This is a genomic window from Bacillus niameyensis (assembly GCF_001375535.1).
GTDB classification, from domain to species: Bacteria; Bacillota; Bacilli; order Bacillales; family Bacillaceae_C; genus Lederbergia; species Lederbergia niameyensis.
Genome location: NZ_LN831197.1, coordinates 3455855 through 3513525, shown reverse-complemented (window position 1 = coordinate 3513525; position 57671 = coordinate 3455855). Strand labels below are relative to the sequence as shown.

Below are 57671 nucleotides of genomic sequence, written 5' to 3'. Positions count from 1 at the left end.
TGAGAAAACTCATACACTTACCTACCTCTCTATATATTTAAAGTTTTTGAGACATTCTGATCGACCTTTATATTGGTAGAAGGAACCCCTAAAATTTCTTCGTAAATATAATCTACTTGCTTTTGTAAGACCTCACCCTGGTTCTCTTTTGAATAAAAGATGTCCAATACGCGTTTTCGATCTTCGGCGTATAAACTAGGCTCCTCCATCGATCGCTCTAATTCTGCAATAAACTCGGAGAATTCATTTACCTTTGGTCCAGGCGTAACATCAAAATAATTAAAATACATTTCATTCGATTTCTGCAAATAAAGGCTTAAATCATAACTGTAAAAGAGTACCGGCCTATCTAGTAGCAAATAATCTGTGTAACAACTTGAATAATCCGTCACTAAAACATCAGTATATTTTAGTAGAAGCTGCGGATCATACGTTTCATCACTAATATCAATAATATTTTTATAGATACTCGGCACCTGGCCACTACTATACATATGACGTTTCACGAGAAACTTATACCCTGTCCGCTCGCACAGCTCATTTAACTTTTGAAAATCAAAGACTAAATTAATATCTGTTTCCAATTTGCCAAAATTCCGATGTGTTGGCATGTACATAATAATTTTTTCATTGCGAATCCATTCAGGAATAGCCAAATCTTCTTCAGTGTCTTTGAAAAAAACATCGTTCCGAACTTGTCCAAGTTGAAGCACATTTTTTTTCGGGACTAAAAATGTCTCTGGGTAATAGGACGACACGGCTTCACTCGTCGATACAATATAGTTTGTTTTTGCTTGATTCGTCTTTACTACAAAAGTTCCGAAGAAACGCTTTAAAAAGCTGGGATTATGCAAAATTTTATACGAGAATGTCTTCTTATTCGCTCCCCATACCTTTTTTAATCCAACCCCATGCCATGTATTGTAGGAAATAGCTCCCCCTAAGAAAGACTTACTAAAGTCATCATTAATCGAATGTGAATGGATGACTAACTTAGCACGTAGTTGGAAGTAGATCCCTTTTAGAGAATGATGTTTATAAGCCTGATATCCTTGTTTGTTTAATTCTGTAACGACCCGATTGCTTCGGGATATCCAGACACAACGCAAATTGGAATTTTTGGCCATCTCTAAAAATAAGTATTTCGTATTCCCTCTGAACCCATTACCATTTTCTCCGCCAAATACAACGAGATTACGAGATTTAGGTACTAGTTTTGAAAGAAAGTGAACTGTGACTACTAATGTTCGTTTAGCAATCAACCTGCATTTTTTTATTAGTTTTCCATTAACTGAAATTAAGATAAGTAACAAAAGGATAATTTGGATCATCTCTATTAATTTTCCGTTCATGCTTACCGCCTCATATGTTGATAGTATTATTAATTAATTTGTTCGGTCGGCTGCGGGACCGGTGTTTTCGTTACTTGCTTTCTCACAACTATATTCTGACCGTCGAGACAGACACCATCATCAGATAAAAGTCGATTCACGACTTCCCCGACATGTTCCGGTTGCATAATTGTCGTTGGATCTTCATCAGGAGCCAATACTTTCCTTAGTTCTGTCGCACATCTTCCAGGTGAGATGCAATAAACGAGAATTCCGTATTCTGATAATTCTTCAGACAATGTCTGAGACATATTGATAATCGCTGCTTTTGAAGAAGCATAGGCAAGCCAGCCTGGGCGTGCTGTACTCCCCGCAGTAGATGCCACATTTAAAATTTGACCGCCTGTTCTTTTCATGAACTTAACTGTTTCTTTCGTCATATTAAAAATAGAATGGACATTGATTTGATATGTTTTTTCCCAATCTTCAACAGATGTCTCAAGAAGTGACTTTGGATTCGCGTACCCCGCAACATTAATAAGCATATCGATCGTCCCAAAGCGTGTCCCAATACTTTGAACGACATCTCTTGCAACATCGTAATCTGTTAAATCGATCGCATAACTTTCAACCTTTTTTCCCGGTTTCATTAGTTTTATAGTTTCCTTTAATCCCGCTTCTGTTCTCGAGATCAAAACAAAGTTCGTAATGTCAGCTCTTTCGCTCAAGGATATAGCAATGGCTCGTCCAATTCCTCGACTTGCTCCAGTTATAATACAAGTTTTCGTCATCATGAACCCTCCATTAAAATCGTTTCTTTATAAATAGCCTCCGCAATCTTACGATCAATCGGTTTCGTGATTTTAATATTGTATTCGCTTCCTTTTAGAATCGAAATGGAAGACTTATAATAATGGTAGTAAAGACTAGCATCCTCCGTAAACTCAAGCCCATCTTCCCGAGCGCATTCATGAGCATACAAAAGTCTCTGCTTTGGGAACTTGTGTGGTAATTGAACATTAACGAGCTGATCACGCTGCAGGTTCCCTTCAACTATTTCTTTTCCTTGTAATACAGTAAAGGGAATATCCAACCCATAGATGGCGCTTTCACATTCTGCATGAATTAACCTAGAAAATTCTTCCCTTGAAACAAAAGGTCGAACCGCTTCATGTATAACTGCTTGATCATAATTTGCATGTTGCAAACCTTTAAAAACAGACTCCTGTCTCGTTTCCCCACCCTCTATACAGTGGATAGGTGTTGTAAACCCGTAATCTTGAATAATTTCTTCCGTTTTCAATAGAAACTCAGGTGGACAAGGAATAATGATTTCCATAATTTCCGGAATCACATCCACCTTTTCCAACACATGAATAAAAATGGGCTTCCCCGCTAGTAATAAAAACTGTTTCGGAACGTTCAACTGCATTCGCTTACCAATCCCGCCGGATAGCAGGATGAGAGAGAATCTTTTCATGAAGACCTCCTGATTGTATAGGTTAAGGGTTATAGGTATTATTATACTATTATTTATTTCGCAAGAATACATGATATTCTGACTAGTTATTTTAGACTAGTCGCGAAAACTTGTCAATATTGTCAAATATGTGTCAAAAAATAATACTTCACATGTATTTGCGTCGAATCTACTCGAATCCTTTAAAGAAAGAGGCTGGGACATAACTAGCTTCAAATAATGAGAAAGGAGTATTTGAGTACGCCCCTTTCTCTATTTTTGGGTATAAATCATAGTGGTTAGCAGTGAACTTTCTTAAATTCACTACTAACGCAAAGCCCATTTCGTTTTAACCCTCGATTTTCCTCGTACGGAAAATCGAGTGAAACGCAAACTTGCCTTCAAGAATCCAAAAACTGGTTCTACCTCAATTTTGCGCTGACGATAGATGGAACCCGTTTTTTCATCTGAAAGCTTTGTTTTTACATATTCTTTTTGTTGTTCCCATTTCTCGTTCACCATTAGCTTTCGATGGTTTTCTTCTTTCGCTTTCGTGCACGATGAACGAAACTGGTCGTCCTGAACAGTTTTCGCATTCGGATACCTTAAATTCACGCGTGAAGCCAGTTTTTTTCTGTGCGGACAGAGTGATATTTGAATAGGAGACGTTGCTGATTCGGACATGTATACACATCATTTTCCTGATCATACTGCCAGATTGCAGAATTGAACTTGGTCTGTTGGTATTTCCTCTTTTGTTCTTTTATGTACATCCGTACGTAATTAAAGCCTCTCGTTTACGATTCGAGGGAAAGTCACCATCGTTCTGTTCACTACCGTATCCTGCGTCTGCGACAATATGCTTCGGTAATTCACAAAATAGTCCTGCTCGATTACATCTGGGAAAGGGATCAATGTAGGTGTGTCTGTCGGATTCGGAGATAGACTATAAGCGCGTGCGAATTGACCTTTGGTTGCAACTTGCACATTGTAACCGTGCTTTCAATTGGCCATTTTTCATATAGTCATCTTTCATCCGCATAAATGTGGCGTCATGATCCGTTTTCGAATAACTATTTCGCGTGCCGAATATTTCAAATTCCTTCTGATACTTCTGTTTTCGGACGACGAAATCGATTAGTGTTTTGCGTGCCTGTTTTGGAAATTTCCTTTCACTTCTCAACGTTTTTCGTTCTTTGGCGTCCGGTGATTCTTCGACTTTTTGATCATATACCGAAACCACTTCGTCCACTTTTCGAGCCACTTGAGTGAGTTCATCCAGTGTGAATTCTTCTTCACTCTCCCGTTCGATTTCTGGCATGATTTCCTTTTCAAGTAGTTCCTCGTAAAGTTGATTGGATTTCTCTACTAAGCTGGAATGATATTTCTCTACAGATTTCTTCCACACAAATGTAAATTTATTCGCGTTCGCTTCAATCTTTGTGCCGTCAATAAAAATCACTTCTTGATCAATCATATTTTCTTGCACAAGCTGACAGCGGAATTGAACAAAACATTAGCGAATTAGCTCTTTCACTTCTGATTGTACACGGAATCGATTGATTGTGCGGTAGCTAGGGGGAGGTTCATACCCTTGAGCCAGCCACATCATTCGGATACTGTCTTTCAATAAGGCTTCAATTTTGCGCCCCGAGAAGACAGATTGCGTGTAGCCGCATAAGATAATTTTAAGCATCATGCGTGGGTGGTAAGCAGGACAACCCTCATTTCGAAGAAATGCTTCGAACGCTTCATGAGGAATGCTTTCAACCAAATGATAGATATGAAATGCGATGTCATTATTTTGTAATTTTACTTCTAAATCCAAAGGCAAAGTTAGTTGATTCATGTTATAATCTTTAAACATAAGGACCCTTCTTTCCGATAAGATTTGGTGTGGTAACTTTATTTTATCAGAAGTGGTCCTTATGTTTATTCGAAAATAATTAAAGCCGGTGAAATTTTACTCGTCGTAAAATTTCACCGGCTTTTTCATCTCAGAGAGAGGGTTTGTCCCAGCCTCCAATATATTATTCGATCTCGACTTCTTTCGTATCTTTACGAACTATTTTTCCGTCTTTATCTTTTATGTAGGACCTTACCTTATACAAACCTGGTTCTTTAGCGGAGTAAGAAAAGTGAGCATCTTTTCCGTATGCAAATTTTTCGAGAACCTCATTGTCTTTAAATACGTAATATGCATACCTTAATTGATCTCCTTCTGCAGTAGTAACAACGTTAAAATTAGAGTCGTCTACTATTTCAATTGTGAGATCTAAAATTTCAGGTTCGCTTTTCGAAGTGTTAGCGGGACTGCATCCAGTTGCTATAACAAAAAGGCTAGCAATAATTAGGACTATTATTTTCTTCACAAAAATTCCTCCTAAATTTTATATAACGCATTATAACACGTATGCTCATAAATTTTCTTTTTTTATACTAAAATGGTAACTTAGTAGTGTTTACTATATCAATTGGTGTGATGTATTTTTTATTGTGGGGAGGATGTTTATGATTAACGAAGCAAAAGAACAGGTGCTAACCTTTGAACCTTATAAGGAGTTTGGCATTGACGAAGATGTAAGATTAGTTATTTATAATGAAATTAAAAAGGAATTCTCTCATTTGATAGTTATAAAAGCTAAGGATAAATGTGAGCTGCCAGTATCCCAATTAGAAAGTCATATAAGATACACATATAAATATCAAGTTAAGGTAAATAAAAAGTGGACAGATAAAGTAAAATATAAAGCACTTAGAGTAGAGAAACTGACTACCAAAGGCATTAAATATTTGTTTTATCCTGTTGAATCAAGCGACTACTTAATTGTTGGATTCCAAGGCATTAGTAGAACTCCAGGTTATAATTATATCAGATCTCTAAAAGACGTAAAAGTTAATCGTCTCTATATAAAGGATGATTATGGATCGGATCAAGATACACGAACATCCTATTATCTAGGGCCAAACAAAACATTTTCAATAGCTGATAATGTGTTAAAACTAATTGAAGATGTAAGAATTTCTCGAGGGATTAGGAAAGAAAATGTACTCTGTATTGGTTCTAGTAAAGGAGGATTTGCTTCCTTATATTTTACATATAGAGGTAAATACGGGGGTGCAATAGTAGGTGGTCCCCAAACGCTTTTAGGCGATTATTTATCAGCTGGTAGGCTGGACGTGGATAAACCCAACTCCATTTTAAGGCCCATTTTTAAGTATTTAGCTGGAGATCTCACTGAAGAAAATATTAAGTGGTTAAATTCAGTGTTGTTTGATGCTGTTAAAGAAAGTGAACACGAACCAAATGTAATGATTCATGTAGGTAAAGGTGAACCGCATTATAAAAATCATGTGCTACCTTTTATGGAATTCACAAAAGAGCTAAATTTAAAAAATATTAGTTTAGATTTAGGAGATTATGAAAAACATGATGAGTTAGTTCAACACTTTCCGTCATTGTTAAAGGAAAATATATTGAAGGTAATACAATAATAATACCTAAAAAATATTAGTGAAGAGAACGTCATAAAAGGCGTTCTTTTTCTTTTGGTCAATAATCTATTAGGGAGGGATATAATGGCAGATATTAATAGTTATCTAATAAAAGCAATAGATGGACCTGCACCCAACATAAACTGTTTGGTCAGAGGTCTTTGAGTTTACAGAAGGCTCAAATGGAGCATTACACACAAAGATTGTGGATACAAGGTAAGTCCATGTTCGGATTAATAATAGCATAATGCTAAAACAGGTTAAAACTGAAAATTCACTAGTATTACCGTTTAGGGTTATTATTGCTGGCAAGCAGTAGCAGGTTATATATTGAATGGAAGTCCGGATGTTAACGAAGACTGAATATTCCCGAGAAACTACTAGGCTTAAACTAGAGAACTTGCCCCTGTTTATACGACTGCAAAGTAATGAAACTTTGAGCTTTATCCATTGGAATCTTAAGTGCTACTCCCTTCATTTGTTGGGTAACAGCTTCAGCCTTTTCCCACTGAAACAACTGCCGGGGGTGGAACACTAATGCAATCGCTGGAAGCAAGATTTCAATTCTGACCAATCTTTCCATTTCGCTTCTTCCTTTATTCTCACAAAAAGGACTACCCAACAGCTTAGTGTCAGATAGTCCTTAACCTTATTTCCTTTTCGCATACAACTTTGCGCTTTCTTGCGCAACATACAACCCTACTGCTTGATTCTCTCTCCAAGCACCTGGAAATTCAGACAATGGCGGATTAGTTTGATTTACCCACTTTGAAATTTCAGGAGTAAAACCAGGACGTTTATGGGCTTGAATAAACCAATCTGTATAGCCACCTCCTGAAGGAATGCCCACAGGTTTATAGAGACTGTAGCCTGTCATTTTGCTAATCACTTGTGCTAATGCAAGGTCGCGGCCATAATCCGCTCCAGTTTGTAAGTAATTCCAATAGAGTATTTTTCCACTAGAATGATAAGCTACCGCAATTTCCGGATCGATTTTTGCTTCGAATTTTAATATTGCTTTGATTTCAGATGCACTTGCAGGACTATATCCTTTAAAGTTGGCATAACTTGGCCCTTTTGCGTTATTACGGATTGTTTTCCATCCTGCATCATATTGACGATTTAAGTCAACGCCTTTTCCGTTTGCCTTCCAACGTTTAAAGTTCGTACTTCCTTCGTTCATTTTAATTAAGGAAGCGTGAACGCTTTTTGGAAAAGCCTTTAGCCCTTCCTGTTGGAGAGTGACACCATCTGGATTCACCATTGGTACAAACCAGAGCGTTGTTTTATTTAATAGATTATAAGTATCATAGCCTTGAATCTTTTGCTTTTTATAATAGGCTTTCGCATATTGCTCCACCATGTACATATTTAAGTTGGTCGTCAACCATTCACGACCATGGTGGGAACCATTAATAAATGCCGTTGGCTTCCCTTTTCCAATGGAGATAGCATAAATATCACGGCCATATTCAGACTTACCAATGGAATGATACGTAATTAAATCTGGATAGGCACGTTGTAAAGCTTTAATGTCTTGAACCATATGATTATAGGTATAAACACGATTCGGGTTCACAATATTCGTATTTCCAATTGGCTTTGGCTTACTTAGTCCAACATCATTTTTATGAATGTAACCAGTTCGTGCTTTTCCATTAACATATACAGTTGCCTTATACCAATCACTATTATGTGGACGATATTGCAACGCACTGCCTCTTGCATAATTTTTCAGTACTTTAGAACTCTTTGCTGTACTACTATAGATATTTGTTGGGCTTCCATAAGCAAAACCTTTGATAAGGGGCGCTGTTGTCCCAGCATCTTTTGCATGGATATACCCTGTTTGAGCTTTGCCATTCACATATACAGTTACCTTGTACCACTCATTGTTGTATGGTCTGTATTGAATGGATTGCCCTATAGGATATGTCTTCCACACACTTGCACTTTTCGAAGTGTCGCTATAGACGCGTGTTGGATTTGAATAGGCAAAGCCTCTAACTAACGGAGCATTGCCGCCAACATCTTTCGTATGAATATACCCCGTTTGTTTTTTTCCATTCACAATGACCGTCACTTGGAACCAACTAGAATTATAGTATTTATACTTTAAAATTGATCCTTTTCCATAACTCTTCCACGTTTTAGCACTTTTGGAAGGACCCTGATACACCTTTGTCTTGTTAGCTTGTGCGTAGCCTGTTAAAGTAGCATTTTTACTTCCAACATCTGCTTTTGCAATATAACCTGTTTTCGCTTTTCCGTTGACCATAACGGTCGCCTTATACCAGCCAGATGTAAATGTTTTATATTTTAAAATGCTGCCTTGCTGATATGATTTCAAAGGTGCGGAGTTTGTTGAAGCAGCTGAATAAACAGGTGTAGATGCTTTTACAGCAATCCCTTGTACAATCTCCTCGTCGAAAACAGCAGTTTCTACATCACTTTTATGAATATAGCCTGTTTTTGCGGTCCCGTTTATATATACAGTCGCTTCATACCAATCCCCATTAAATGCACGATATTTTAAAACTTGACCCTTATCATACGCTTTTAATACTTTTGAACCTTTAGCCGTTTGTTCATAAATGTTTGTTTTATTAAGAGCAATCCCTTGAGCAACTGGAGCCTCATCACCAACATCATCCACTGTGATGAATCCGGACTGAGCTTTACCATTAATGATTACAGTCGCTTGATACCAATCTTCTGTTAAAGTTCGGTATTTTAAAAGTTGACCATATTTATATTTTTTAAGAACATTTGCTTGACGGTCAAGAGCATCATATACGTTGATAGGCTGCTTTAGTGCTAAACCTTCCAATTGTTCCTGCCCGGCAATTAATTTCACATCTTTATTTGAAATAAATCCTGTCTGTGGTTCACCATTCATATAAACCGTAGCTTGAAACCAATTGTCATCATATGCTTGGAATTTAAGTACATGACCTTGGCGATATGATTTTAAAGTTTTGGATTTCGTAGACAGTTCCGTATATACTGTCGTAGGTTGTTGCATTGCAACACCTTGTAATACTTCCTGTTCTTCAGTTACTGGATCATCTTGCCCTGAAGACAGAGTATTCACTTTTTCTGAAGTAGATTTTTTCTCAACAACTTTGGCCGAATCTGGCTGTTTCTCTTTATCTAGCTTTTCCTCTTCATCCTCAATTTGAGTGGATGGGCCTTCATTAAGATTGGTTTCTTCACCATGTTTTTCAGATGCAGGCTGATCCGTTTCTTCTTGCTCATTCATTTGATTACGTTGTTGACGAAATGCTTCTGCATCGTCTATCTGAACTAAATAAGCGTTAGAAACATATCCTGTTAATTCTGTCGCCTGCTCATTTTCTATCGAAGTGTACCGTATGTAAGAATACTCATCTCCTGCTTCCAATACCTCAACTTCTGTATCATCAGGAATGGTAGCCAACCATTGTTCAGCATTTTCTTCTTCGAACAAGTCAACCGTTTGTTCAGGAGACTCCGCAAATACAAACCATGTATTTGTCTCCTGCTGCGAACTATCGCTTGATTCTGTCGCTGCAACGTAAGATGGAATGAGTTGAAAGAACAATACAGCAATCATTACGTAAATACTAACTTTTAACCCTTTTATTTTTATCCCCTCCAACACTCCCCGTCAATCGGGGAAATCTAGAATGTGAGCAACGTTCTCCCTATCTATTATTCTACATAATAACAGGAAAAGTGACAGCACTTTCTTCCTTATTATACCACTTTATGGGTATTTAGCATTAGCTACCATGGGAAATCTAATTAAATATTCAACGGACAAATCCTTTAGATCTATTATTTTTTAAGCTTACGTGTTATTTTTTTAAGTTTAATATTAATTTTTTAGATTTGAGTATAATTACGCGAGATTAGCAGAAAATCTTTTACGTTTCGAAGATAATTTTTTACTTAGGAAGAAAGTTAAAAAATCCCGCATACAATGATGCAGGATTTTCTCTCTATTATTTAAAATAGTCTATGACACCATTCGTAATCCCTTCTGCCACCCGTTGTCTATATGTTGCTTGTTTTAACTTTGCAGCATCCTCGGGATGATCGATGAACCCAACCTCTACTAGCGCACTCGGAATTTTCGTCTCGCGGATCACATGGAAACTCTGCTCTTCTACTCGGCGATAAGGGCTTTCCATCGCTTGAACAATTCGATCTTGCAACAGTTCAGCCAATAATCGGCTCTTCTGTTTCTCGTATTTTCCATGCCAAAATGTTTCTATTCCTTTAGCACTCCCATTAAAGCTGTTAATGTGAATACTGACAAATAAGTTGGCTTTTGAATCATTTGCAATCTGGGATCTTCCATCCAGAGTAATATATACATCGTCAGATCTTGTCATGATGACAGTGAAGCCTTTCTTTTCTAGCTCACTTCTCGTGCGTTTAGCAAGATCTAACGTCAAATCTTTCTCAAGCAACTGACTTGTCTTCGCTCCTGGATCATGTCCTCCATGTCCAGCATCAACGACAATTAGTTTGCCTGAAACATCCATGACATCTGAATTATGAATATAACCAGATTTCCGAATTCCGTTTACATAGACAGTCGCTTCATACCAATTTTTTGTGTAAGACCGATATACTAATCCATGTCCATAAGAATATTGCTTCAAAGCCTTCGAATTTTTAGAAGCATTCGTATATACTTTTACTCGACCGTGAGCGGCAATCCCCTTTAGAGATTCTTGTTTCTGAACGATCTCCTCTACATCATTAGCATGGATATAACCTTTCTGCGCTTTGCCATTGACATAGACCGTTGCTTCATACCACTCAGACGTAAATGGTCGATACTTCAATTCATGGCCTTCGTTATAAGTTTTCCATACTTTAGCATTGGTAGAAGCCGTGGGGTACACAGGAATGGACGACTTAGCTGCAATTCCCTTTAAGACTGTCGTAGATGTGTTGACTGTTTCAACATCCTTCACAGCAATATACCCAGTATGTGCCTGGCCACTCACATAAACAGTCGCTATATGCCACTGAGAATTATAAGTACGGTATTGTAAAATATGACCTTTGGAATATGCTTTTAAGCTTTTTGATTGTGTCGATGGCGACTCATACACTTCGGTTGGACTGCTCAAAGCTACCCCTTTGATCACTTGTTGGACAATTGGACGTTCTTCTCCAACATCGGAAGCAGCTATATAACCTGTTCTAGCTTTTCCATTCAAGATCACTGTTGCTTTATACCATTGTGATGAAAAAGATTGATAAATTAAAGCTTGTCCCTGATTATAGGATTTTAAGATTTGCCCATTCTGCGTAGGAGCTGAATAAACTGAAACAGGTTGCTTCAAAGCGAAGCCGTTTAACCTTTCCTGTTCAGCTTTAATCACATCAACATCTTTAGCATTTATATAGCCAATTTGTTTTTTACCGGCAATATATACAGTTGCTTCATACCAATCTGCCGAGTATGGGCGAAACTTTAAAATCTGCCCTTGTGGATATGATTTTAAATGACTAGATGTTGTAGAAGCTTTTACATAAACATGAGTTATCTCTTGTAAAGCAACACCTTGTAAAGTCGGTAGATTGGCTGACACAGGCGCCATCATTCTTACTTGCTTTTTTGGCTCAGCCTTATGCTGAAGGATTGCGTTCTGATCAGAAGATGGCTCGGCTTGAGAAATCTCCGTAGTTTCCTCGGTTTCTTCCTTTTTAGAGATTTCTTCCTCTATTTTAGAATCCTGATCTTCCTCAATCGGGATCATTTCGCCTTCTACCTCAGGCAATTCTTCTATTTGCCCCTCATTGTCAACATCTACTGCTAAAGTGTCTCCTTCTTCGTTCTCGGAAACTTGTTCCTGAGCAGCTGCTTCTCGCTCCTTCAAAAAGTCATCCTTTTCTGAAGCCAAAACAACATTTGCTGAAGGTACGAATCCTTTCAAATTGGAATCGTCAGAAGTATATTCAATAAATGATACATCATCCATCGTTTCGAGTACTTTAACCTCTGTCCCATCTAGCAGCTCACCCAGGACAACTGTGGCAGTCTCATCCTCATAAAGCGGGATGAAGTCTTCCGAATTCTTTGAATAAATAAAAGCTGAGATATGATCATCTTGGTGAAAATCCATCTCATTCTCTGCTGCAACTCCGTGGGGTAACAGCTGTAAAGATAGTGTAAATAGAACAAGGTAGATTAGAATCTTGCTAGTTTGTCTCATTTTCTCCTCCATTTATTAATAGACATAAAAATGGCCCAAATGTGAGAAGTATAAAGTAAACTTTATACCCCCTCCCATCGGACTATATATATTTCTATTATCGAAATAAACGGCAGAACATAAATAGGTATAAATACCCATAAATGCACTATATTAAGAAAAACTAGCTTTATTTTCACATCTTCCCTTTTCTATTGAGTTTCTGACTGGTTATTGTCAGTTACGCCTTGCTCGGTTTCATGCGAACTATCAGGCGATTCCTCTACACCAGGATCGACAGGCGTTTCCAGTTCTGTTTGGACATCCTCTTCTTCATTTTCTCCTGGTGGTTCCACAGGTTTCTCTTCATTCGCACTATCTTGTTCTTGATCATTTTCATTCTTATCAGGTTGTTCTGCCGGCGGTTTAGTTTCTTTATCTGGCTTCTCTTCTGATGGAACATCGATAACCCCAGAACCTTTATCTTGGTCCCCCTTATTTTCATCTTTCTCTGCAGGTTTATTGATCACATTTTCTTGTTTGTCCTTACTTGGAGAACTAGGTTTCGAGCTTGGGGTAGTAATGTTGTCTTTAGGAACATTACTTTCTTCTCGTCCTGTCGTACTGGACCAATTATTACTCCAATTATTTGATGTTTGATTTGATGAATTTATAATTTCTGTCATTTCTATATCTTCCATTTCTGGAATATCTTCTCCTCCTTCAATATCCTCTAAATCCTTATTCTCTTCCTCATCTACAATAAACTTACTCATCTTTTCACTATCCACTTGCTTATTGACCATTAGCGCATTTGAAACAGCTCTATTTTTGGTCTTTTTCGCTACGTGAAAATGACCCTTTTTCTCATAAAAAGACATACCTAATATAAGGAATATACCGACCATAAGAATGCTGCAAAATACTACAATTTTATTACGATGCTTCAAAAATATTCCCCCATATTGTAGAAATTTATCTATTTTTTCTGATACTTAAATAATACACATCTATATAAATGAAAGATAAGATGAGAGTAGATCACTACTTAAAATGCTATATAGGAAAGTTTCAATGTCCGAAGAATAGAAAAACTTCAATAACACTAACTTAGTTTAGTTAGCCTTTTGTTTTCAGCATTGCTCCTTCATTAATAGTCTAACCGCATGTTATACCTCAAACCGTTATAGAGTTAGTAATTGTGGAAACCTTTAAGTTTCCCTCATTTTTCACAAATACTTTAACCATATACTTTCCTTTTTCCTTAAATGATAATTTGATAGTCTTATTTTTCGCATATCCAAATTTATCAATGATTTTGTTATCTTTATAAACATACCAGGCTACTTTATTTTTCATTTCAGTGGTAACTTTAAACTCATAAAGTGTGTCTTGCTTATTCTCTTCCCTATTTATCTGTTCTAAAGATATAAGTGGAAATTTCAATAGTTCTCTAATTTTCTCTTTCAACAGAGGAGGGAAATGGATCAAAACATCACTGTGTTTATCGTAACTTCCCAAATTTAATTCATATGCTATTCCTATTTCATCAAATAACTTTATCATCGGTATAACATGATTTCGATAATGATGCTCTCCTACTCCTAAATGTATAAATATGTCTGGGTTATTTTTCGTTTCACGTATCATACTTGCCATTATATTATTAAGATATTCGTGATCCTCTGCCTCGGTACCTCCACTTATAAATTCGACAACCTTTTTTCCAACTTGTTTTGCCTCTGCTTGTTCAAGAAGGTAGTCTCCTAATAAATATTGAGGAGAAGCTGAAATAACATGATCAAAGCCATATTTTATGCCGTAATATAAAGCCGCGAATCCCCCTTTACTCGAACCACTTGATATAATCTTACTAATTTCATTTTCCTTCACAATTTTACGAATAAGCGCTATAACCGATCGCTCAATAGAAAACTCTCTACTATTGCATAGATAATAAGAAGGAGCCTCACCAAAATCATCTAATATATAAAGTTTATTGCAGTCAAATTCCTCTAAAGTTCGAACATAATTATAATTAGCGGGTTTACCTTCAGCTTGAAAAGCTGAGAATACGATAACTAATCCATCTGTCTTTGTATAGGACTTTTGAAAAAGATATTTCACATCTACTTCTCCATTAAATACTTCCTCATTCTTAAAAACTGACATAATAAACCTCCATTAGTATGATTGACTATTAGTTTACCAAACTTTTACTTTAAAGATAAATCAAACTTAACTATCAATTCATAATTAAAAATAGATATTAGTTTCACTGTCTAATCTCTCTTAACTAATGGAAAAAACACTTTTTCAAAAAATAATTGCCTGTATAATTTAAAAATACCCTAACAGTTCAAAAGATTTCTGTTAGGGTATTTTTAAATATGTTGTATAAAATGCTGGTACGTTAGAAGTTACCCTTCTAATATATCTGCTATTCGTTTACTTGCCAATCCATCACCGTAAGGATTGCTTGCATGGCTCATTTTTTCGTACTCAGCTTGATTCTCTAGTAACAACTTAAATGTTTTATAAATAACCTCTTCATCAGTTCCAACAAGTTTTAATGTACCTGCAGCGATACCTTCAGGGCGTTCAGTTGTGTCGCGCATAACCAAAACAGGCTTACCAAGGCTCGGAGCTTCTTCCTGAATACCTCCACTATCCGTTAAGATCATGTATGATCTAGAAAGGAAGTTGTGGAAGTCGATAACCTCTAAAGGCTCAATAATTCGGATACGATCACAGTCCCCTAATATTTCGTTTGCTGCTTCTCTTACTACTGGATTCATATGTATTGGGTAGATCGCTTTAATATCAGGATGTTCGTCTACAATTCTTTTGATAGCTCTGAACATGTTCTTCATAGGTTCGCCGAGGTTTTCCCTTCTATGGGCAGTAATCATAATCAATTTACTATCCCCAACCCAGTCTAACTGTTCATGAGTATATGCTTCTCCAACAGTTGTTTTAAGAGCATCAATCGCGGTATTTCCCGTAACGTAAATTGTAGCAGGGTCTTTACCTTCTTTAACGAGATTTTCTTTCGACATTTCCGTTGGTGCAAAATGATATTTTGCAACGATTCCAACAGCTTGACGATTAAATTCCTCAGGATAAGGAGAGTAAATATTATACGTTCTTAATCCTGCCTCAACATGTCCCACAGGAATCTGTAAATAAAAACATGCTAACGCTGTTACGAACGTTGTTGAAGTATCTCCATGAACTAAAACGACATCTGGTTGAACTTCTTCCAAAACAGATTTCATTTTTTCCAAAATGTTTACTGTAACATCGAATAATGTTTGTTTCGATTTCATAATGGATAGATCATAATCTGGCTCTACATGAAATGCCTCCAGAACTTGATCTAACATTTCACGATGCTGCCCTGTAACACAAACAATTGTCTCTAATTGATCACGAGTTTTTAATTCTTTTACTAAAGGGCACATCTTTATAGCTTCGGGTCTTGTCCCGAATACTACCATTACCTTTTTCATTAATTGATCACGTTCCTTATTTAGTAATTTGTGTAAGTAAAAATAATACATAACAGTGGGAGGAGTCGTTGTCGACTAATATGGACAAAAAAGGCCATGATATGACTAAAGTCTATAGTATCAAATAATATCATGAAATAAAAGATATAAAGGATTGACTGCTTATGGACTAGATCATGAAACGCAGAATCTCACAAGTCAGACTGATTAAGAAAAAAAGGCCTCCAGAGAATTATGGAGTGCCTGAATCATCGTTATTCTTCTGTAGTGTAAGTTCTAATATCTGCTTGTCTATATCTACGAATACATCGAATCCCTCAATATTCAAAGTAAACATCTTTCCGTCTTTAGATTGAACATTTGCTTGTGAACGCAACTCATTTAGAAATTCATTATCATTTTGAATATTTTCAACTATTACATTGGTTGCTACGTTATCTTTATTAAAGCGCAAACTTATATCATAATTCCCATAAGTAAGAACTGTAAGACCCTGATCTTCCGTTTCCTCGGTCAATCCTCTAAGTTTTCCTTTAATTGTTTCATAATCTAAACCTACATGAGCCATAAAGAATTCATAGGACGATTGTAGTGATGCAGGTAAGATAGGGTAAAAATCTATTGTCCTTATATCTGCTATACTAGCAAAAGTGTTGGACAATGAAACATCATCGAAATTTATATAAGCCGTTTCATCCTGATAATTCACTTTATATACATTATCGATTTGTTCAATGACATAAACAGGTTCAGAGAATTGTACTGATTCCATCTGTCTTGTCATTTGCTCATCCTCATAAAGAATAGCTGATCGTGTAACTATATTTCCTTCTTTATCGATCTTATTTATTTCGGGTTCGTAATTTTTTTCTTCCCCTAGATTATCTGTACTTGGACTGGAATCATCAAATCGATCATAAATACCTTTGTAGATAGCTAATGGTGACTTATCTACAAACATGAAGAGAGCACTAAAAAGAGTAAGCATAAGTAACACGCAAACTTGCACAATGAATCCTCTGTTGGAGACTTTACTTTTACTTCTCCGACTAATAAATTCATTTGTATTTATCACAGATTGTTCATTTAGCTTTTCTCTTTTATATTTTCCCTTTTCTTCTTTTGAAAGAGTATTAAACCATTTAATAAATTCATCATATTTATCAAGAACTTCTTTGGAATTTCCGAATTCCTTTAAACTACCATAATGTAGCCAAAGAACCCTATCACAAATTGATCGCATTTGCCCTATAGAATGGCTGATAAATATAATAGTTTTCCCACTAGCTTTAAATTCGTCAATCTTGTCTACACATTTTTTATAAAACGTCTTATCGCCTACGGATAGTGCTTCATCTACTATTAGAATATCCGGATTAGTGTAAGCAGAAATGGCAAAACCAAGCCTAGACTTCATGCCGCTAGAGTAGTTTTTTACAGGTTGTTCAATAAATTGTCCAATATCCGCAAACTCAATAATTTGAGGCGTTAACTCTGAAATCTCATCTTTCTTCAATCCAAGCATCAAACATTTTAACTTAATATTTTCTAAGCCAGATAATTGATTATTTAACCCTGCACTAATAGCAATAAGTGAAGTTTCACCGTTAATCTCCATATTTCCTGAAGATGGTGGAATAACCTCGGCTAAAATGTTGGAAAGTGTGGATTTACCTGATCCATTAATCCCCACAATCCCAACTGTTTCTCCTTCAAATATTTCAAAACTTACATTTTTTAAAGCATGAAATGTTCGATTATTTTTCCTTTTGTTTGGGAGAAAAATATCCCGAATTTTATCAGACCTTTTATTATACAACTGGTAAGTCTTCGATATGCCTTCCAGTTTTACTTTTGGCTTCATTTTTTTAAGCCTCCATTACAAATAATCAACAAATTTATCTCTGAATTTTATATGCATATAAGAACCAATAAATAAAATTAATAATGTTATACTCCAAAAATAAAAAGTCAATCCAAGGTCCTCAAAGAACCAGGTTTTAAACAAAATGGTATTTCTAAACCCATCAATCAAATAATAAATTGGATTGAGTTTTAATATATTTAATAGTTGGGGATCTAGCCTACTTGCATTCCATACTATCGGAGTTAAAAAGAATAACATTCTGATCATTGAATTAATCGCTGTTTGAAAGTCCCTTATCATAACCGATATAGTTGAACACAATAAAGTCATTGAGAATAAAAAGGCTAACAATGCAAAAACATAATAAGGTAATTGTAATAAATAAATTCCTGGATTAATTTTATTTAAGGCAAGAATTAACACTAAAATAATTGACATCATTAAGAAATTATACATATTTTTCATAATCGTAATTGTGGGAAGCACACTAACTGGAAATTTCATTTTTGAAACTAAGTTCACTTTAGTATAAATACTATTAGATCCTTGTGTTATCGATGGATTAATAAAAAACCACGGAACTAACCCTACAAACAACCAAACAAAAAATGGGATATCATCTACTGGACGGCCGCTTCTAATACCAATTCCAAAGACAAACCAATAAGCTCCAATTTGAATTGCTGGGTTTAAAAACTGCCATAGTACTCCTAAATAATGCATCTGATACATACCTTTAATATCAAAACTTGCTAATCTCAGTATTAAACTAAAATTGGACAATTGTTCTTTTATTATCTGAATAACAAATCTCATTATAATGTCTACTTCCTTCGTTGAGTACATTTTTTGCCAAATCCAAGAGGTAATAATATCTTAAAATACCTATTATATAATAACACAAATTGAACTTCTATCGAATAAAGTATTTTAAACAAAAAATGGAAGAGAGCATCCTTCCATTTTTTATTTGAAATACTAGAATTGTTGGTTCCATAATATATTAATTTGGCATCTTTTGAAACTCTTTATACGTATCTCAAGTCTCTTTTAATTTCTTTGCTATGGTTATGAGATTAGGAAATTCTTTAAAGTCCTTGTTTTCCAACTCTTCTTGTACCTTCCTTAGCTTTTTGAAGCAATGCTTTTCTCCTAGTTCGCTTTTTTCTGTTTGTAAAAAGAGTCTGTTGCTAACCCTCATAATCTCGTACAAGCAAGGGAGATTATTCTCAGCTCATTGATTCAGCATTTTTTGATGATATGTTAATATAAATGTATCATTATTAGAGGGAGCGAATAGAATTTGACAAATCTTTTAAAGTTAAACCAAGATATATTAAATGAATTTGGAGTAATAAATCTTGACAATATTTTAAGATTAACTGATGCGAATAGTAATACTGAAAAAAATGCACAATTAATCCTAGATAATCACTTTGTACTCCAAGAATCACTCGATATCTTAGATTTTAGCAATGGAATCGATTGGGATTATAAACATTATGTTAGTTCCAATACCTATCAATTATACCTTCATTCTTTAATGCCAATTAGTTATCTAGGAAATGCCTTTGAAGCGACTAATGACACTATTTACTTGAAAAAGGCTATCAAAATTGTCAAGGATTGGCTAGAATTTGATTCAAATGATAAAGATAACAAATTTATTTGGTATGACCATACTTCCGCATACAGAACACATAATTTAATATATCTATTTTTATGTCTTAAGAGAATTAACTTACCTTTTCCTGATCTTGATGAACTAATCATTAAACATGCAGAATTTTTATACAAGGATACATACTACAGAAAAAACAATCATGGTATTATGATGGATCGAGCATTGATTCAAGCCGGTGTTGTTTTTAATTACCCTAATGCAGATAACTGGAAAAATAAAGGTTTATTTAGATTGAAGGATAACTTTTATAGTAGCTACAGTTCAAAAGGAGTACACCTAGAAAACTCCCCAGAATATCACTTAGTAGTTGAACGGCTTTTTCATTCTATTGAAGACTTTCTGAATAAATATGACCTAACACTTGGTAAAGAGATTATAGGTAAGTTTAAATTAATTGCGGAATATTATAGCTTTATTCTGAAGCCAGATGGTTATCTACCGATGATTGGAGATTCAAGCCATAAAAAACTTAACAGAAAGGAAAAGAAGTATACTTCTTTTTTTGATTTAGAGGCAGGTATATCTATATTACAAGCAAAGAATAATCAAAGTCCAATAAATTCAACATGGCTTTCATTTGTATGTGGCTACAGTACATTAACTCATAAACACTTTGATGATTTATCAATTAACCTCTTTTATAATGGTCACGATATTTTTGTTGATTCAGGAAAGCATAGCTATGGAAGTTCTCCCGAACGAGGATATGTACGATCCGCAAGGGCTCATAATACGATTGTTATAAACAACAAAAATTATGTACACCCTGATCCAGAAGTAGTTAAGGATAGAATTTCTATTACTGCCTTTTCCTCAAACAGGACCTATGATTATGTGAAAGGGATTAATCTAGGTTATGAAGGGACATCAATTGAACGAGCTATTTGTTTTATTAAGCCCAACGTTTTGATTATACTTGATAAAGTTTCTAGTAAGACAGTCCAAAAATGTAGCCAATTCTTTACATTGAGTCCAAAGGTAAAAATCGTCAAGGAAGGCATAAACCATACCGTGTTAAAATCCCAAAATGATGAGGTGCATATAGAACAACTAATTGCTCCAGACAAATTAACAATTCATAAAGGAAATACAGAAAAGCCAAATGCTGTTGTTTCAGAAACCTTCAGTAAATTAAGTAAAACACATAAACTTGAATATATGGCAAAAAATAATAAAGTTCATTTTTTAACCTTAATTAGATTGGGGAAAGAAACTACAAGAGTGACCGACATTCATTTTGAATTAGAAAATAGTCAATTAAGTTTAAATATCGATGGGAATTATTTCTCATTTGTAATGTAATTCGTCCTTTGTATATTGCAAATCCTTTGGACAGCACATAATGAGTACCGCCCTTAAGTAGATCATATAAATCTACCTAAGGGCATTTTTTTCCTTATGCCTTATCTATAAATAATTCTGTAGCCCTTCTTAAGGAATTTAAGGTTTCTACTTTTTCCAAAGGATTATGTTGACTTTTTTCATCCCAATATAAATGGGAAATAAATTGCCCGCTTTTCCCAAGCTTCAAGAAATCCTCCAAGCCTTTTACAAAAGGTTGATAATGATTTTCCATATCATGAAAACAAGCTGCATTTTGCAAATAATAAATGTTAGGCATATATCCAATTTTTTTATAAAAAGAGGTTACATCTAACCTTTCGTTAAACTTTTGAGTGATTTCCTCGACTTTCATATTCGGATAACTAACCTTATACATAGCATTAACAAAAGATTTATAATAATTCGGGACAATAGTTTGTGGATTATTTACTAATACAGAACTCCCTTTTAAGAATCCACCTAACATAAGTGACATAAATCCGCCTGCTGAACTTCCATAAAATATAATATTTTCATTATCAATATTAAGATTTGTTACCACCTGCATAATTATAGTGGCTAAACTTTCAATATAGAAGTCTTGCTCGGTACCTTGTCCCCACCCTAAATTAATTTCCCCTAAGTATAGGGTAGGATCATTATAATAAATAACATTCGCATCTAAGTCTTTAGACCATGAATGACGTTGGAAAATAGGAGGGCTAAATTCACTTGCATTGTATGCACCCGAACCTATAACATACAATAAGGGAGACTTCTTATTTGTTTTAATTAATAAATCGTAAATCACGTCATCCTTATTAACACTTAATATTGTTGGGTCCTTAAAATCTATCTCGAATTGGTCAAGACTTTTATTTGCAATCTCTTTATGATTATATAAATCAAAGATTGATTTATATTTTTTTGTTTGCAAATAACTGTCTTTAAACACAGTTATTTGACTTGTATTCACTGACACTTTTTGTCCCTGTTCATTTTTTGCATAAGCCTTTAAATAATAGGTTCCTTCTTTTTCTAACTTTATTGTTACATTTTTCAAATCTGATGAGTATCTTTTCACTTCTATTCTTTCATCATTGTGATAGATATACCAAGCATATGTTAAGTTTTTTCCAGTTGCATGTATTGTCGCAGTTAATGGTTGGCCTATTTCTACCCTATCACTCTTTGTAGATAACGAAACTGAATTTATAATTGGTTTATCCCCCATTAGTGTCACCTTACTGTTACGAATGTCATTTGGCTCATCAATAGAAATGCGATTGACTTCCGTATTATCATTAAATAATTTATAAGTTATTTTATTATTTCGTAATTCACTTTGTACATGATCTATAGAGTTATTATTAATGTTTATAAGAGTTAAGTACTCCGCAAAATCCCCCTCATTTATAAAATGGGCTGATTTAATAGGATGCTTCTGATTGAAATCAAATGATTGCCAACCCCTAATTGGGTCCGTATTACCTTCAAATAAATTAAAGTCTCTAATTTCATATAATTGCTTTAAATGTACAAATGAATCGTCAATTTTACTTTTTAATAAAATTGAGCTTTTATCTTTTTCAGTTATTTCGACATCGACACCTATATTAAATATTTGTGAATATTTATGTTTTTTATCCGAATAGATTTTATCATGAATTATAATAGGACCGTTATCAATCTGTATAAGTAACCTAACAATTGAAATCCCTTCATACAGTTCATGTCTGCCACGCACATACGTGTATGTCTTGCTATGACCATAATCTATTATTTGGGATTTACCTACTTGTCCTTTAGAGAGGGTATATGTCTTTCCATCAACAGCTATTGTATTATGAGCAAAAACGCTACGAAAATATTTCCTATATGGATCTTTCTCTTTATAGTTGTACCGACCACTATCTACAAAATAATCAGTTTTATCTACACTTAATAAGAACGCTAAATCATCAGCATGCTTATGGACTGTAGAATGAAATGCCGAGGTGAAAAGCCATTCAATATCTTGTTTTTTATATACGGATATCCCGGCCTCTGGATAGGGGAAAAAGGAATCCTTTAAGCTCCTTCCTTTCTTTCCTCTTGTAACCTTATTTAACCAATACTCGCTAATTATCTCACTTTCATCAATACTCCTCAAAACCTTTGATAGACCAGTATCCCCTAATAAAGGAAGCCTTCCATCTTTATCTGTTAGAACCGCTAAGAAATCCTGCATGTGTTTAAACTTGTTTTTAATCTGATCCGAATAGGGAACCCCGTAGAAATCCATAAATTTCTTTATTGACATAAATAACTTCATAACTAACAAATGATATCCAGGACTATGTTCCTTATGAACCCCATTAATTGTGAAATCCTTATTCATTCTCATAGTTAATCGATCAACAGATTTTTTTAGCCATTCACGACTTTTGGTAAACTCAGGAAACAAAACTGAGAGCTCCATTAGAGCCTGATCCTGAAAAATTCCATGATTATAATCTTCGTAATTATTATCATTTGCTAGAAAGAGTCCATGAGTGTGAAGAAGCCTTTTAAAATTCATTTCAAAGTCATTATCTATATTTTCAACATCTTTATAATAGCACCAGAAATATAATAAATTTAATAATCTATTCGCCGTTCCATGGCCACTCCAAGACCAGTCACTAACATTTTCCTCTGGAGACGGGTTCTTTCTCATCCAGCTTTCGATATACCATTTTGCTTTCTCGAGGTATTTCCTTTCATTAGTTAACTCATAAGCGTTAACCAAGTAACTTACCATTCTAATCTCATGTAGATAAAACTTCCATGTTCTATCATTGTAAGGATCTTCATCCCATTGCAATTCATCTGCAAACTTAAAGGGCTTCCAGTTTTTAAACAGGTAAACCTCATTGTTCATGATCATTTCTGCTATGGATAATGTTGCCTTATCTGGCTGAGTTCTTTTAAATAACTCTTTATTAGATACGGGAGTTTTACTATTTAGCCGATCTAATGATGGACTTTCCCCATTAATTGGGAATGCTAATAATTCAGGCCATGTTTCTTGAATTATCTTTAAAAATAATCCACTGGAATTACGAATCTCATAAGGAATAGAGAGTATTTTAGACAGTAAGTTCCGATTATTGTATATAATGTGGGTATCATACGCCATGTCGCTTTCCAGAAGGATTAGACTATGCCATAAACACATTCTGTGTTCCCAATAAAACATGTCTGTAAAATCATAATTATAAAGAAATTCACTTTTGAAATTAGTTATATCTATAAATGCTTGGAATCCATTAATGATCTCACTATCATTTCTTAAGGAAGTTCTCGTATAATACTTAGCTAAGCTTTTTGCACTAAGTTTCATTTTGTTCCTTTTATAATAAACCCTACCAATTTCCGCCAAATTTGATCGTATATGCAAACGGTCTTTTGGAAATTCATCTGCATACAATTTAAATAAATAGACAGACCCTCGGTTCATTCCAATGTTTTTTTTCCATATAGAATAAAAATCTTTCATATCAACTTGTTCATTATCCAATCCATATTCGTAAACCTTGTATGGAGAGTGACTTAAAGATACCATTTTTTTTGCTATGTTAATATCTTCATTATAACTTTCTGCATTTGACTTGTTAGTATGCGTAAAGTAATCTATATCACCTTTAACATCTTTGAATATTGAATATGTTACTCTACTATCAATGCCAGCAGTTAAGGAAATACTTAATTTATTATCTAGAGCTAACAACTTAGCTTGTTGTTGCATTATGGAAATAATCTCTTTAACCTCTTTATTCACATCTCTGGCTATAATTAACGGTTTCCTTGGAAATATCCTTTGAACATCTCTTTTTTCTATAATATACTTTGTATTAGGTGTTAAAGGTCTAATTTCCTCAAATGGGGATTGCACCCCTGGAAAATACCTTATTTTCTTAAAATCTGGATGTTTCATTAATTCTACTGATGCCTTCGATTCTTTATAATCAAACAATTCAGCAATAAGCATCGAATGTGAAGAAATAGCTGTAAGTTCATTTTCTATATCATAATAAACACTTCTTGTTGCACATGCATCATGATAAATTTCGGTACAATCGGAAGTATCTGTAAAGATTACAAATCTCCCAGAGAGCTGATCAAGATAGTCTAAAAACTCCCCTTCAGAAATACCCTTTTTCACGGCTAAAGTGTTTGCGATATTATTAATCGATATAGTTCCATCAAATGGGTTTAAAACATGGCCCAAAATTATAACCTTAATACCATTTTTTTCACTAACGCTATATAAAATATTCGGATCAAAAAACAAATTATATTTTGAAATCACTTCAATTTTCCAATTGCCAATAACTTGTTGAGTTTGACTATCGGTAAATTGAGGTTTTTTAATATCTGTTAATAAGAATCCTCTTCGATAGAGAGAAGATAAATATTTATTCATTATACATTCCCCTAATCATGTAATAATCCCTTATATTATATAAGGATTATAGCTATAATAACATGATCTCATTTCTCAAACTATGTTTCATATTATAATACATATTTTATTGAGGAAATTTAACTTAAAAAAGTTTGCTCCCCTCTAAAAAAAGGAACTTTTCATATCTTTTCTGTATTTCCCTTGTAATATTAAATTTAATGTGTTCTCAAAGTAACATATAAATACCATATGTTACTTTGAGAACTTTCAATTGAATAGTTAAAAGCTACTCTATATACTGTTTAATAATATGATTAATATTTTGCAGTTTAAATAGTTTCAAAAATTGGTCAACAGAAGTGTTTTCCTTGTGATAGTCATTTTCATACAGGGTTAGTATATCTCCTAATAACTGTACTGATGGAATTACATCCTCTTTCACAACTAACTTTAACTTTTTCAAATACCAATTCTCAAAATAATACTCAAATCTTTTTTCAATATACTCATCTAAAAGATTATTTTCTTTAAGCATTTTGTATCTGTATTTCTCTAGCTTCAAATATTTCTCAAAGAATTTTTTAGTAATAGTATTTACGGCTGAACCACTAACTGCAGCATAATATACATGAATTGGAACATTGATGACTTTTGTTTTACTTGAATTCAGCAATAATTCTTGGAAGAAGATCGTATCTTGTCCAACAGCACCTTCCACCATTTTCAAGGAGTTATTACCTATCACTTCACGTTTTACAATCAACGCTTGAATACTCATCGCCTTAAATTGAGTGTTCACTAAATACTCTTTTACATTTTTTGTAATTGTGTCGCCACCATAGAATTGCATTGCTGTCTTATAATAATCAAAATTTAATGGTTTTGTATCAATTCTAAGCATATTTCCGATAGCCATATCATGTTTTCCTTTAACTACCTGCTTATATAATTGAGTATAACCATCATTAATCGCTTCATTATCAGGATCTAAATACGTAATATATGGTGAACTCGTTAATTCGAATCCCTTGTTTCTCGGACGCGAAGCACTTCCACTTCCGCCATCATTGTAGAAGTATGTTCTAACATTATTGAATTTACCCTCTAAATATTTTACTATTTTAGGAGTCTTTTCATCAGTAGAACCGTCATCAACAATTATGATCTCCATATCCTCAAACATAGAGCTTCTTTTTAAACTATTAAAACATTTGTTTAATAAATGTTCTCCATTGTTATAAGTCGGCACTATAACGGACAGCTGATAATTCTTTTTAGCTTTAACTTTTTCATTTCTAACTTCATTGAAATTAAACCGATCAATGCTAAATCCGTTTAACAATTTAGTTTTTCCATTAAAGTCTTTTAATTGATTTAGTGTAAAAGCACTACTCCAAAATAGGGTTCTACTTTTGTCCTCCATCAAATCTACATAATCAAACTCTGTTCCTTGTATAATCTTATTTCCATTATAATAGGAGCTTTTCGTAACATAGTCTGAATTAGTGTACTTAAATCCATTAACCATATCCTCCAAATAAAACTCTCCATAATATTTAGAAGGGGCGAAGAAAGTTATAAAGTCATAGTTTGATTTTAGTTTTTCTGTAAATTCATCTTCAGTAAATAGCTTCTTGTCTGAATAGGTTTGACTCTCAAACATCCTGTTAATTTGTTCTGTCTTTTCTTTTACTAAAACAGCAACTTTCCTACTTGTTATTGAACTATCAATTCCTACCTTTTCAAGAAGACTATTGACTCTTTGAAATGTGGTTTCACTAGTCATTACTCGTCTAATTCCATAAACCTGATGTTCAAAGATCTCTTCCTCAGTCATACTCTCAAAGATCTCTCGTATTTCATTTTTATCGTGAATTAAATAAACATTTGGAAATTTATTATTTACTCCAACACTATAGTTTGAGAGTAAAATATTACCTAATGCTTGCAATTCATAGATTCGATTCGCGAACATCGTATTACTTTCTTGAATACTGTTCAGATTGATAGCCCAATTATAAATCTTATGCATTTTTTGTAAATATTCATGCTGTACAGCTGGTGAAACATATTTTAAATACTCCTCTGGGAAAAAGTATTGAGCTAATTTAAAGTCATAATTTCTATCTATGATCTTCAAACTTTTATTTGCATCAATAATTCCATCAAAAATCATTCTAGTATCCTTTTGCCGATGTGGATACTTGTTATACCAAGACCCTGCAAATAGGACTTCTTTTTGTTTCGGAAATTTTTTGATTCCAACTGGATTATGGTATAAAGGATTTACGCCAAACTCTAACAGAAACACCTTATCATTTTTACAATCCTTTTTATAACTCTCCACTTTTTCTTCTGCGGTAGTAAAAATATAATCACACTGTTTGGCGATATCAATAAATACTTCATAGTTTACAGGATCCTCTTTTGAATAAAAGACTATTTTTGTTCCTTGGGATCTGTAAAAGTCGATAATTTTATACAAATCTTGACGATGTCGTTTTATCTTTGGATTACCTAAACCTTTCCACTCAAAGTTCAGTCCTTTCCAAGCTGTTGCAATTAATAAGACATCTAATTTCCCCTTATGCTTTTTGAAATTATCTCTTTCAATATAGAAGAAATTTGCTGTTCCCTTAAAAGAATTAAATAAAAATTCGTCAGCTATAATGCCAATATTAGTCTTGATTTTATCGTAATATCGGCTCCCATTACTATCAGGAAGCTGGTCCAATAAAGGTTTAACAGTTTCAAAAAAATTAACATCACTTAATTTATCTCTTACTTTAAGATATGCTATCTTCTTCTCAAGCTCTTCAGGATCTGGCTGCTTTTTTTCAACCTTTTTAGATTGTAAATTAGGTTTTGTATTAGTGTTATTTAGCTGGGCTTTTTTTTTAGTCTTTAAGAATGAATGTAAGTCCGATATTGCCTTTTTTTCGGCATCAATATCGATTAATACTTTTTCCTTCAACTTATTTATAGTTTCTAATCTTCTCTGTATAGACTGAATATCCAATCTACCTTACCCCTTCCTTACTGTTTTCTTCCCAGCTCTCTTTCTCCAATAAGCTAGCGTCACTTTGCCCAATTTCGAATTACTCAAGGCATTATACTTATTTAATAGTTTTTGATAGGATTTAAGCAGTCTTTCTTCTTTTTCATAGGCTTCAAAAAGATGACCCTGTACATTAATCTTTTCCTTTTTGTCAACTATAATCTGACTTTCAATAAGTTTAATATGGTTAAGTAATTCTTCATTTTTAGCTTTTAGTGTCTCTTTTTCCCCTTGGTATTTGTTTAAATTTGCTTTTAATGTTTTGTTTTCCTCTAGCGTATTATTCGTATTGTTTTTTAAACTTTCAAGCTCATTTTGCAAGTCTATTATTTTATTTAACAGTTTTTCCTCTTTTTCATAGGCTTGCAATAGTTCGGACTGTACCTGGACCTTTTCCTTTTTACTAATCTTAGCCATATTCCCTACATTGATTAAATCGGCTAATTCACTTTGAGTCATATTTTGTTCAGGTTTTATTGTTTGCTCATTTTGAGGTTCAAAATTTGATTGATTTTCTTTAGAGGTATAAAAAGATTGGATCTTATTAAGACGCTCATTCAATAATTGCTTTATTTCCATATTTTCCTGAATTAAATTTTTATTCTGTTGAATGATTTGCTCTTCTTTAGCCAAAACAGTATTTTTAAAGTCTTCTAACTCTGAATAATTTTTCCGATATTCGTTATTCTCGCTATCATCTTTATTTATTTCCTTTTTTAATGATTGAACATTTTCTTCCGAGTTTTCAATCACTTTATGCTTAGTTTGAATATCAGTTATGAGCTTTCTCTCTTTCGTATAAAACATGAATTCTAACTTTTCAGTTAAATGTTCATCTAACAATAATGGTGCAGATTCAACATTGTTCTTAAATACAACACCAACACTTTTCTCGATAAATTCCAGTTCATCTATAACAAGTGATTCTTTCTGTAGTTCTAATAAATCACTTAAATAATATATCTTTTTGTGACCGAAATAATCATTAACCCCAAAAGGGACAGTTACAATAATTGAACCGCCTTCAACTAATAAAGTCTTTGCTTTATTCAAAAATCTCTTCGGATCAGTAATATTTGCCAATACTTCTCCAATAATGATTGAGTCGAACTGTTGATTCCCGAAATCATAGTTCATAAAATTTGCCACTTCAAATTTCACATTGTTTTTCGTGCTTTTATCTTCACGATCAAGCGACTGATTAGCAAATTCTATTGCCTCATCTAAAAGGTCAATTCCTAAAACATGTTTTCCTTCTCTTCCTAAAATAATGGACGCAATTCCTTGGGAACATCCGACGTCTAAAATAGATTCTCCTTCTGCATGTGCGCAAATCCAATGAATCCTGTTTCTTACTTCATTAGCAAATTCTATGCCCATATCTCCATAATAGGCTTCTGTAACCCGATCTAATGGTTTTTTCACGACTATTGCTCCTATAATAGTTTTTATTCAGTAAAATAAGTGCTGCTAGATAGAGAAATTCTTTCTAACAACACTTATATCATTTTTTCTACTAGTTTGTTAAAAGAACTTTTTTCTTAGTGAATTCATACATATTACCAAAATTAATATATTCAAAGTCTTTTGGTGTGTTTCCAACAATGTTTTTCGTATCTAATATACGTTTATTTTTCATTCCTGAAAGTTTTGTAAAATCAAGTTCTTTAAATTCGTTATGGTCTGTTAAAATCACAATTAAATCCGAATTTTTAACGGCATCCTCAACATTTTCCATAACAATAGCACCTTTAACATGAGGGTCAAACGTTCTAATTTTATAGTTTTGTTGTGCTCGAAGAATATCATAAATTTCCATTGCTGGACTTTCACGGATATCATCTACATTACCTTTGTATGTTAGACCAAACAATGTAATTACTTTACCACCCTCATTTTCCATAAGAGTGTTAATATTTTCGACAACATATTCTGGCATGGATGTATTTATATTCCGTGATAGATTTATAAGTTTTGCTGTTTCTGGTGCTTTTGCAACGATAAAATACGGATCTACTGCTAAACAATGACCACCAACACCTGGACCAGGATAATGAAGATTTACCCTTGGGTGTTTATTAGCCATTTCAATTACATCTAGTGCGTTAATATCTAGCTCATTGCACACTTGCGTTAGTTCATTGGCAAGTGCAATGTTCACATCACGGAAGGTATTCTCCATAAGCTTTGACATTTCCGCTGTTTTTGCATCTGTTCTAATTAGTTCACCTTTAACGAACGTTCCATAAACTTTAGCGCCAGCTTCTGTACAAGCAGGGGTAATTCCACCAACAATTCTATTGTTATAAATAAGTTCATGCAAAATCTGTCCAGGAAGCACTCTTTCAGGACAATGAACTAAAAATATATCTTTACCTACTGTAAAGCCTGCATTTTCAACTAATGGTTGTACATAATCGTCCATACTTCGTGGTGCAATTGTTGATTCTACAATAATTACATTTCCTTTTTCTACAAATGGTATAACACTGTTAACAGCTGATAGAACCATTGATAGATCACAAGATTTATATAAATCATCATTATTAGGTGATGGAACAGAAATAATAAAAGCATCTGCTTTTTCTGGCATTAAAGATGCTTTAAACTTATTATTTTCGATCACTTCAGTTAGAGCTTCTTGTAAACCAGGTTCTTCAATGTGAATTTTCCCAGAATTCAATGATTCAATTACATCTTCACGAACGTCAACTCCAACAACCTCAACGCCGTGTTTAGCAAACATAATAGAAGTAGGTAATCCAATATATCCTAGTCCCATTGTACAAAGTTTCATATTAAAATGCCTCCATATATATTATGATAATTGATAATACACTTCTAGCAGAGCCTTTTCTTCATTTTCCCAATTATATTTATCTTTAGCTATTAAGCAATTATCGCTAAATTTATTTCTTAAGTTTTCATCCCTTAATAGTAGGTTTACTGCATTTGCAATAGCCTTATAATCATGTGAATCAACACAAATACCAATTTGCTCCTCTTCAACTACCTTTTTTATTTCAGGGAAGCTACAAGCAACAACTGGGATGCCATTCATGATATATTCAAAAAGCTTATTGGACGAAGCTGACCAGTGATTAAAACATACATTATTTAACACCTGGAACCCTAAATATGCATTTTTTGTATATTTAGGTAATTCCCTTAACGGCACTTTAGGAATGAATTTCACCTTATGATTTAATCCCATCTTATTTGTCATTTCTATCAGTTCCGGCTTTAATCTCCCATCCCCAATAAATACAAGCGTTCCTTCATCAAATAGTGGTGCAGCTTTAATTAATTTATCTAATCCCCTTCCGACTTGAATTCCACCTTGATATAAGAGGATTTTTTCATCTCGAGGTAAATTAAGTAGTGAATGAATGGATATAAAATCGTTACTCTCACCAATTTCCTTGAAAGGATAATTATGAACTACACTCGGATAGAAACTGTATAGTTTTTCATTGTATTTAGCCCTAGTGTGATTTTCTACAATCATCGAATCCACCTTTTTCACAAGGAATCCTTCTATCACACTATAGATTTTGCTATCATATCCTGTTCTACTAGTTTGGACTTCGTGAGAATCATAAACGAGTTTCTTTTTCCTCCACCTCCACTTTGCTAGAATATAGCCTTGTATTAAGGTGTTTAAATCATTTGAATGATAAATATCATACTTGGTTGAAAGACCTCTTCCAACCATTCTAAAAAAAATATTCATCTTAATCAGCCAAGGGCCAATTCCCATTTTAAATAATATCACGAATAATATACTTATTGAAATGGTAACTATCGGAAAGAAATAAAGAAAAGTCCCCCAAATAACTAAAATAGGAAGCAATAGCCAAGGATTTCTTTTTGTACGTCGTAAAATACCCATTATTAAGTCTAACATAATAGGGTATCTTCTTACACGAAATATGTTGAAATTTGCATTTCTCTTTTCTTGCATTAATAAGTCCTTATCACTAGGATCATGGATGCAGATTAGATCCACTTGGTAGCCTTTGTCTGATAACGAAGTACACTCACGCAAAACTCTGGCATCGTTCGTAAAATGATTCCAAACAAACATGCATACCTTCTTGCTCATGTTTTTCACTTCCATTAATTATTATTTAGAATCACATTGTTCTATGATCGATTCCAAAATATCGATATTCTTTTCCCAAAGAAAGTTGGATTCAATACATTTTTCGCAGTTTTCCGCCATTATCATTCTTTTATTAGGATCATTGATTAACAATTTAATGTAATCATAAATGTCATTTACATCTCTGTCCTCTGAAACAAAACCCACATTATATTTTTCTATTATTTCTTTAGAATACCCCGAAACTGAGCCAACGATAGGTATACTACAAGTCATATAATCTACTACTTTTCCAGGTAAAACTGTCTCAAAAACTTCTTTATTATTAAGGCTGACTACACCAATATGATGTTCACGAATGATATCCAAGCATTTTTTCCTCGTTAATGGTGATATAATTTTTATATTCTCCATCCGTTTCGATTTGACATATTGCTTAAAATCCTGATTTTTAATTCCGTAGCTAATAATTGTTAACTCAATATTGTTTTCGTTTAATTTACTAGCCAATCTCTTTAAAAAGTCTATATCTTGAGCAAGACCAATATTGCCTGTATAAATTACTTTAGCCTTTTCACCATTATACTTCGTCATTCCAACTTCATGTTCCCGTGCAGAATTCGGCAAATAATAGATATTTTTAGTGGATCCGGACAATGCTTTCGCAATGGATTGAATAAACCCCTTGCTATTCACAATAATAAAATCGGCTTTTCTATATAGACTCTTTTCTATAGAGCCGAACAATTTCAAGATGAAAATATTATCAAAAACACCAACACCTCGCAACGACTCAGGCCAAAGATCTCTTATATCTAAAATTAACTTGCTCTTGAATTTAAATTTAGCAAATACGCCTACAATTGCTATAAAAATAGGAGGAGACGTTGCAAAAACAATATCGTATTTACTTTTGTCCTTAAGAATATTGCCTAGCAGCTTATATGCAACTTCTAGATAAAAAACTAACCTATTAAAAATACTTCTAGAGTACTTTCTGTTCTGCACCTTTATCCGCACTATTTTTGACGAATCATCTAGAATAGAATCGTCATCCCAGAATTCCGGATCCTCATAAATCTGTCTATTTGGGTAAGCAGGGTCAGTCGTCAAAATAGAAATGTCATACCCTTTTTCGATAAGTAAGGCATAGATATTTTTCATTCTGTTTCCTGCACTTCCTATTTCAGGATAGAAGTGTTGAGAAACAATTAGTATTTTTTTCTTCACTAGTAATTTACTCCTATAATAAAAATCTCTTAAAAAGAGAACTGAAAAATGATTCTTTTGGCCTAGCCACTAACTTATCCTACTTTTATACCGAATCAATGTCAACTGTTTAATTATTTCCTAAAAAGCATAACTAATAATTATTATAACAAATATCCAACGTATTTCAGAGTGGTAACAATTATTACCATCTAATAATAGTTTTTACAAAGGTATTGATGATAATACGTTCTGTTTATACATATCTTTCTCTTTCTTTGACATCTTTTTGTATTCCTTCATAAATTTTTCATATTCTGGTAAGACAACACCAACCTCACCATAACTTTTCACCATTCCAAATTCCAGCCACAATATTTTTTCACAGAACTTTTTAACTTGTCCCATTGAATGGCTTACGAAAATCATCGTTTTTCCTCTAGTTTTAAATTCCTTCATTTTCTCAAAGCTTTTCTCCGCAAATGCATTGTCACCAACAGACAGTGCTTCGTCAATTATCAGTATGTCAGGGTCAACATTTACCGAAATTGAAAATCCTAACCGAGATTTCATCCCACTGGAATAAGATTTAACTGGCTGGTCAATAAACTTCCCGAGTTCCGAGAATTCTATAATATCTGGCTCAAGTTTTTTTATTTCATGTTTATTAAATCCAAGCATCAATAATTTGAGTTCTATATTATCTCTCCCGGTAAGATCCTCTTTTAAACCAGCTGCAACAGCAATTAATGCCGTTTTCCCATTTATTTCAATTGTTCCGGAAGTTTCGGGAACAATTCCCGCAATGATGCTAGACAGAGTTGACTTTCCAGAACCGTTAATTCCTACGAAACCGATGATATCACCCCTATCAGCCTCAAAATTGACATTTCTCAAAGCAAAAAAGTCCTCACCAAAACTGCGCGGCGTAATTAAGTCTAAAATTCGTTCCTTATTTCCACTGTATAATTTATATTTCTTTGTAACTTTATTTAAAACGATCGCCTTTTCCATTTTTATCACAACCATTTATAAGTAATCAATAAAATGTCTTCTAAACTTCATATGAATTGTTGCCCCAAATGCAAGTAGTATAATCACAACCACCCAATAATACAAGGTATACTCCCAGTTCTCAATAAAATACCAATTAACCCCAAACAACGATTCCCTATAACCTTCAATTAGGTAGTATAGTGGATTTAATTTCATGATCAATGGCAGAGGGTCTTCAAGAATCGTTAATTGCCATAGTATTGGCGATAAGTATAAAACCATCCTTAATACCGCATTTAAGAGCATATGGAAATCTCTTACAATGGTGGATATCGTAGATGTAATTAATGACACTGCAAATACAAAGCAAAACGCCGCAAAGATATAATAAGGCAGTTGAATTAGATAAACGCTTATAGGATAACCCGAAATTTGAAAAATAATAACGGTAATGACCAACATAACTAAATGGATATAGAATTGTGAGAAGATCACTATGTTCGGAATAACACTCATAGGGAAGTTCATTTTTGATAGCATGCGTAACCTAGAATAAATTGATTTTGATCCTAAAATTGTACATTGGTAAAAAAATGTCCACAAAATAAAACCACCTAGCAGCCAGAGGATAAAAGGTACTTCCATTCCCTGCTCAATCTCTACATCTGCCCTTTGTCTAATGCTGCCGAAAACAAACCAGTAAATCATAATTTGAATAATCGGGTTAATAATTTCCCAAGCCATCCCGAGATAATTATTCTTATTTTTACTTTTTAGTTCATATAAGGATAATCGTCTAATTAAATAGAAGTTTCCAATTTGTTCTTTCACTATCGTAAATGCGGATTTCATTATTAGTCCCTTTCTAGTCTCTGTATTAACACTTAGTTATTCGTCAATAAATTATACAGATATCACAAGTAAATGACAAATTCATAAAAAAGGCTTAGACAGGCATTTGTCTAAGCTTTATTACCTACCAAATATTTCTTCTACTACCCTCTCACTCGCTCTACCATCTTCCAAATAACAAAACTTCCGGTAAAATTCATCCATATTCTCGGATAGCTGGAATCCATTGTCTTCGATTTGTTTGATCTCGCTAATTAACTCATCTGTTGTTCGCACTAACGGACCTGGAGCTTTTTGCTCGAAGTCAAAATAAAATCCGCGCAGATGATCCCGATATTCTTCAATATCATAAACAAAGAAAAGCATTGGACGCTTTAAATTCGCGTAGTCAAAGAAAACCGACGAATAATCAGTAATGAGCATATCCGCAATAAGATATAATTCTCGAATATCCTCATGGCGAGATAGATCCCAGACAAAATTTTCATACCCTGTTAAATCTAGGTTTTCAGCAACTAAGTAATGTAACCTTAAAATTATGATATATTCCTCGCCAAGGGAGGAACGTAGTTGCTCTAAATCAAGTTGAAGATCAAATTTATACTTGCCTTTATCGTAAAATTGATTATCACGCCAAGTCGGGGCGTATAGTATCACTTTTTTATCTAACGGAATGTTAATCTTATTCTTCAGTTTCTTGATTGTCATCTCCTCATTAGAATTAATCAAAAAGTCATTTCGCGGATAGCCAGATTCAACGACCTTTCTTCTAAAATCAAAAGCACGTTTGAAAATTTCTGTTGAATAGGCATTTGGCGAGATAAGATAATCCCATTTACTTGCCTCAAATGTGAAATTTTCCCTATATTTCTCGGTATCCGTGCCAGGCATTTGCACCTCTTCAATATCGGCACCGAGTCGCTTCAGCGGTGTTCCGTGCCATGTTTGAACATAAACCGTATCGTTCGATTTTTTAAACCATAATGGGAGCCTGCTGTTCACTACCCAATACTTTGCCCTTGGCATTAACCAAAACCATTTCCATGAAAAGCGAGTAATGTATGGAATGTCTGTATCTTTAAATAAATCCACGTATCTTCTATCGACACTCCAATACATATCAAATGAGTTATCATTTTCTAACAAATATTCATAGATCGCTCGCGGACTATCACTATATTGTTTCCCGTGAAAACTTTCGAAAATAATAAGCTTTTTCCGAACTGGAAAATAACCAAAAATGAGGAAAACAATCTTGAAAGCTATTTGTATAATGCTTGAAATTCTTCTCCTCATATTCCAAACCCCTCGTATAAATAAATTCCGTTCATCTTTATTGAAACAGCTGTCCATCAACGGTCAATGGACAGCTTCCAAAATTAAAAAACTCGATCAACCACTCTCTTACTCGCATTACCATCTTCTAACTGGCAATACTTTTGCCTAAAGGCGCTATATTTTGCTTGATAATCGATTTTAACATTTTCGATGTTTTGAATACTATCGATAATTTCCTCTGTATTAAACACTAACGGACCTGGCGCTTCGTCCTCAAAGTCCATATAGAATCCCCTTAAGTTATCACGATAGTCTTCCAGATCAAATGTAAAAAATAGCATAGGCCGATTTGTATTGGCAAAATCAAACATTACAGATGAGTAATCCGTCATTAAAATATCAGATATTAAATACAACTCTTGAATATCCGGATAGTTAGATACATTGTATACAAAATCGCGTAATTCCTCATCAATTTTGATTTTATTACGGACAACGACATGCATTCTTAGCAAAAGAATATATTCGTCACCTAATTGTTGCTGCATTTGATGTAAATCCATGTTTATATCAAAAACAAACTTATTATTAGCCGTCGTTTGATTATCCCTAAATGTCGGTGCATATAAAATAACCTTTTTGTCAGGATCAAGCTTTAGTTTGTTTTTGACCCCACTAGCAATTTCATCCTTTTCTTCTTTATAAAAGATATCATTGCGCGGATACCCTACTTCCAAAATTTCTCGTTTAAAACGAAAAGCACTTTTAAAAGCTTCTGTTGCATATTTACTTGGAGAAATTAAATAATCCCAGTTTTTAATAGCGTCCCCGACTCGTTCTACATAATCATCTGTGCGACCATGAACTTCATTTAAGTCAAATAGCATTCTCTTAAGTGGTGTTCCATGCCATGTTTGTAAGTAAGTCGTTTGTGGTCGCTTCTTTATATAGGTAGGGAAATTTTGATTATTAACCCAGTATCCAGCTCTTAGCAAATAGTAATAATACTTCGGACTTAAACGTTGGATCCGGATAGTATCAGGGTCATTAAAGCGATAGTATTTGTTGTATACCCAAACCTTTTTATAATCCAGATTTCTTCCCAGGATTTCTTCATAAATATTTCGCGGGCTATCACTGTATTGTTTTCCTAAACCACTTTCAAATAAAATTAACTTTTTATCAACAGGGATCACTTTCGAACCAATTCTGTAGAACAATTTCATCGTTGGAAAATAATATTTGCTTTTTCTATAACGATTAAAAACTCTAACCGAAACCATCGACACTTTTGGATGCTCTAATATACTTCTTTTCGCCTGATTCTCACGTATAACGTGATAGATTCTCTCAGATGCTTGCAAGTCTTTATGTTTTATAAATTTATTTGCCCTTTTCACATACTCCGGTTTCATTTCAAAGTTATGAGTCGCATAGTAATGAACCAAATCGAGAATTTGTTCTTGTTCCACACATATTTCACCTGGCAAATCATTATCCAAATCTAGATGTGAAGGTCTTTTCCCAATAAATCGATCACGATCAAATTGATAATAAATAATCGGTTTGCTTAAAAAGCTAAAGTCGAATCCTACGCTAGAATAATCAGTAATCATCAAAGCACTTTCTTTAATTAAATGTTGTACATCTATTTCTCCTTGATGAACTACTTTTATAGTTGGGTTTTCAAAGTATTTACTAAACTTCTGCATATTTGGATGTAAACATAAGATAATCTCAAAATTATACTCTTGAGCCATTGAATGGAAAACTGGACTATTGATCAAGCTTTGATAACGCTCAAAATATTCACTCTCAAAAAATTCCTCATCTAAAACAATCCAGTCTCTCCATGTTGGAATGACTAAAATTTGTCTTTTTACTTGAACATCTTTTGCAAATAATGTATCAAAGCGAGAAAGTCCAGTGATAAACACGTTTTTAGCTGAATAGCCAAAATCATTTACAATCATTTCTTTTTCAAAATCAGAGCTCACCATAAAAAAGTCTGTGTCAAACCCAGGGGCATTCTTCCCATAGTTCGCCACCATATTTTTCGTTCCCATTACGCCATGCTGAAGGAAAAACTTATCGGCTTTAACTTTTCGTTTAAAGCTGCCTGTTCGAATCGGATATAAATAATCAGGATGGTGGGAAGAAATAACTTTCTTGGCGATTAATGAACGAAAGATATGTTCCTTTGATTTATAATCAAGAATATTTCCGTATTTTTCTACATTTTTTCTTTCCGGGGAATTGCGATCAATGACATAATACACATTCTTTTCGGGATGTTCTGTTCTCATATATCTATAGAATGCATATCCCGTATCTTGAGCCTTATAAGTTCTTTCTCCTACAATCCACGTATCATTATTCCTATTGAATAATTGAATAAGCCACGACCACCGCATTACTTTACGAAGATAATGAAAAGCATCAAGAGGATATTTATAGATTTCAAACGATAAGTTAGAAAGTTTAAAGGTAAAGTACGGATTGATAACATTGGCCTCACGATCATTTTTAGCAAAAAGTTCCTTCACGAAAAAACGAGCACGAAATGTCGGTCGACCGATCCTTACATACTTCTCTTCATAATGATCATGCAAATCTAACTTAAAGAAAAGATCATATATATCTTCATCTAATAGTTTTCCATTATTGAGACTTGAGAAATCGATCGTTGCAGAATATGTATATCTATTTAACCCATACTTTTTTTCAATTTGTTCTGTCAAAGAATTGAATTTCACTTTGGCTGCATGAACGATCTCGTTCGTTTCTCTTCCCCTAGCGACAATTTCTCCAGAAAGGACAATCGCATTTCTTGTGAACATTTTACCTTCAATAATTAAAGTACTGCCCCGCCGCTTTAACTTATCAATTTGTGACTTGATCGGACCATCCACTTCATTATTGAGGGTAAGTGATAAGTTTCCTTTAGTTGTTATATAGTTGATGATTGATTGATCGTTTACATAATGGAACGTTAATCCATCTATTTTTGTTTGTTGGAATCTGCCACAACGAATAAAGTATTCTGCGAACTCCTCACCTTTGTCTTCAACAATTACAATATCTTCTCTATTCAATTCATTTTCTGTCATATCAATTGAAGGTCGAATTATTTTAAAGTACCAGTCAAATTGACTTTCTTCCAAGGCTATCATTTTTGTCATAATCTCATCTAATGATAGTTTGAATTCAAATGAAGTTGCTGGTTTTATTTCGGCTATTTTCTGGCCATCTTTAGATTCACGAGAGAAAAGCCATAATTCTTTTACCATATAATTTTCCTTGTTCATATGACCAGAAATAGTTAATGTATTACCACGTTGTAATACTGATAACTGATGTTTTACTTTTATCTTTGGTTTTTTCCGTTTCTTTCTTGAAAATAAGCCCATATCGAACACCTACTAACCATATTGTGTATCTTATATTATAGAACATAAAACAAAAACTACTCTTAAAAAAAGACAAAACCTTCCTATGGTTTCATCTTGTTGTACAAGTCTTCAGTTTGACCATGTTATACCCCCGTATAACAACCATTATCATAACATTAATTAAAGCTCTTGAAAATAATGCTCTCTGTTTGTCTATTGACAATTTTTCATCTAGTAATCTTTCGTTTTCCTTAAAATCACTAAATAGTGCTAAAGACTCATTTTTTATGACACTTTTAAAAGATGTCCATTTTTGTCGATATAATACGATAGGATAAAATTAACAATTTTTTAAGGAGGTGTACTATACTTACTATGGAATTTACATTAAAGGAGGAAGTTGATTCATTGAAGAAAAACCGACAAAAACAATTAACATTTGTCAGCTTACTTCTAGCATTATTACTAGTCTTTTCTACTAGTTTAGTAGAAAATAGGACCGCCTATGCTTCTACTACTCTTTATGGAGTAGCTTTAAAGGAACCTACGAAAGTGTATGGCTCAACATCCACAAGTTCAAATGCTTTAAAGAGTTATGCAAAAGGATCCATTTTGAAATATGAAGCGCATAATTCTAATTGGTACCGTGCAGTTGTCTATGTTAATGGCAAGCGAACGACTGGATACATTGCCAAAGCTGATGTTGATACAGCTACCACTGCAGCAACAACTTTGAATGGGATTGCACTTAAGAGTTCTACAAAGGTTTATGAAGCCGGATCTACAAATTCAAAGGCATTAAAATCTTATCCTATTGGAAGTATTTTAAAATACCAAACCTTTTCCAAAGATTGGTATCAAGCAACTGTTTATGTAAACGGGAAAAAGAAATCAGGATATATCCATAAATCACATGTGGAAAATGCCCTAGAACAGCAAGAATCTTTTCGTGGGATTGCTCTAAAAAGCAAGACAGCTGTATATAAGGATGCTGGGAAAAAGAGCCAATGGAAAAGCTACAACCAGGGGACGATCCTGAAATATACTACTTTTACTACTAATTGGTATTCTGCCACTGTTTATGTTAACGGGAAGAAACAAACGGGATACATTCATAAAAGTGATGTAGAAACGGCCATACCTGCTAATGAACAAAAAACGGCTCATGGAATCGGAGTCAAACAAACAACAGTTTACTCTTATGCTTCAACTAATGCGAGTAAGCTTAAATCCTATGAAGCTGGCAGTATTCTAAAATATAATACCTTTTCCAACAATTGGTATGAAGTAACCATTTATGTTAGTGGAAAGAAAACAACTGGATATATCCAAAACAGCAACATAGAGAAACTTTTTGAAACAAGCAAAGCACTAGAAGGTGTAGGCCTTAAATCTCCAACAAGGATTTATGAAAAGGCATCTACAAGTTCTAAAACATTGAAGTCGTACACAAAAGGCACGATCTTGAAGTTTCAAACTCTTTCAGATAATTGGTATGAAGCGAAAGTCTATATCAATGGTAAGGCAACAAAAGGTTATATTCATCGTAATGATGTCACATTAGATAATGTGATCACAACGACTACAGCTTATTCAACAAATTTTAATAATGTTGTTGAAACACAGTTCAATAAATCTGCTCAAGTATCCGGGAAAAATGGCGGTTGGGTAGATGCATCGAAAGAGCAAATTTCTTACTATGTGAACTCTTCTAATTTTAGTAAGAACTCGAATGGTTATTACCAATTCTTATCTTTGTCTGAGCCTGCAGGTTTGAACGCAACCGAAGTTAATAATAAAATCCTTATTAACCGCGGGGTATTGCAAGGTAAAGCGCAAAAATTCATTGAAGCTGGTAAAAAGTATAATATTAATGAAGCGTATTTAATTTCTCACGCTTTATTAGAAACTGGAAATGGTACGTCTGATCTAGCAAAAGGCGTTTTCGTCGATAAAGATGGAAATGTTGTAGCGAAAGAAGATGCTGTACATACCGTTTATAACTTATTTGGTATTGGTGCAACTGACGACTGTCCATTAGAATGTGGTGCTAAGCGTGCATTTGAGAAACAATGGTTCTCTGTTGATGAAGCCATTATTGGCGGAGCAGAGTTTATCGGCACTGGTTATATCGATAAAGGTCAGAACACATTGTATAAAATGAGATGGAACCCTGTTAAACCTGGTGACCATCAATATGCAACTGACATTGCTTGGGCCGTTAAACAAACAAGTAATCTTAAGAAAATTTATGATCTACTTGATCGATATGTTTTATTCTTTGATGTTCCTAAGTATGCAGGACAACCAAGTAAATCGGGTGATCCAAATGCATACTTACCAGAACCTCCAAAACCTGCTTATCCAGCAGAGGTCAAAGGTCTTGTTGAATCAGGATCAACCGCACTGAACATGCGACCAGATCCAAGTACAAGCAAAAAGGAAATCGCGAAGATTCCAAATGGGTCCATTATTGAAGTATTGGCTGAAACTACAGGACAAACTGTCGGGGCTAGCAATCTATGGTATAAAGTTAAATTTGATGGTAAAACAGGTTATGTTCATAGCGATTACGTGAAACCATTAAATTTACTAGAAGTAACTGCAACTAATATCAATGTTAGAAAAGATGCAGGAACTGCATACGATGCTGTAGGTTCTGTTAAAAACGCTGATAAGCTTGCAGCTGTCCTAGATGCTAAAAATAACATTCAAACAAAATCCGCTAATGGCCATATATGGTATTACATTTACTTTAATGGTGAAAAAGCTTGGGTAAGCGGCGGTAAAAATGGAACTGAGTATATAAAAGTTAAGTAATAAATTTATTGAACCCTATGCACAATGCATAGGGTTCTTTTTTATGCTCTTCTGTTTCGTAATTTTTACAAACAATTTCCACTGCAAATTTCCGCTCAATCATCGTATGATGAAACAGTAGTTTTATAATTATCTATTTTTATAGGGAGGATCATCTTTGAAGAATCATTTATATATAAAATTCTCATTGTTTTTTGCACTTTTATGTTTATTTTACCCTTCTGCTTCTGGCAGCGCCTTAGCGTCAACCTCACTTACAGGAGTTGCTTTGCAAAATCAAACCAATGTTTACAGTACTACTTCTAAAGAAACTAAAGCTTTAAAAAGCTATCCTCAAGGATCCATTTTGAAATTTACAACATACAATGAAGATTGGTACAGTGCCCTGGTTTATATAAATGGCAAAAAAGTAAGTGGCTATATTTTTAAACAAGATGTTGAGTTAGCAGAAATGAATCCTACTTCTTCTAAAGGAATAGCATTAAGAAACAATACGAATGTTTACGTTAGAACCTCTACTGACTCACAAGTTCTGAAATCATATAACAGTGGTACTATACTAAAATATGAAACATTTTCCAATGGTTGGTATCAAGCAAAAGTGTACATGAACGGCAAAGCGAAAAAGGGTTATATTCAGCATTCAGACATAGATAACTCTGTTACACCTCAAGTTGGCGTAAAAGGGATCGCACTACTAGAAAGTACAGCAGTCTATTCACAAGCATCTACGAAAGCGAGCCAGTTAAAAAAGTATCCAGCAGGTACGGTTTTAAGTTATAAAACATTTGCCAGCAATTGGTACGAAGCGAAAGTCTATATTAATGGCAAGCCAACAACTGGTTATATTCATGCAGATCATGTCGAAGGACTTTTGGAGCAAAAACAGACAGAACAAGGCAGAGCTACTAAAAACCCTACAACTATATATGCTAAAGCTTCAAAGCATGCAAATGTATTACTAAATGTTAAGCAGCACTCTGTGTTAACAGCAACAACCTATTCCCCTTCTTGGTTTGAAACTACAATTGATATAAAGGGAAAGAAACAAACAGGCTATGTCCATATCGATGATATTACAACGAAAGACGTTGTTCATATTTCAACATACAATTATGAACTACCGAAAATGGTTGATGCACAACTTAAAGCCTATGCAGATACAGATTTAACAAAAGGAAACGGTTGGCAATTAGCCAGTCGCAATCAAATTGAATATTATACAAATCCAGTCAACTTCCCATTCGGTAGTCCAGAATCATTTCAGTTTCTCGTACTATCTCATCCTGCAGGCATTGATGTTGATGAAGTAAATCAGAAAATTTTAGCCAATGCCGGTGTCTTAACAAATAAAGCAAAAATATTTGTGGAAGGCGCTAATAAGTACAAAATAAACGAAATTTATTTAATTGCTCATGCCCTTTTGGAAACTGGAAGAGGCAGCACAGAATTAGCGACTGGTATTAGCAAATGGACAAAACGAAATGCTAAAGGTGAAATCGTAAAAGATTCAAACGGTAAACCGATTATTATGGATATATCACCGAAAAAAGTGTATAACATGTACGGCATTGGTGCTTTTAACAGCTGCCCGAATGAATGCGGCGCACAAAAGGCCTATGATAGCGGCTGGTTTTCAGTTGATGAAGCGATCCGCGAAGGTGCTGGTTTCGTTGCGAATGGTTATATTAATCAAACACAAGACACACTATATAAAATGAGATGGAATCCCGCCCAATTAAACGGCTCTTATCAAGCAAGTCACCAATATGCGACTGATGTTGGCTGGGCAAGCAAACAAACGGCAACCATTTATCAAATGTATGAAAAACTATCAGGCAATTATGTATTAGTATTTGATGTTCCACAATTTCTTAATCAAGCTACAGCTTTGAGAGGCAGTACTGTATGGCAGGGCAACATAAACTCGACTCCAGTTCAAACTGTTATGACTTATCCTCAAGGTATATACGGTATCGTTTCTGCGGATAAGTTAAACCTTCGTGAAATAGCAAGTACTAATGCTAAATCAATCATTACAATTCCAAAAGGAACTACTCTAGAAATTACGGGTGAAGAAGCTGGACAAGTCGTTAACAATAATTCTATATGGTATCAAGCTAAATATGACGGAAAAATGGGTTGGGTACACAGTGATTATGTAAAATTATTGAATTTACTAGAAGTCACTGCATCGTCTTTAAATATTCGTGCGGAAACAAATACGATCAATAATCCAATAGGTTCTTTAAAATACGGGGAGCGAGTTGCAGGAACACTTGATGCGGAAGATCAATTAATCACAACGAAAACAACTGACGCCCATTTATGGTATTTGATTCGCGTAAACGGAAAAGATGCTTGGATCAGTGGCGGAATGAACGGAACTCAATATATTCGTATCAAGTAGAATATGGGAAGGAGCGGAAAGGATGTTTATCGCGCTCCTTCCTTCAATAACGAATTTAAAAACAGTAATAGGAAAATCCGGTCTTTTAATTTCCCCAGGAACTAGTATAATTAATGTATGTTTTTAGCGAAAAGTATCTTATTTTGTAGCGAGTAATTCTTGATTATAATTACACGGAGGTCTACTATCGTGAAAAAAGTCTTAACATACGGCACATTCGATCTTCTCCACACTGGACATATCAATATTCTACGTCGCGCTAAAGAATATGGAGATTATTTGATCGTTGCTATTTCAACCGACGAATTCAACGCGATTAAAGGCAAGAAAGCTTATTATTCCTATGAACAACGTAAAGCGATACTGGAAGCTGTTCGCTACGTTGATGAAGTGATTCCGGAAAATACTTGGGATCAGAAAATCGAAGATGTGCAGAAACATGATGTCGATGTATTTGTCATGGGCGATGATTGGAAAGGTAAGTTTGATTTTCTGAAAGATTATTGTGAAGTTATTTATTTGCCAAGAACGGTTGGCATTTCGACTACTAAAATTAAAGAGGATTTGAATAAGGCAAATGGTTAGGGAAATTTCGATTAGCCTTTATTTATTTGTGTTTAGTATATTTTTCCATATTTTTAAGCTTTATCCCCAAAAGCAGAAGTCAACTTTTGTTGCTTCGTTTGGGGATAATGTTTTGTTTACGTTAAAGGAATTGGAAAAGCATGGCGATGAACAGGTTATCATTTTGAAGACAGCGCAATGTAAGGTTGATTTTACGGATCAGCCTCATCGAATCGTTTTGCAGTTTGAGCCAAGCCGTCCTTTTGATTGGCTTCGTTCTATCTATCATTTGGCTACTTCTAGTCATATTTTTGTTGATAATTACTTTGGATTTTTGGCTGTCGCAGAATTTAGAGAAGACGTTCAGTGCACTCAACTTTGGCATGCGGCTGGTGCGATTAAACAATTTGGGTTAAGGGATCCCTCTATCCAAAATCGTTCTGCTCGTGCCTTAAAACGTTTCCAACAAGTGTATGACCGCTTCACTCATGTCGTTGTTGGCAGCGATAAAATGGCTCATATTTTTCAGCAAAGCTTTGGATTAGATGATCAGCATATGTTGCGTACTGGTATACCAAGAACCGACTTCTTTTTTGATGATGCTGCCCAGCAAATAGTAACAAGTCAGCTTACTGAGCAATATCCTGTCATTCAAGAAAAAAAGGTGATTTTATACGCGCCGACTTTTCGTGATCAGGAACTTCATGTTGCCAAGTTGGCTCTTGATTTTGAAAAATTGTACAAGTGTTTAAAAGATGATTATGTCTTATTTTTACGGCTCCATCCTGCTGTTCGAGATTCTTGGGATAATCCATATCCGGATTTCATCTATGACGTCTCTTCCATTCAGGATGTGAATCATTTATTAATTGTGACAGATATTCTCGTTTCCGATTATTCCTCGATCCCATTTGAATTTGCTTTGTTGGAAAGACCGATGATTTTCTTTGCATATGATTTAGCAGAATACTCACGTACACGTGGGTTCTGGGAAGATTATGAGAATATGGTACCTGGACCTGTTGTTCATACAACAGATGCCCTTATTCATGTATTGAAAAATGGAGAGTTTCATTTAAATGATGTTCGTCAGTTTGCTAAGACATGGAATGAATACTCTACTGGGAATTCTAGTGAAAACCTCGTAAAGGCATTATATAAAAGAGTTGAGCGCTCTAAATAGTGGATGATTTTACATTTTGTATTCATAGTTTTATAGAATTTAGTTCTACAGCCAACATTTGTCACCAAAATGTATTTTACCTAATACTAAAAACATAGTATTATATTGTTTAGCATGTTTAATTGTCAAATGAACAGTTTAGGTAAATGAAATTATTATAAAGGAGTTCTTTCCTTATGGGACGTCAGAAAATAAAGTTAAATAAAAAGAAGACTCGGAGAAGAAGAATATTTTGGTTTTTAATTTTTCCGATTATGCTTGTTGCAGGTCTAGGCGTTGGTTATGGTGTGCACTTGTATATAAAAGCGGAAGACATGATGGCTAATTCTTATCATGATGAGCGTGATGGTAAATCTGATTTACGAGAGAAAAAGGTCAATCCGAAAATTGATAACGTGTCGATTTTGTTTATCGGAATTGATGAAAGTGAAAAGCGTAGCCAAGGAAGCAACACTCGTTCAGACGCGCTTTTGCTAGCGACGTTAAATGAAAAGAGTAAATCCGTAAAGCTGCTTTCCATCCCGCGTGATACGTATGTGTACATTGATGATGTTGGCTACTCAACAAAAATCAACCATGCTCATAGCTATGGTGGTCCGACGTCAACGATTAAAACAGTAGAAAATTTACTTGATATTCCTGTTGATTATTATGTCCGTGTTGATTTTGAAGCATTCATGCAAATTATCGATGCACTTGACGGAGTTGAAGTTGATGTGCCATATACTTTCTCTGAACAAGATTCTAACGACCGGGCAGGAGCTATTACGTTAGAAGAAGGATTACAAACATTAAACGGGGAAGAAGCTTTGGCATTAGCAAGAACAAGGAAAAAAGATAATGACATTGAACGCGGTAAACGTCAGCAAGAAATCATTAAAGCGATGATGAAGAAAGCCGCATCTGGTACGGCCTTGCCGAAGTACGGTCAAATCATTGATGCGATCGGTGATAATATGAAAACCGATATGACGTTTGAAGAAATGACTGCATTTATTGATTACGGAATCTCCGGCCAATTATCAATTGAGACGATAAATTTAGAGGGTGACGATGCCTATATTCCAAATAGTAGTGGAAGAAATATTTACTACTGGCAATTAGATGATGCCTCCCTTGAAGAAACAAAATTAGCTTTAAAACAGCATCTTGATCTCGCTTCACCCGGTGGAACTACAACAAACGTAGCAAATCCAGCTTCTACAGAAGAATAATAAACGAACCCGGAAGAATAACTCTTCCGGGTTTTCTGTTTCTATAGGGTGCCTGGCACGCCCCGAATTTTGTCGAAAAAATACAAAAGCGCAGGCGCATTGCCCATCGACGTACAAACTTCTATATTAAAGATGAACGGCTAAAAACGCGCCGTCCTGGCGCAACGCCGTTCTGACCAACATCCTGTTGGCCTGAGATAAAGGAAACACGGCGAAGAATGAGCCGATGTTGACTTATCGTAGGAAGAAGCCTAGAAGTTTGCTAGTCGATATGCGCCGAAGCTGGACGTAAACAATACATCGGCATAACTTATCCACACCGTCCGATTTTATAGTTTCCAAAACAAAAAAAGCAAGAGCTCCCTTTTTAGGTGGGCTCTTGCTTATAGGCGGTCATTATAACGGCTGTTGTTCGCTCTTGGCCGCATGATTTTTAGTATTGGTCGGTAATTTTTACCGACGAGTCCAATGAGTTCTGCAAAAAGTTCAATGACAAGGAGCAGTATGGCAATGATCAACAGTGAACCCCAAACAGTTGCCATCGAGAAGATCACAGCAGCTAAACTAAACATAATCGAGATACCGTAAATGATTAACACAGTTTGTCGATGCGAGAAGCCTGAGCTAATTAAACGATGATGCAGATGCAGTTGATCTGCTGAAGCAAGCGGCTTTCGGTTAACGAGTCTGCGAATGATCGCAAAAAATGTATCAGAAATCGGAACACCGAGAATAATAATCGGGATAACGAAAGAGACGAACGTTACATTTTTAAATCCAAGTAATGATAGCACTGCGATCATATAACCTAGAAATAATGCCCCCGAGTCCCCCATAAAGATTTTTGCCGGGAAAAAGTTGTAAACTAAAAATCCTAGCGTACTTCCTAAAAGGACGAGCGAAATGGTAATAACAAATAGATCCCCTTGGATAAAGGCCATTGTACTCAATGTAATCAAAGCAATTGCGGATACACCGGCAGCAAGTCCATCTAATCCATCTATAAAATTAATCGCATTGGTCATTCCCACAATCCACAAAATTGTTAGCGGAATGGTTAAGTAACCAAATTCCAATTGACCTCCAAATGGAAGATTAATGAATTCTAAATCAAATCCGCCTCTAATGGCTACAAACGCTGCCAATAATTGGCCAATTAATTTATATCGAGGAGGTAAATCATATTTGTCATCAAGAATTCCCGTTATTACAATGATCAAACTGCCAATAATGATCGGCCATAAATAGGGGCTGTCCTCGTGTGTTATGATTAACCCAACAATAAAGCTAATATAAATAGCTAATCCGCCTAGTCTTGGCATCGCCTTCTGATGAACTTTTCTGTAATTAGGTTGATCCGTTACATTCCATTTGATAGCAAGCTTTTTAACGATTGGCGTGATCAAAATTGAGGCAACAAAGCATATGATCAAATACAGAAATTCCATTAGGCAACCTCCCTTACAGTTACTATTGCATTTATTCGTAAAATCTAATCACTTTGTTTAGTTCCAAATTATTGTAGATGAATTGGAGGAGGTTAAAGTCGAGACTAAATCTAGTTATCTCTCTATAACTCTCATTCACTATCTAACATAGTAGCCGAAACGTGTCTAGTTTTCAACTACCCTCTTAATCTTAGACGATAAAGATGAAGAAAGTGTTACAACAATTGGTAATTTTTATTTATGATGAAAGGGCTCCCGCATTATAAGGAGCGCATCTCTCATTCATCTTTTATTTTGTAATATTTTTTTCACAAAAATTGGTAAGACACTCAACCTTCTCCACCTTGATGGTTGCTGAGCGACTCTGTAAAGCCATTCTAAATTTAGCTTTCTCCAAAAGATGGGTGCTCTTTTCACTGTGCCTGCAAGGATATCGAAGCTGCCGCCAACTCCCATAAAAATTCCTTTTTCAAATGTTGCTAGATTTTGGTAGATCCATTTTTCTTGTCTTGGGAAACCTAATGCTACAAAGACAAGATCCGGATTCGCCTTTTTAACCATCTCAACGATTGTTTGATCTCCATCTTTAAAAAAGCCATGATGATAGCCTGCGATCTTCAGATGAGGAAAATCGCTTTTCACGTTATCAACCATTTTCTCGATGACCATTTCTTTTGCTCCTAAAAAGAATACACTCAACTGATCTTGATCGGCTATTTTTAATAAAGATTTCACAAGGTCCACCCCTGGTACTCTTTCCGGGAGTGGTTGCTTAATTATTTTTGAGCCTAAAATGATACCTGCCCCATCAGGAATAATATGATCTGCCTCTTGCAGTATGTTCATATATTCTTGATCTTTTAAGGCATACATAACTATTTCAGGATTGGCTGTAACGACAAATGTCTTTTTCTGCATTTTTAATTTTTGGTGTAAAGTATTCAACGTTTCTTGATTTGTTGTATGATCGAACTCGACACCGAGAATATTGACTTTTTTCAAAGTGTTTAACTCCTGTTTTTATTCATTTAAGCGTACAAGCTATTATACCAAATTTGTTTAAATCTCCAACTTCAAAATATCTTCCTTTAAAGTTGCTTTTGCAAGCTCATATTCTTCATTCTCCAAGAGCTCGAGGATTTTACGGTGTGTATCTGTATCAAGACTCGTTACTCGACTCCCCCATTGTTTCCAATAGGATTGCGCATATGCTCTGCTTAAAATTTTCATTGTCTTATCAAGAAGCGATTGCATCCATTCATTTCCTGCTAAACTGTTCAACTGCAAATGAAATTGCACATTATTATTCCAGTGTGTCCATAGATCGCTCTCATTATTAGCTGGATCACACTCATCAAGACACGCCTTTAATTGCTCAATTTTATCTTGATTAAGTGTTGCGATTGTTTTTTCGAGACCAGAAAGTTCCAATAATGTACGAACTTCCAATGCGTCATCGATGTCCTTTTTATTTAATTGGATGATTCGATAACCATAACGAGGCATGCTCTGCAACACATTCTCATTGCGGAGTTCTACTAGCGCTTCACGTATTGTCGTTTTACTGACATTGAACATTTCTATAAGTTGCTTTTCAGTGATGACGCTATCGACTGGGAAGTTCCCTCGCAAAATTTCGGTAATAATTTTATTACGGACGTCATCCTTTAAGGATTGGCTTTTTTCCATTTGGACGAATAACTCCTTTATAATTCTACTTTTAATTATACGGAGTTGTTTCTTTTTCTTCAATTTTTACCTTATTGACACGCTGATCATACCAGTAGTATGATTAATATAAAATGAGATGAGAAAGGGTGAACTATCATGAATAACGATTGGAGAGCCGACACACAAATTATTCATTCCCATCTTTCTCCTAACAAAGATACCCGAGCCGTGTCACAACCGATTGTTCCTGCTGTCGCTTATGCTTTTCCAGATGCAGAATCAGCTGCTGCTGTTGTATCTGGGGAAACTCCTGGTGTTTACTACGGAAGGTATGGAAATCCGACGGTTGCTACATTAGAGGAGAAAATGGCGGATTTAGAAAATGGTGAAGCCGCTCTTGGTGTGAGCAGTGGAATGGCCGCAATTTCCTGTGCGATACTCGCTTTTTGTCAAAGCGGCGATCATTTGCTCGTTACGAAAGATGTTTATGGTGGGACGTACAGCTTCCTTACTTCCCTCGCTCCTCGTTTTGGTATTCAATTTGATTTTGTCGACTGTACGGACCTCAATGAAGTTCGCCGCGGAATTAAAGCCAATACGAAAGCGATCTATTTGGAAACTCCGTCTAACCCTTTGCTGACAGTACTAGATATAAAAGCAATTGCGCAAATTGGAAAGGAAAATGACTTGCCCTTAATCGTCGATAATACTTTTATGACGGCTTACTTACAAAAGCCGCTCGAACTAGGAGCAGACGTCGTCGTTCATAGTGCCACCAAATATTTAAATGGACATGGAGATGTCGTCGCGGGTTTTCTCGTTGGGCGTCAAGAGTGGATTCATTTTGTTCGGAAAAAAATTATGGGGGACCTTGGGCAAAATCTAAATGCTTGGGAAGCCTTCTTAATCTTACGAGGTTTAAAAACATTGGGTGTGCGCTTACGCCAGCATTGTAACAGTGCCCAAAAAGTGGCCGAATTCTTGGAAAGCCATCCAGCGATTGAACGCACTTATTACCCTGGCTTGCCTTCTCACCCTCAATATGCCCTCGCCCAAAGGCAAATGAATGGAAATGGAGCAATCATTTCTTTTGAAGTAAGAGGTGGCTTTGAGGCTGGGAAACAGTTTATTAACTCTTTAAAATTAGCGATGATCTCATTTAGCTTAGGTGATCCTGAAACGTTGATCCAGCATCCTGCAAGCATGACCCATTATTCCATTCCTGCAGAGGAACGCGCCAAATTCGGCATTACCGATGGATTACTCCGACTGTCGATTGGGTTAGAAGATCCCGAAGATATTATTGAAGACCTAGAGCAAGCGTTGAAGAAGGTAGCCGTAGCGACTTCTGTCTGAGATAGCCGCCTGGAGGCTAAAAAAGGACAGCGGTGGGATTAGAGGCGAGGGGAGCATGAACCGTACGAGAAGAAAATGAACGGATACGGGAATTGAAAGGAAACTCCCCTGCCTTGTATTTGCGGTCACTAAAAATCCTTTTAGACAGTGTATTTTTGACTAATAAAGCACAGATAAAAAATATTAAGTGTGACAAGATGAATATTATGAGGCTCCTAGTTATGACAAAATACGGGAGTTTTTTTGTTTTAATAGGCTAATTTATTTACGAAGGAAACTGATCTGCTATAATAAAATGAAAGCGGTAAACTATAACTCTATTTAATTTCATTTGATACCGCTCTCAATGTCTGTAGTATTTCTTAGTGATTGAATATACAGGCACTACAAAAAAAGACAGGTGAGATAATTGAGTGATGCAAAACAACCAAATATTATTTTTATTATGAGTGACGATCACGCAGCGCATGCTATTAGCGCCTATGGCAGCCGCATTAACGAAACGCCAAACCTTGACAGAATTGCAAATGACGGAATGCGTTTGGATAATTGTTTCTGTACAAATTCGATTTGCGCACCGAGCCGCGCTGCTATACTAACCGGAAAGTATAATCATATGAACGGTGTCAGAACGTTGCATGAAAATATTGACGCAAGTCAGCAACATGTTGCTAAGATTCTCCAAGAAAATAACTATCAAACTGCTATGATTGGTAAATGGCACCTAGGTCATGGTGGTAATAGTAATCCAACTGGTTTTGACTATTGGAATATTTTCCCTGGACAAGGAGAATACCACGATCCAGTTATGATTGAAATGGGTGAAAAGAAGAAATTTTCCGGTTATGCGACGGATATTACAGTTGATTTATGCCTTGATTGGCTTGATGAACGGGACGAGGATCGTCCGTTCTTTATGATGTGTCATCATAAAGCGCCACATCGCCCATGGATGCCTGATGAAAAGCATATGCATCTTTATGAAGATATTGATATCCCAGAACCTGAAACGTTTAACGATGATTATGCAACACGTACATATGCAGCACAAGGGGCGGAAATGAGAGTTGACCGTGATTTAACATCTTGGGATGTAAAAGGGGAGCCACCAGAAGGGTTATCCCCCGCTGAACGCAAAAGCTGGTATTACCAACGTTACATTAAAGACTATTTGCGTTGTATTGCTTCCATCGATGATAATGTTGGGCGTCTTCTTGATTACTTGGACGAAAAGGGGCTTACAGAAGATACAATTGTAATGTATACATCAGATCAAGGGTTTTTCTTAGGAGATCATGGCTGGTACGACAAGCGTTTTATGTATGAAGAGTCTTTAAGAATGCCATTTTTAATTCGTTATCCTAAGGGCATCAAAGCTGGAACAACTCAAAATGCATTTGCACTGAATGTAGACTTTGCTCAAACATTCTTAGATTATGCGGGCATTGAAGCACCGGAGGATATGCAGGGTACTAGTCTACGTCCCATTTTGGAAGGGGAAACTCCAGCAGACTGGCAGTCATCCATGTATTATCGCTATTGGGAGCATATGAGTGAACATAATGTCCCAGCACACTATGGTGTCCGTACACATCAATATAAATTAATATGCTATTATGGTGAAGGGTTGGGCGTCCCAGGAGCCAAGGATATTAAAATGGATCCTGAATGGGAGCTTTATGATTTGGAAAAAGACCCAAATGAATTGAATAATGTATACAGTAATCCAGATTACCAAGAAGTAATCGAAAAATTGAAAGAAGAATTGTATCGCTTAAAAGACAAGGTGAAAGATTTTGATTAAATAAATTGAGAACCCTAGCAAAAGTAATGCTATTCTCATCAAATACGACTTTGAAATCCAGCAATGTGATTTTAAAGTCGTATTTTTAATGGGGTTATCTCATAAATCATAAAACGGCTTTTAAATGATTGGGTAATTTCATTTTGAATGAACGTTTAAAACATTGTTTGTCTGTATGATTACCTTTGACTGACACGAGCATTTTCCCAAACCATAGAACATCTCAAAATACTGAAATTCCTCAATTCTCTTCTGACCGTCCTTTCATTTGGCTTTCAAAAAAAGGCCTTCGTGATGCAAGTGCATGCAAACAAAGGATGTTCTCCCCTTGTTGAACACCAAATGATGATAGGATGAGCACCTTTATTTCATCTGGCATTTCGCCTTCGTTCTTCCGGAATGTGAAATGCCAGTTTTTTAAATCAATTAAAATTGTTGTTTTCCAAATCACTTCCCCCCTTTTGGCGATTATTTCAATTTCTGTGTATACAGTTAGCGGTAAACAAAAATTAGGGGATTTACTGTGGGTTTGATGGTTCGAAGCATTCTGGATGTATACGACGGGGGTTACTTTAAGAAGTTGGTTTCGTACCCAATTTCCCTGGCAGACTAAATTGTAGTTTCTTCCTGCCAATTTTCCATATGATAAAATTCTTTTTATCTCTACACAAATACTCAAAGCCTGTCCCTCCCGTTTTATAGTAAAATATACCTATAATAATAACTGACTCTTTCGACAAGTACCTTGAATTTCTACTTTGTTATATTATTTTCTATTATAAGTTGTTATAATTCGCTATTCGCCTCTTGTTTTGCCGTTATCTTTAACGAAAAGGGTAATGGAGGCAAGACAATGGCATTCCATGAAGAGATAAAAAAGTATCGTGAAGAGATATTGGGAATTAGCCAGGAAGAAGCCATCAAACGTCTTCATATGACGCAAGCTGCTCTTTCCAATTACGAACAAGGAAAACGCCATATTACAGTAGAAAGTTTGCAGCAATTTCAACGTGCCTATTCGATTCCTCCCGAGCATTTAATGAAAATTATTTTTGGCGAGGAAGCCGGAAAGGAATACTCCCCAATGGTGTTACGAGAACGCTCGAGAAGTTCGGATTACGAGCGTATTATCGATATGATTGAAAGTAATAATGCGCTTATGAAATTTCTAGTGTCTCTTTCCTATTCGACTGAAAAAGTTCAGATCGATTTAACAAAATTCCTTCCTCATTTCTTGAAGCTAATTCAAAATCGATAGCAAATGTACCAGACTCTACTACACGGTCTGGTATTTTTCTTTTTTACTCGAACTTCCGGGAAAAATGCTCACCTTATCCGTCGAAAGACCCTTATTTTTCAGAATTGTTGGGGAAAACTGGCACTTTGGAAGAAAAGTAGTTTAAAATAGAGTTGTCATCTTTAGAAGCGGGGGATTTTTGTTGATCTATCAAACTAGAATTCTAAAAGCTTGGTTACATCCTCAAAGAAACTTTATTCAATTGGCTAATTCTGAAATCATTCGCGGAATGAATGCCTCGATTATTGGCTTGCTTTTAGCGAGCGGATTCGTCTTTTTTCTTTCGGGGTGGTTTGGCATTGGCACACATGTCCTCTCCCCTACTCTTGTGGAATCATCTAAAGCCGAATTTGCCAGCCTAAAAAGCTTTTTTCTCGTTGGCCGGACTCTTCTCGGGTTTATTTACGCGGGACTTATTATAACGTTACCATCTTTATGTTTTTGGACCTTTACCCATGTAGACTATTCAAAATTAGTTGCCATACAAATCATCACTTTACCTATTTTATTACTGGAACAACTAACTTTTATTTTTCTAGCGATTAGTTTTGATTTACCTTGGTATTCCTCCCCTCTTTCTTTAGGGGTCATCGCGCAATACTTCATAAGTAAAAATTATGTCATCTATCTTTTAGGTTCCATTTCATTTTTTAAAATTTGGGTGATGGTTATTCAATATTACGGATTACGAGAGCTTTCAAAGCTGTCACGCCTTCCAACTTTTCTAATGGTATTGTTTTTGAATCTTGTTGGTTGGTGTCTAACCGCGACACTCGCTTTTATTAATTTTGTCATACTACTGTAGACATTAGGGTGAACCTTTATGAAAAAAATGATTCTAGTTATAGCCTCTCTCGTTTTGGTCGGGATTAATATTCTTTTATTAGTGAATGAAGATAGTAAATTGAAACCGCTCAACTATCTAACCGATTGGATCCAGTTGAAAACTGGAAATTTAGAACAGCTTCTCCCTGTCGAAGGAGTTGTTGTTCCTTCTGACCACTTTCCGATTTTTCTTGATCATAATGCACCGTTCAAGGAATTTTTAGTTAAAGAGGGTGATGCCGTAGAAGTCGGAACACCGCTTTTTAAGTATGAAAGTGATCGTTTACAGGAACAGGTCCAGCTGCTTGATTCCGAAATATCCCGTTTAGAAGCACAGAAGAAAAATATAGATGAGTATCTTTCAGAATTGCAAGGGATGAAAAACGGACTTCCAAAAGTAGATATAAGGGATTGGGGAAAGCTTTCGGATGTGGAAAAAGCTGTTTTGAGTATGGAAGCCGCGTCGATTCAAGAGCGCTCATTTATGATTGAACAATCGATAGCGGAAAAGGAACTCGAAAAAGCAAATGTGGATGAGGAAATTCGTCAGTATGAGGATCAGCGAACATTAATCGAGTCGGGTATGGAAGGTCTAACGATTTTAAGTTCCCATGCCGGCATTGTGGACAGTATTAATCTTGGATTAGATAATCCCGTTATCATGATCGCTTCTGAGGAATCTGTTTTGGAAGGTCACCTTACAGAAAAACAAGTTCGCGAAGTCGAAGAAGGCATGAATGTAAAAATTTCGGCTCCATGGTTGGACAGTGAGCTTGATGGTGAAATAAGTAAAGTAGAAGAACGCCCGATTGAAAAGGCTGCCTTAGACCGAGCTAGTTTGTATCGTTTTGTCGCTGGACTAGATTCCGAGGAATTTTTAATCGGCGATCAT

General features: G+C 35.0%; 38 protein-coding genes and 2 pseudogenes (2 of these 40 running past the window's edge). 12 read left to right on the top strand and 28 right to left on the bottom strand.

Translation table 11 applies throughout. The features are described 5' to 3' along the window. The 6 genes and pseudogenes from BN1243_RS16395 to BN1243_RS16370 all read right to left on the bottom strand — a co-directional run. Positions 1 to 13 carry the start of a CDP-glycerol glycerophosphotransferase family protein gene (locus tag BN1243_RS16395; RefSeq protein ID WP_062108591.1) on the bottom strand. The gene continues 1178 nt to the left of window position 1, outside the view, so only the first 13 of its 1191 coding nucleotides appear in the window; the start codon lies at positions 11 to 13; its stop codon lies off the left edge, out of view. 16 nt (positions 14 to 29) lie between these two features. Then, positions 30 to 1352, bottom strand: a complete 1323-nt coding sequence (locus tag BN1243_RS16390; RefSeq protein ID WP_062108589.1) for a CDP-glycerol glycerophosphotransferase family protein — start codon at positions 1350 to 1352, stop codon at positions 30 to 32. Between the two features lie 29 nt (positions 1353 to 1381). Further along, positions 1382 to 2122: an SDR family oxidoreductase gene (locus tag BN1243_RS16385; RefSeq protein ID WP_062108587.1), complete on the bottom strand. Its 741-nt coding sequence runs from the start codon at positions 2120 to 2122 to the stop codon at positions 1382 to 1384. Next, positions 2122 to 2811: an IspD/TarI family cytidylyltransferase gene (locus BN1243_RS16380; RefSeq protein ID WP_069201794.1), complete on the bottom strand. Its 690-nt coding sequence runs from the start codon at positions 2809 to 2811 to the stop codon at positions 2122 to 2124. The genes BN1243_RS16385 and BN1243_RS16380 overlap by 1 nt, the downstream gene beginning before the upstream one ends. A 169-nt stretch (positions 2812 to 2980) precedes the next feature. Continuing rightward, positions 2981 to 4657: pseudogene (locus BN1243_RS16375) on the bottom strand (IS1182 family transposase). A 163-nt stretch (positions 4658 to 4820) separates the two neighbouring features. Then, a complete protein-coding gene (locus tag BN1243_RS16370) occupies positions 4821 to 5162 on the bottom strand; it encodes a triple tyrosine motif-containing protein (protein ID WP_062108585.1) in 342 nt (113 codons plus the stop codon). Positions 5163 to 5301: 139 nt separating this feature from the next. Between BN1243_RS16370 and BN1243_RS16365 the strand changes: the two genes are divergently transcribed. Next, positions 5302 to 6285, top strand: a complete 984-nt coding sequence (locus tag BN1243_RS16365) for a hypothetical protein (protein ID WP_062108583.1) — start codon at positions 5302 to 5304, stop codon at positions 6283 to 6285. Positions 6286 to 6676: 391 nt separating this feature from the next. Here the strand turns inward: BN1243_RS16365 and BN1243_RS16360 are convergent, their stop codons facing one another. From BN1243_RS16360 to BN1243_RS16325, 8 genes are all read right to left on the bottom strand, one after another. Further along, positions 6677 to 6868: a hypothetical protein gene (locus tag BN1243_RS16360; protein ID WP_062108581.1), complete on the bottom strand. Its 192-nt coding sequence runs from the start codon at positions 6866 to 6868 to the stop codon at positions 6677 to 6679. A 66-nt stretch (positions 6869 to 6934) separates the two neighbouring features. Continuing rightward, positions 6935 to 9925 (bottom strand): M14 family zinc carboxypeptidase, encoded by a 2991-nt coding sequence (locus BN1243_RS22710; RefSeq protein ID WP_062108579.1) that lies wholly within the window; start codon positions 9923 to 9925, stop codon positions 6935 to 6937. A gap of 346 nt (positions 9926 to 10271) precedes the next feature. Then, entirely contained in the window at positions 10272 to 12503 is a 2232-nt protein-coding gene (locus BN1243_RS16350) for an N-acetylmuramoyl-L-alanine amidase (protein ID WP_062108577.1), read from the bottom strand. 191 nt (positions 12504 to 12694) lie between these two features. Then, a complete protein-coding gene (locus BN1243_RS16345) occupies positions 12695 to 13432 on the bottom strand; it encodes a midas domain-containing protein (RefSeq protein WP_062108575.1) in 738 nt (245 codons plus the stop codon). A gap of 226 nt (positions 13433 to 13658) precedes the next feature. After that, a complete protein-coding gene (locus BN1243_RS16340; RefSeq protein WP_062108573.1) occupies positions 13659 to 14654 on the bottom strand; it encodes a hypothetical protein in 996 nt (331 codons plus the stop codon). A 248-nt stretch (positions 14655 to 14902) separates the two neighbouring features. Continuing rightward, positions 14903 to 15994 carry a non-hydrolyzing UDP-N-acetylglucosamine 2-epimerase gene (gene wecB / locus BN1243_RS16335; protein ID WP_062108571.1) on the bottom strand — a complete coding sequence of 364 codons (1092 nt, stop codon included), beginning with the start codon at positions 15992 to 15994 and terminating at the stop codon, positions 14903 to 14905. A 232-nt stretch (positions 15995 to 16226) separates the two neighbouring features. Next, positions 16227 to 17858: a teichoic acids export ABC transporter ATP-binding subunit TagH gene (tagH, locus tag BN1243_RS16330; protein ID WP_062108569.1), complete on the bottom strand. Its 1632-nt coding sequence runs from the start codon at positions 17856 to 17858 to the stop codon at positions 16227 to 16229. 15 nt (positions 17859 to 17873) lie between these two features. Further along, positions 17874 to 18677: an ABC transporter permease gene (locus BN1243_RS16325; protein ID WP_062108568.1), complete on the bottom strand. Its 804-nt coding sequence runs from the start codon at positions 18675 to 18677 to the stop codon at positions 17874 to 17876. Positions 18678 to 19164: 487 nt separating this feature from the next. Here BN1243_RS16325 and BN1243_RS16320 point away from each other — a divergent pair, with 487 nt between their 5' ends. Further along, entirely contained in the window at positions 19165 to 20847 is a 1683-nt protein-coding gene (locus BN1243_RS16320; protein ID WP_062108567.1) for an alginate lyase family protein, read from the top strand. 94 nt (positions 20848 to 20941) lie between these two features. Here the strand turns inward: BN1243_RS16320 and BN1243_RS21855 are convergent, their stop codons facing one another. The 10 genes and pseudogenes from BN1243_RS21855 to BN1243_RS16270 all read right to left on the bottom strand — a co-directional run bounded on the left by BN1243_RS21855 (position 20942) and on the right by BN1243_RS16270 (position 40205). After that, positions 20942 to 25315: a heparinase II/III family protein gene (locus tag BN1243_RS21855; protein WP_084781990.1), complete on the bottom strand. Its 4374-nt coding sequence runs from the start codon at positions 25313 to 25315 to the stop codon at positions 20942 to 20944. A 268-nt stretch (positions 25316 to 25583) separates the two neighbouring features. Beyond that, positions 25584 to 28316 (bottom strand): glycosyltransferase, encoded by a 2733-nt coding sequence (locus BN1243_RS16310; protein ID WP_062108566.1) that lies wholly within the window; start codon positions 28314 to 28316, stop codon positions 25584 to 25586. 6 nt (positions 28317 to 28322) lie between these two features. Then, positions 28323 to 29780: a class I SAM-dependent methyltransferase gene (locus BN1243_RS16305; RefSeq protein ID WP_062108564.1), complete on the bottom strand. Its 1458-nt coding sequence runs from the start codon at positions 29778 to 29780 to the stop codon at positions 28323 to 28325. Between the two features lie 91 nt (positions 29781 to 29871). Further along, positions 29872 to 31152, bottom strand: a complete 1281-nt coding sequence (locus tag BN1243_RS16300; RefSeq protein ID WP_062108562.1) for a nucleotide sugar dehydrogenase — start codon at positions 31150 to 31152, stop codon at positions 29872 to 29874. 21 nt (positions 31153 to 31173) lie between these two features. Beyond that, positions 31174 to 32460: a glycosyltransferase gene (locus tag BN1243_RS16295; protein ID WP_062108560.1), complete on the bottom strand. Its 1287-nt coding sequence runs from the start codon at positions 32458 to 32460 to the stop codon at positions 31174 to 31176. A 21-nt stretch (positions 32461 to 32481) separates the two neighbouring features. Further along, positions 32482 to 33690, bottom strand: coding sequence for a glycosyltransferase family 4 protein (locus BN1243_RS16290; protein WP_062108558.1), 1209 nt, complete (start codon positions 33688 to 33690; stop codon positions 32482 to 32484). Between the two features lie 204 nt (positions 33691 to 33894). Then, complete coding sequence (tagH, locus tag BN1243_RS16285) at positions 33895 to 34683, bottom strand: teichoic acids export ABC transporter ATP-binding subunit TagH (protein WP_062110701.1); 789 nt, start codon at positions 34681 to 34683, stop codon at positions 33895 to 33897. A gap of 15 nt (positions 34684 to 34698) precedes the next feature. After that, positions 34699 to 35517, bottom strand: coding sequence for an ABC transporter permease (locus BN1243_RS16280; protein WP_062108556.1), 819 nt, complete (start codon positions 35515 to 35517; stop codon positions 34699 to 34701). A 120-nt stretch (positions 35518 to 35637) separates the two neighbouring features. Continuing rightward, positions 35638 to 36858, bottom strand: a pseudogene (locus tag BN1243_RS16275) (CDP-glycerol glycerophosphotransferase family protein); the annotation flags it as partial. 38 nt (positions 36859 to 36896) lie between these two features. After that, the gene (locus BN1243_RS16270) at positions 36897 to 40205 is read right to left on the bottom strand and encodes a CDP-glycerol glycerophosphotransferase family protein (RefSeq protein WP_062108552.1); all 3309 of its coding nucleotides are present in this window, start codon (positions 40203 to 40205) and stop codon (positions 36897 to 36899) included. Between the two features lie 390 nt (positions 40206 to 40595). On the opposite strand from BN1243_RS16270, the gene BN1243_RS16265 reads away from it, so the two are divergent. The 5 genes from BN1243_RS16265 to BN1243_RS16245 all read left to right on the top strand — a co-directional run bounded on the left by BN1243_RS16265 (position 40596) and on the right by BN1243_RS16245 (position 48378). Then, positions 40596 to 43007: an SH3 domain-containing protein gene (locus tag BN1243_RS16265; RefSeq protein ID WP_230200226.1), complete on the top strand. Its 2412-nt coding sequence runs from the start codon at positions 40596 to 40598 to the stop codon at positions 43005 to 43007. A gap of 157 nt (positions 43008 to 43164) precedes the next feature. Then, positions 43165 to 45417: an SH3 domain-containing protein gene (locus BN1243_RS16260; protein ID WP_062108548.1), complete on the top strand. Its 2253-nt coding sequence runs from the start codon at positions 43165 to 43167 to the stop codon at positions 45415 to 45417. Between the two features lie 189 nt (positions 45418 to 45606). Next, positions 45607 to 46002, top strand: a complete 396-nt coding sequence (gene tagD, locus BN1243_RS16255) for a glycerol-3-phosphate cytidylyltransferase (protein WP_062108546.1) — start codon at positions 45607 to 45609, stop codon at positions 46000 to 46002. Between the two features lie 112 nt (positions 46003 to 46114). Further along, on the top strand, positions 46115 to 47164 hold the full coding sequence (locus BN1243_RS16250; protein ID WP_230200225.1) for a CDP-glycerol glycerophosphotransferase family protein: 1050 nt from the start codon (positions 46115 to 46117) through the stop codon (positions 47162 to 47164). A 176-nt stretch (positions 47165 to 47340) separates the two neighbouring features. After that, positions 47341 to 48378 carry an LCP family protein gene (locus BN1243_RS16245; protein ID WP_062108542.1) on the top strand — a complete coding sequence of 346 codons (1038 nt, stop codon included), beginning with the start codon at positions 47341 to 47343 and terminating at the stop codon, positions 48376 to 48378. 383 nt (positions 48379 to 48761) lie between these two features. Here BN1243_RS16245 and BN1243_RS16240 read toward each other — a convergent pair whose 3' ends face one another. The 3 genes from BN1243_RS16240 to BN1243_RS16230 all read right to left on the bottom strand — a co-directional run bounded on the left by BN1243_RS16240 (position 48762) and on the right by BN1243_RS16230 (position 51515). Next, positions 48762 to 49826 (bottom strand): glycosyltransferase family 4 protein, encoded by a 1065-nt coding sequence (locus tag BN1243_RS16240; protein WP_062108540.1) that lies wholly within the window; start codon positions 49824 to 49826, stop codon positions 48762 to 48764. Positions 49827 to 50108: 282 nt separating this feature from the next. Next, the gene (locus tag BN1243_RS16235; protein ID WP_062108538.1) at positions 50109 to 50828 is read right to left on the bottom strand and encodes a WecB/TagA/CpsF family glycosyltransferase; all 720 of its coding nucleotides are present in this window, start codon (positions 50826 to 50828) and stop codon (positions 50109 to 50111) included. A 57-nt stretch (positions 50829 to 50885) separates the two neighbouring features. After that, positions 50886 to 51515 carry a GntR family transcriptional regulator gene (locus tag BN1243_RS16230; protein ID WP_062108536.1) on the bottom strand — a complete coding sequence of 210 codons (630 nt, stop codon included), beginning with the start codon at positions 51513 to 51515 and terminating at the stop codon, positions 50886 to 50888. Between the two features lie 138 nt (positions 51516 to 51653). On the opposite strand from BN1243_RS16230, the gene BN1243_RS16225 reads away from it, so the two are divergent. Next, positions 51654 to 52853, top strand: a complete 1200-nt coding sequence (locus BN1243_RS16225; RefSeq protein WP_062108527.1) for a trans-sulfuration enzyme family protein — start codon at positions 51654 to 51656, stop codon at positions 52851 to 52853. Between the two features lie 409 nt (positions 52854 to 53262). After that, positions 53263 to 54657, top strand: coding sequence for a sulfatase family protein (locus tag BN1243_RS16220; RefSeq protein WP_084781987.1), 1395 nt, complete (start codon positions 53263 to 53265; stop codon positions 54655 to 54657). A gap of 241 nt (positions 54658 to 54898) precedes the next feature. Here BN1243_RS16220 and BN1243_RS16215 read toward each other — a convergent pair whose 3' ends face one another. Beyond that, positions 54899 to 55336, bottom strand: a complete 438-nt coding sequence (locus BN1243_RS16215; protein ID WP_062108525.1) for a hypothetical protein — start codon at positions 55334 to 55336, stop codon at positions 54899 to 54901. A gap of 174 nt (positions 55337 to 55510) precedes the next feature. Here BN1243_RS16215 and BN1243_RS16210 point away from each other — a divergent pair, with 174 nt between their 5' ends. The 3 genes from BN1243_RS16210 to BN1243_RS16200 all read left to right on the top strand — a co-directional run. Next, entirely contained in the window at positions 55511 to 55915 is a 405-nt protein-coding gene (locus BN1243_RS16210; RefSeq protein WP_062108523.1) for a helix-turn-helix domain-containing protein, read from the top strand. Positions 55916 to 56096: 181 nt separating this feature from the next. Beyond that, complete coding sequence (locus tag BN1243_RS16205; protein ID WP_062108521.1) at positions 56097 to 56759, top strand: hypothetical protein; 663 nt, start codon at positions 56097 to 56099, stop codon at positions 56757 to 56759. Positions 56760 to 56777: 18 nt separating this feature from the next. Beyond that, a protein-coding gene (locus BN1243_RS16200) for an efflux RND transporter periplasmic adaptor subunit (protein WP_062108520.1) crosses the window boundary here: on the top strand, positions 56778 to 57671 show its 5' portion. 339 nt of this gene lie beyond the right edge of the window; only the first 894 of its 1233 coding nucleotides appear in the window; the start codon lies at positions 56778 to 56780; its stop codon lies beyond the right edge, outside the window.

Coding starts and splice junctions, on each gene's coding strand:
- BN1243_RS16350 (WP_062108577.1), bottom strand. CDS start 12,503: ATGAGACAAACTAGCAAGATTCTAATCTACCTTGTTCTATTTACACTA.
- BN1243_RS16230 (WP_062108536.1), bottom strand. CDS start 51,515: ATGGAAAAAAGCCAATCCTTAAAGGATGACGTCCGTAATAAAATTATT.
- BN1243_RS16240 (WP_062108540.1), bottom strand. CDS start 49,826: ATGGAATTTCTGTATTTGATCATATGCTTTGTTGCCTCAATTTTGATC.
- BN1243_RS16325 (WP_062108568.1), bottom strand. CDS start 18,677: ATGAGATTTGTTATTCAGATAATAAAAGAACAATTGTCCAATTTTAGT.
- BN1243_RS16280 (WP_062108556.1), bottom strand. CDS start 35,517: ATGAAATCCGCATTTACGATAGTGAAAGAACAAATTGGAAACTTCTAT.
- BN1243_RS16360 (WP_062108581.1), bottom strand. CDS start 6,868: ATGGAAAGATTGGTCAGAATTGAAATCTTGCTTCCAGCGATTGCATTA.
- BN1243_RS16225 (WP_062108527.1), top strand. CDS start 51,654: ATGAATAACGATTGGAGAGCCGACACACAAATTATTCATTCCCATCTT.
- BN1243_RS16390 (WP_062108589.1), bottom strand. CDS start 1,352: ATGAACGGAAAATTAATAGAGATGATCCAAATTATCCTTTTGTTACTT.
- BN1243_RS16270 (WP_062108552.1), bottom strand. CDS start 40,205: ATGGGCTTATTTTCAAGAAAGAAACGGAAAAAACCAAAGATAAAAGTA.
- BN1243_RS16365 (WP_062108583.1), top strand. CDS start 5,302: ATGATTAACGAAGCAAAAGAACAGGTGCTAACCTTTGAACCTTATAAG.
- BN1243_RS16245 (WP_062108542.1), top strand. CDS start 47,341: ATGGGACGTCAGAAAATAAAGTTAAATAAAAAGAAGACTCGGAGAAGA.
- BN1243_RS16300 (WP_062108562.1), bottom strand. CDS start 31,152: ATGAAACTTTGTACAATGGGACTAGGATATATTGGATTACCTACTTCT.
- BN1243_RS16210 (WP_062108523.1), top strand. CDS start 55,511: ATGGCATTCCATGAAGAGATAAAAAAGTATCGTGAAGAGATATTGGGA.
- BN1243_RS16295 (WP_062108560.1), bottom strand. CDS start 32,460: ATGAGCAAGAAGGTATGCATGTTTGTTTGGAATCATTTTACGAACGAT.
- BN1243_RS21855 (WP_084781990.1), bottom strand. CDS start 25,315: ATGAATAAATATTTATCTTCTCTCTATCGAAGAGGATTCTTATTAACA.
- tagH (WP_062108569.1), bottom strand. CDS start 17,858: ATGAAGCCAAAAGTAAAACTGGAAGGCATATCGAAGACTTACCAGTTG.
- tagH (WP_062110701.1), bottom strand. CDS start 34,683: ATGGAAAAGGCGATCGTTTTAAATAAAGTTACAAAGAAATATAAATTA.
- BN1243_RS16340 (WP_062108573.1), bottom strand. CDS start 14,654: ATGTCAGTTTTTAAGAATGAGGAAGTATTTAATGGAGAAGTAGATGTG.
- BN1243_RS16380 (WP_069201794.1), bottom strand. CDS start 2,811: ATGAAAAGATTCTCTCTCATCCTGCTATCCGGCGGGATTGGTAAGCGA.
- wecB (WP_062108571.1), bottom strand. CDS start 15,994: ATGAAAAAGGTAATGGTAGTATTCGGGACAAGACCCGAAGCTATAAAG.
- BN1243_RS16385 (WP_062108587.1), bottom strand. CDS start 2,122: ATGACGAAAACTTGTATTATAACTGGAGCAAGTCGAGGAATTGGACGA.